Source organism: Shewanella sp. Sh95, from assembly GCF_001308045.1.
Lineage (GTDB): Bacteria > Pseudomonadota > Gammaproteobacteria > Enterobacterales > Shewanellaceae > Shewanella > Shewanella xiamenensis.
The window spans coordinates 1-57,671 of sequence record NZ_LGYY01000109.1 but is presented as its reverse complement, the minus strand read 5'-3'; the positions used below and the strand labels follow the sequence as shown (position 1 = coordinate 57,671).

The 57,671-nt window shown below is 44.8% G+C and carries 58 protein-coding genes, 1 tRNA gene and 1 pseudogene (1 of these 60 running past the window's edge); 17 read left to right on the top strand and 43 right to left on the bottom strand.

Annotation, left to right across the window (positions count from 1 at the left end):
• From AEA42_RS08240 to AEA42_RS08045, 40 genes are all read right to left on the bottom strand, one after another.
• Window positions 1-760, bottom strand: the 5' portion of a protein-coding gene (locus tag AEA42_RS08240; protein WP_037420384.1) for a MinD/ParA family protein. 122 nt of this gene lie to the left of the window's left edge; 760 of the gene's 882 nt are visible here — the first part of the coding sequence; its start codon is at window positions 758-760; the stop codon falls past the left edge of the window.
• Between the two features lie 4 nt (window positions 761-764).
• Window positions 765-2,144: a flagellar biosynthesis protein FlhF gene (flhF, locus tag AEA42_RS08235; protein ID WP_037420382.1), complete on the bottom strand. Its 1,380-nt coding sequence runs from the start codon at window positions 2,142-2,144 to the stop codon at window positions 765-767.
• 11 nt (window positions 2,145-2,155) lie between these two features.
• On the bottom strand, window positions 2,156-4,255 hold the full coding sequence (gene flhA, locus AEA42_RS08230) for a flagellar biosynthesis protein FlhA (protein WP_055647469.1): 2,100 nt from the start codon (window positions 4,253-4,255) through the stop codon (window positions 2,156-2,158).
• A 118-nt stretch (window positions 4,256-4,373) separates the two neighbouring features.
• Window positions 4,374-5,504, bottom strand: coding sequence for a flagellar biosynthesis protein FlhB (flhB, locus tag AEA42_RS08225; protein ID WP_055647468.1), 1,131 nt, complete (start codon window positions 5,502-5,504; stop codon window positions 4,374-4,376).
• Window positions 5,505-5,521: 17 nt separating this feature from the next.
• The gene (gene fliR, locus AEA42_RS08220; RefSeq protein WP_055647467.1) at window positions 5,522-6,319 is read right to left on the bottom strand and encodes a flagellar biosynthetic protein FliR; all 798 of its coding nucleotides are present in this window, start codon (window positions 6,317-6,319) and stop codon (window positions 5,522-5,524) included.
• A gap of 4 nt (window positions 6,320-6,323) precedes the next feature.
• The gene (gene fliQ / locus AEA42_RS08215) at window positions 6,324-6,593 is read right to left on the bottom strand and encodes a flagellar biosynthesis protein FliQ (protein WP_037420368.1); all 270 of its coding nucleotides are present in this window, start codon (window positions 6,591-6,593) and stop codon (window positions 6,324-6,326) included.
• A 17-nt stretch (window positions 6,594-6,610) separates the two neighbouring features.
• Entirely contained in the window at window positions 6,611-7,354 is a 744-nt protein-coding gene (gene fliP, locus AEA42_RS08210; RefSeq protein ID WP_172588141.1) for a flagellar type III secretion system pore protein FliP, read from the bottom strand.
• A complete protein-coding gene (gene fliO, locus AEA42_RS08205; RefSeq protein WP_055647466.1) occupies window positions 7,354-7,758 on the bottom strand; it encodes a flagellar biosynthetic protein FliO in 405 nt (134 codons plus the stop codon). The genes fliP and fliO overlap by 1 nt, the downstream gene beginning before the upstream one ends.
• A 34-nt stretch (window positions 7,759-7,792) precedes the next feature.
• Window positions 7,793-8,167 (bottom strand): flagellar motor switch protein FliN, encoded by a 375-nt coding sequence (gene fliN / locus AEA42_RS08200; RefSeq protein WP_037420360.1) that lies wholly within the window; start codon window positions 8,165-8,167, stop codon window positions 7,793-7,795.
• A 12-nt stretch (window positions 8,168-8,179) separates the two neighbouring features.
• On the bottom strand, window positions 8,180-9,211 hold the full coding sequence (gene fliM / locus AEA42_RS08195) for a flagellar motor switch protein FliM (RefSeq protein WP_037420356.1): 1,032 nt from the start codon (window positions 9,209-9,211) through the stop codon (window positions 8,180-8,182).
• A 40-nt stretch (window positions 9,212-9,251) separates the two neighbouring features.
• A complete protein-coding gene (gene fliL / locus AEA42_RS08190) occupies window positions 9,252-9,776 on the bottom strand; it encodes a flagellar basal body-associated protein FliL (RefSeq protein ID WP_055647465.1) in 525 nt (174 codons plus the stop codon).
• A gap of 83 nt (window positions 9,777-9,859) precedes the next feature.
• Window positions 9,860-11,638: a flagellar hook-length control protein FliK gene (locus tag AEA42_RS08185; protein WP_055647464.1), complete on the bottom strand. Its 1,779-nt coding sequence runs from the start codon at window positions 11,636-11,638 to the stop codon at window positions 9,860-9,862.
• 159 nt (window positions 11,639-11,797) lie between these two features.
• On the bottom strand, window positions 11,798-12,244 hold the full coding sequence (gene fliJ, locus AEA42_RS08180) for a flagellar export protein FliJ (protein WP_055647463.1): 447 nt from the start codon (window positions 12,242-12,244) through the stop codon (window positions 11,798-11,800).
• Between the two features lie 11 nt (window positions 12,245-12,255).
• A complete protein-coding gene (fliI, locus tag AEA42_RS08175) occupies window positions 12,256-13,593 on the bottom strand; it encodes a flagellar protein export ATPase FliI (protein WP_055647462.1) in 1,338 nt (445 codons plus the stop codon).
• Complete coding sequence (fliH, locus tag AEA42_RS08170) at window positions 13,562-14,509, bottom strand: flagellar assembly protein FliH (protein ID WP_055647461.1); 948 nt, start codon at window positions 14,507-14,509, stop codon at window positions 13,562-13,564. The genes fliI and fliH overlap by 32 nt, the downstream gene beginning before the upstream one ends.
• The gene (gene fliG / locus AEA42_RS08165) at window positions 14,496-15,542 is read right to left on the bottom strand and encodes a flagellar motor switch protein FliG (RefSeq protein WP_011716417.1); all 1,047 of its coding nucleotides are present in this window, start codon (window positions 15,540-15,542) and stop codon (window positions 14,496-14,498) included. Before fliG ends, fliH begins: the two co-directional genes overlap by 14 nt.
• Window positions 15,535-17,220 carry a flagellar basal-body MS-ring/collar protein FliF gene (gene fliF, locus AEA42_RS08160; RefSeq protein ID WP_055647460.1) on the bottom strand — a complete coding sequence of 562 codons (1,686 nt, stop codon included), beginning with the start codon at window positions 17,218-17,220 and terminating at the stop codon, window positions 15,535-15,537. The genes fliG and fliF overlap by 8 nt, the downstream gene beginning before the upstream one ends.
• Window positions 17,221-17,264: 44 nt before the next feature.
• Window positions 17,265-17,603 carry a flagellar hook-basal body complex protein FliE gene (gene fliE / locus AEA42_RS08155; RefSeq protein ID WP_055647459.1) on the bottom strand — a complete coding sequence of 113 codons (339 nt, stop codon included), beginning with the start codon at window positions 17,601-17,603 and terminating at the stop codon, window positions 17,265-17,267.
• A 175-nt stretch (window positions 17,604-17,778) separates the two neighbouring features.
• Window positions 17,779-19,119: a sigma-54 dependent transcriptional regulator gene (locus AEA42_RS08150; protein WP_055647458.1), complete on the bottom strand. Its 1,341-nt coding sequence runs from the start codon at window positions 19,117-19,119 to the stop codon at window positions 17,779-17,781.
• Window positions 19,112-20,194 carry an ATP-binding protein gene (locus AEA42_RS08145; RefSeq protein ID WP_055647457.1) on the bottom strand — a complete coding sequence of 361 codons (1,083 nt, stop codon included), beginning with the start codon at window positions 20,192-20,194 and terminating at the stop codon, window positions 19,112-19,114. Before AEA42_RS08145 ends, AEA42_RS08150 begins: the two co-directional genes overlap by 8 nt.
• A 108-nt stretch (window positions 20,195-20,302) precedes the next feature.
• Complete coding sequence (locus AEA42_RS08140) at window positions 20,303-21,736, bottom strand: sigma-54 dependent transcriptional regulator (protein WP_055647456.1); 1,434 nt, start codon at window positions 21,734-21,736, stop codon at window positions 20,303-20,305.
• Between the two features lie 286 nt (window positions 21,737-22,022).
• Complete coding sequence (gene fliS / locus AEA42_RS08135) at window positions 22,023-22,436, bottom strand: flagellar export chaperone FliS (protein ID WP_055647455.1); 414 nt, start codon at window positions 22,434-22,436, stop codon at window positions 22,023-22,025.
• Window positions 22,437-22,442: 6 nt separating this feature from the next.
• Window positions 22,443-22,772 (bottom strand): hypothetical protein, encoded by a 330-nt coding sequence (locus tag AEA42_RS08130; RefSeq protein ID WP_037424799.1) that lies wholly within the window; start codon window positions 22,770-22,772, stop codon window positions 22,443-22,445.
• Between the two features lie 18 nt (window positions 22,773-22,790).
• Window positions 22,791-24,161: a flagellar filament capping protein FliD gene (gene fliD, locus AEA42_RS08125; RefSeq protein WP_037424801.1), complete on the bottom strand. Its 1,371-nt coding sequence runs from the start codon at window positions 24,159-24,161 to the stop codon at window positions 22,791-22,793.
• Window positions 24,162-24,205: 44 nt separating this feature from the next.
• The gene (locus AEA42_RS08120) at window positions 24,206-24,592 is read right to left on the bottom strand and encodes a flagellar protein FlaG (protein WP_055647454.1); all 387 of its coding nucleotides are present in this window, start codon (window positions 24,590-24,592) and stop codon (window positions 24,206-24,208) included.
• 130 nt (window positions 24,593-24,722) lie between these two features.
• Window positions 24,723-25,538: a flagellin gene (locus tag AEA42_RS08115; RefSeq protein WP_055647453.1), complete on the bottom strand. Its 816-nt coding sequence runs from the start codon at window positions 25,536-25,538 to the stop codon at window positions 24,723-24,725.
• 255 nt (window positions 25,539-25,793) lie between these two features.
• The gene (locus AEA42_RS08110) at window positions 25,794-26,615 is read right to left on the bottom strand and encodes a flagellin (protein WP_011716406.1); all 822 of its coding nucleotides are present in this window, start codon (window positions 26,613-26,615) and stop codon (window positions 25,794-25,796) included.
• 102 nt (window positions 26,616-26,717) lie between these two features.
• Complete coding sequence (flgL, locus tag AEA42_RS08105) at window positions 26,718-27,929, bottom strand: flagellar hook-associated protein FlgL (protein WP_055647452.1); 1,212 nt, start codon at window positions 27,927-27,929, stop codon at window positions 26,718-26,720.
• A gap of 11 nt (window positions 27,930-27,940) precedes the next feature.
• Window positions 27,941-29,866, bottom strand: coding sequence for a flagellar hook-associated protein FlgK (gene flgK, locus AEA42_RS08100; protein WP_011716404.1), 1,926 nt, complete (start codon window positions 29,864-29,866; stop codon window positions 27,941-27,943).
• A 40-nt stretch (window positions 29,867-29,906) separates the two neighbouring features.
• Window positions 29,907-31,061 carry a flagellar assembly peptidoglycan hydrolase FlgJ gene (locus AEA42_RS08095; RefSeq protein WP_055647451.1) on the bottom strand — a complete coding sequence of 385 codons (1,155 nt, stop codon included), beginning with the start codon at window positions 31,059-31,061 and terminating at the stop codon, window positions 29,907-29,909.
• A 17-nt stretch (window positions 31,062-31,078) separates the two neighbouring features.
• Window positions 31,079-32,170 carry a flagellar basal body P-ring protein FlgI gene (locus tag AEA42_RS08090; RefSeq protein WP_055647450.1) on the bottom strand — a complete coding sequence of 364 codons (1,092 nt, stop codon included), beginning with the start codon at window positions 32,168-32,170 and terminating at the stop codon, window positions 31,079-31,081.
• Between the two features lie 11 nt (window positions 32,171-32,181).
• On the bottom strand, window positions 32,182-32,856 hold the full coding sequence (gene flgH / locus AEA42_RS08085; protein WP_011716401.1) for a flagellar basal body L-ring protein FlgH: 675 nt from the start codon (window positions 32,854-32,856) through the stop codon (window positions 32,182-32,184).
• Between the two features lie 12 nt (window positions 32,857-32,868).
• A complete protein-coding gene (gene flgG, locus AEA42_RS08080) occupies window positions 32,869-33,657 on the bottom strand; it encodes a flagellar basal-body rod protein FlgG (protein WP_055647449.1) in 789 nt (262 codons plus the stop codon).
• A gap of 10 nt (window positions 33,658-33,667) precedes the next feature.
• The gene (gene flgF / locus AEA42_RS08075) at window positions 33,668-34,411 is read right to left on the bottom strand and encodes a flagellar basal-body rod protein FlgF (protein WP_011716399.1); all 744 of its coding nucleotides are present in this window, start codon (window positions 34,409-34,411) and stop codon (window positions 33,668-33,670) included.
• Between the two features lie 171 nt (window positions 34,412-34,582).
• Complete coding sequence (gene flgE / locus AEA42_RS08070) at window positions 34,583-35,944, bottom strand: flagellar hook protein FlgE (protein ID WP_047539503.1); 1,362 nt, start codon at window positions 35,942-35,944, stop codon at window positions 34,583-34,585.
• 69 nt (window positions 35,945-36,013) lie between these two features.
• On the bottom strand, window positions 36,014-36,793 hold the full coding sequence (flgD, locus tag AEA42_RS08065) for a flagellar hook assembly protein FlgD (protein ID WP_037420602.1): 780 nt from the start codon (window positions 36,791-36,793) through the stop codon (window positions 36,014-36,016).
• A gap of 24 nt (window positions 36,794-36,817) precedes the next feature.
• Window positions 36,818-37,234: a flagellar basal body rod protein FlgC gene (gene flgC / locus AEA42_RS08060; RefSeq protein ID WP_011716396.1), complete on the bottom strand. Its 417-nt coding sequence runs from the start codon at window positions 37,232-37,234 to the stop codon at window positions 36,818-36,820.
• 2 nt (window positions 37,235-37,236) lie between these two features.
• Complete coding sequence (gene flgB / locus AEA42_RS08055) at window positions 37,237-37,641, bottom strand: flagellar basal body rod protein FlgB (RefSeq protein ID WP_037424822.1); 405 nt, start codon at window positions 37,639-37,641, stop codon at window positions 37,237-37,239.
• A gap of 143 nt (window positions 37,642-37,784) precedes the next feature.
• On the bottom strand, window positions 37,785-38,624 hold the full coding sequence (locus tag AEA42_RS08050) for a protein-glutamate O-methyltransferase CheR (protein ID WP_055647448.1): 840 nt from the start codon (window positions 38,622-38,624) through the stop codon (window positions 37,785-37,787).
• A 102-nt stretch (window positions 38,625-38,726) separates the two neighbouring features.
• Window positions 38,727-39,647: a chemotaxis protein CheV gene (locus AEA42_RS08045; RefSeq protein WP_037420608.1), complete on the bottom strand. Its 921-nt coding sequence runs from the start codon at window positions 39,645-39,647 to the stop codon at window positions 38,727-38,729.
• Window positions 39,648-39,859: 212 nt separating this feature from the next.
• Here AEA42_RS08045 and flgA point away from each other — a divergent pair, with 212 nt between their 5' ends.
• From flgA to AEA42_RS08030, 3 genes are all read left to right on the top strand, one after another.
• The gene (gene flgA / locus AEA42_RS08040; RefSeq protein WP_037420610.1) at window positions 39,860-40,567 is read left to right on the top strand and encodes a flagellar basal body P-ring formation chaperone FlgA; all 708 of its coding nucleotides are present in this window, start codon (window positions 39,860-39,862) and stop codon (window positions 40,565-40,567) included.
• 74 nt (window positions 40,568-40,641) lie between these two features.
• Complete coding sequence (gene flgM, locus AEA42_RS08035) at window positions 40,642-40,968, top strand: flagellar biosynthesis anti-sigma factor FlgM (RefSeq protein WP_037420613.1); 327 nt, start codon at window positions 40,642-40,644, stop codon at window positions 40,966-40,968.
• Between the two features lie 2 nt (window positions 40,969-40,970).
• Entirely contained in the window at window positions 40,971-41,396 is a 426-nt protein-coding gene (locus AEA42_RS08030; protein ID WP_055647447.1) for a flagellar protein FlgN, read from the top strand.
• 122 nt (window positions 41,397-41,518) lie between these two features.
• Here the strand turns inward: AEA42_RS08030 and AEA42_RS08025 are convergent, their stop codons facing one another.
• The gene (locus tag AEA42_RS08025; RefSeq protein ID WP_037420620.1) at window positions 41,519-41,968 is read right to left on the bottom strand and encodes an LPP20 family lipoprotein; all 450 of its coding nucleotides are present in this window, start codon (window positions 41,966-41,968) and stop codon (window positions 41,519-41,521) included.
• Complete coding sequence (locus AEA42_RS08020; protein WP_037420623.1) at window positions 41,965-42,597, bottom strand: FlgO family outer membrane protein; 633 nt, start codon at window positions 42,595-42,597, stop codon at window positions 41,965-41,967. The genes AEA42_RS08025 and AEA42_RS08020 overlap by 4 nt, the downstream gene beginning before the upstream one ends.
• Window positions 42,598-42,875: 278 nt before the next feature.
• Between AEA42_RS08020 and AEA42_RS08015 the strand changes: the two genes are divergently transcribed.
• From AEA42_RS08015 to AEA42_RS07950, 14 genes are all read left to right on the top strand, one after another.
• Window positions 42,876-44,051: a flagellar assembly protein FlgT gene (locus AEA42_RS08015; protein WP_055647505.1), complete on the top strand. Its 1,176-nt coding sequence runs from the start codon at window positions 42,876-42,878 to the stop codon at window positions 44,049-44,051.
• Between the two features lie 55 nt (window positions 44,052-44,106).
• Window positions 44,107-44,182: transfer RNA gene (locus tag AEA42_RS08010), tRNA-Arg, on the top strand.
• Window positions 44,183-44,229: 47 nt separating this feature from the next.
• Entirely contained in the window at window positions 44,230-45,555 is a 1,326-nt protein-coding gene (locus AEA42_RS08005; RefSeq protein ID WP_055647446.1) for a 6-hydroxymethylpterin diphosphokinase MptE-like protein, read from the top strand.
• A complete protein-coding gene (locus AEA42_RS08000) occupies window positions 45,555-45,836 on the top strand; it encodes a hypothetical protein (protein ID WP_055647445.1) in 282 nt (93 codons plus the stop codon). Before AEA42_RS08005 ends, AEA42_RS08000 begins: the two co-directional genes overlap by 1 nt.
• A 64-nt stretch (window positions 45,837-45,900) precedes the next feature.
• Window positions 45,901-46,773: an N-acetylneuraminate synthase family protein gene (locus tag AEA42_RS07995; protein ID WP_055647444.1), complete on the top strand. Its 873-nt coding sequence runs from the start codon at window positions 45,901-45,903 to the stop codon at window positions 46,771-46,773.
• Window positions 46,773-48,518: a thiamine pyrophosphate-binding protein gene (locus AEA42_RS07990; RefSeq protein ID WP_055647443.1), complete on the top strand. Its 1,746-nt coding sequence runs from the start codon at window positions 46,773-46,775 to the stop codon at window positions 48,516-48,518. Before AEA42_RS07995 ends, AEA42_RS07990 begins: the two co-directional genes overlap by 1 nt.
• Entirely contained in the window at window positions 48,511-49,245 is a 735-nt protein-coding gene (locus AEA42_RS07985) for an SDR family oxidoreductase (protein WP_055647442.1), read from the top strand. The genes AEA42_RS07990 and AEA42_RS07985 overlap by 8 nt, the downstream gene beginning before the upstream one ends.
• A gap of 18 nt (window positions 49,246-49,263) precedes the next feature.
• Window positions 49,264-49,800 carry a methyltransferase domain-containing protein gene (locus tag AEA42_RS07980; RefSeq protein ID WP_055647441.1) on the top strand — a complete coding sequence of 179 codons (537 nt, stop codon included), beginning with the start codon at window positions 49,264-49,266 and terminating at the stop codon, window positions 49,798-49,800.
• Window positions 49,801-50,045: 245 nt separating this feature from the next.
• Window positions 50,046-50,957, top strand: coding sequence for a class I SAM-dependent methyltransferase (locus tag AEA42_RS07975; RefSeq protein WP_055647440.1), 912 nt, complete (start codon window positions 50,046-50,048; stop codon window positions 50,955-50,957).
• Window positions 50,938-52,188, top strand: a complete 1,251-nt coding sequence (locus AEA42_RS07970) for an ATP-grasp domain-containing protein (protein ID WP_055647439.1) — start codon at window positions 50,938-50,940, stop codon at window positions 52,186-52,188. The genes AEA42_RS07975 and AEA42_RS07970 overlap by 20 nt, the downstream gene beginning before the upstream one ends.
• A 9-nt stretch (window positions 52,189-52,197) precedes the next feature.
• Window positions 52,198-54,132, top strand: coding sequence for a glycoside hydrolase (locus tag AEA42_RS07965; protein ID WP_055647438.1), 1,935 nt, complete (start codon window positions 52,198-52,200; stop codon window positions 54,130-54,132).
• On the top strand, window positions 54,129-55,856 hold the full coding sequence (locus AEA42_RS07960; RefSeq protein WP_055647437.1) for an NTP transferase domain-containing protein: 1,728 nt from the start codon (window positions 54,129-54,131) through the stop codon (window positions 55,854-55,856). The genes AEA42_RS07965 and AEA42_RS07960 overlap by 4 nt, the downstream gene beginning before the upstream one ends.
• On the top strand, window positions 55,846-56,955 hold the full coding sequence (locus AEA42_RS07955) for a hypothetical protein (protein ID WP_055647436.1): 1,110 nt from the start codon (window positions 55,846-55,848) through the stop codon (window positions 56,953-56,955). Before AEA42_RS07960 ends, AEA42_RS07955 begins: the two co-directional genes overlap by 11 nt.
• Window positions 56,956-56,957: 2 nt before the next feature.
• Entirely contained in the window at window positions 56,958-57,548 is a 591-nt protein-coding gene (locus AEA42_RS07950; protein ID WP_055647435.1) for a class I SAM-dependent methyltransferase, read from the top strand.
• A gap of 54 nt (window positions 57,549-57,602) precedes the next feature.
• Here AEA42_RS07950 and AEA42_RS22215 read toward each other — a convergent pair.
• A pseudogene (locus AEA42_RS22215) lies at window positions 57,603-57,671 on the bottom strand (IS200/IS605 family transposase); the annotation flags it as partial.

Below are 57,671 nucleotides of genomic sequence, written 5' to 3'. Positions count from 1 at the left end.
GGTAAGCAATTGCAGCGGGAGACTTAGGATAAGCTTCAACCACTAACTTTTGCTTGCGAACCGATTTACGCAAATTTTCATCAAATGGAATGGTCGCAACTAATTCAAGTGCCACGTCCAAGAATCTGTCGGTCACTTTACTGAGTTTAGCAAACAATTCCATACCTTCGCGTAAACTACGCACCATATTTGCAACAATTTTAAAGCGGAAGACGCCGTGTTCACGGCTGAGGATTTTGATTAACGCATAGGCGTCAGTAATAGACGTTGGTTCGTCACAAACAACAACCAACACATCCTGTGACGCACGGGAGAAACTGAGTACCATGTCAGAAATCCCCGCGGCAGTATCCACGATGAGGATATCAAACTGGGTGCGCATCTCACTGAAAGCACGAATTAAGCCCGCATGTTGCGCAGGACTTAGCTCTACCATGCCTTGAGTACCCGATGTGGCTGGCACAATCCCAATACCTTTAGGCCCCCGGACAATAATGTCATCTAACTCAGCATCGCCAGACAATACATGGGAAAGGTTACGTTCAGCACGGATCCCTAACATGACATCAACGTTTGCTAAGCCAAGGTCAGCATCAAGCACTAAGACACGCTTGCCCTTCTCGGCTAATGCTACGGCAGTATTGATGGATACGCTGGTTTTACCCACACCACCTTTACCACCCGTAACCGCGATTACTTTCACTTTTTCGTTATAGGGTTGATTCATCATACGTAAACCACTTGCTTGATCCAGGGTCATAACTCTACTCAAATGCACAGGTCATATTATCTGACCACGCTGTGTCTGGTAACGATTGTTGTTCTGTGTTTTCTAAGGCCGCTAATGCTTGCTCAGCGAGCATCAAAGTATCAGCAACTTTCATATCTTCGGGCACTCGCTGCCCATCCGTAACATAACTTAATGGCAATCCACTTTGGATCAACACACTTAATGCGCCCGCTAAAGACACAGATTCATCAAGTTTGGTGAGTACAACACCAGATAAGGGAATGCGTTTAAAGTGATTTACAGCATCTTGCAGCACGCGGCGCTGTCCTGTGGCAGACAGTACCAGATAACTGCGGATAGGTATTCTGCTATTTGCAGTTAAATTATCAAGTTGCTGGTAAAGCCGCATATCTCGTTGGCCCATACCCGCGGTATCTATCAATACTAGCTTGCGATTTCTAAACTGATACAGAATTTGCTCTAGTTCAGCAAGGTCATGGGCTTGTTTGACTGGGCAGCCCATGATTTTGCCATAGGTGGCCAATTGCTCATAGGCGCCAATACGATAATGATCTGTGGTAATCAATGCCACTTGGTCAGCACCATGGTGAGCAGCAAAGCGTGCGGCCAGTTTAGCCAAGGAAGTGGTTTTCCCCACACCAGTGGGACCAACTAATGCTACAACACCGCCTTGCTTAACAATATCATCACCTTGATTATCAAGCATATTCGCAAGACTTTGCGGCAGTGCACGAACTAATTCTGCAGGAGTATAGTGTTGGCTCAGCGCAGCTAATTTGTTTGCCACCGCTGGTGAAAACTCGGCCTCCAACAACTTTGACTCCAGCATGGCACCGACAGGGTCGATACGCTTTTTATGCTCAGTCATCAATGCTGAAACCTGATGTGTCAACAAATTACGTAAGGATGATAACTCGTCGCGCATGGCTTCAAGATCGGCATTTTGCTTTTGCGAACTCTGTGACTTTTTATCGAAGGGATTGCCCATATCACGGCGCTCAGCTTTAGGCGCAGCTGCGGTAGCTTGTAATCCTTTAGCCCATGCAGGAAGCTCAGCATCTTGTTGTTGATGCGTGAGTTGTTGGTTTAAACGATTTTGTTGCTTCTCAAGCAAGGCTTGGAGTGAGTCCGCTGGCGCCGAGGGTTTTAGCTTAGTTTCAGCGCGGATCGGCGCTTTGGCGCCGAGCGAAACTAAGTCATCACTCACATCCATAAAGGTCGGAGTCGCAGCAGGCGCTTTCGCTTTTGGCTCGTCGTAGTCAACGGCAGCGACAATCTCAATACCGCCGTTCACCTTTTTATTGGACATAATCACCGCATCGGAGCCGAGCGTGTCCTTCACTTGGGCCAGTGCAGCACGCATGTCTTTGGCAAAAAAACGTTTAATCTTCACTTATGCGTCCTCTACTGCCCGACGGCAGATACGATGCGTATTTGCTTTTCATCGGGGATTTCTTGGTAAGAAATCACTCTGAGATTAGGAATAGTATATTTAACAAAGCGAGACAGGGTCGCACGTAACATACCAGACGTTAGCAAAATGGCAGGCTGTCCGACCATTTCTTGCTTTTGAGCGGCATCCGCTAAGGATTGTTGCATACGCTCCGCAAGACCTGGCTCGATATTGGGACCATCTCCACCCGTTGCTTGCATTGATTGATGCAACATCTGTTCCAACTCTGGCGCCAAAGTTATGACGGGGATTTCGAGTTCAGGGCCAGAGATCTCTTGAACGATCATGCGCTTCAATGCGATACGCACCGCCGCTGTTAACACTTCAGTATCGTTACTCTTAGTGCCGTATTCTAACAAAGTTTGCACTATGGTACGCAAGTCTCTGACAGAAACTCCTTCATTTAATAGGTTTTGCATCACTTTTACGACATTTCCGAGCGGCATCACATCAGGAATAAAGCCATCCACCAACTTAGGCGAGTGTTTAGCAAGCATATCCATCAGTTGTTGCACTTCTTCGTAGCCTAAAAGTTTTGCTGCATTATTCGTCAATATTTGGCTGATATGAGTTGCCACTACCGTCGCGGCATCCACTACCGTATACCCTAAGGTTTGGGCATGTTCACGCAGTTCAGGGGCAATCCACACGGCTTCGAGACCAAAGGCAGGATCACGGGTCTCAATACCATCTAACTTACCGTACACTTGTCCCGGATTAATGGCGAGCTCGCAGTCATGGCGAATATCCGCCTCACCCACAACAACACCCATAAGAGAAATACGATAGGCATTAGGCGAAAGGTCTAAATTGTCACGTATGTGAACCGCAGGAACCAAGAATCCCAATTCTTGCGAAAGCTTTTTACGTACACCTTTGATCCGGCTGAGTAATTCTCCACCTTGACCTTTATCGACTAAGGGGATTAAACGGTAACCCACTTCAAGACCGATAGTGTCAACATGATGCACATCGTCCCAGCTAAGTTCCTTAGGCTCTCTTTCGGCTCTTTCCATTGGGCCCGTTTTGACTTGCTCAAGGGCTTTGGCACGTTTGGCTTCATTACGTTTGAAGATAAAGTAAGCCGCACCAGCTGTGATCACGGCAAAGCTTAAAAACGCCATATGTGGCATGCCAGGTACAATACCCATGACAAAGAGTACGCCAGCCGCAATACTGAGCGACTTGTGACTGTCAAACATCTGACTAATTAACATCTGGCCCATATCGCCAGATTCATTTTGACGGGTCACCATCAACGCCGCGGCGATTGACAGTAATAGACCTGGAATTTGCGCGACGAGACCGTCACCGATGGTTAACAGGGTATAAATTTCAACGGCTTGGGAGAATGTCAAACCGTGTTGCACAATCCCGATAATAAACCCACCGAGAATGTTGATAACCAAAATCATGATACCGGCAATCGCATCGCCCTTCACAAACTTAGATGCACCGTCCATTGCGCCATAGAAGTCCGCTTCGCGGGTCACCTCGGCGCGTCTGGTTCTAGCTTGATCCTGATTAATAATACCTGCGTTTAAGTCGGCATCGATGGCCATTTGCTTACCGGGCATCGCATCTAAGGTAAAGCGAGCACTCACCTCGGCAATACGGCCAGCACCTTTAGTCACAACAGCAAAGTTAATAATAATCAAGATGATAAATACGACTAGACCCACGGCATAGTTACCGCCAATCACCACGGAGCCGAAGGCCTCAATCACCTTACCGGCGGCATCACCACCATTGTGACCTTCGAGTAACACCACTCGGGTCGATGCCACGTTAAGTGCGAGTCGTAGCAGTGTTGCAACTAGTAAAACAGTTGGAAACGCAGCAAAGTCTAAGGGTCTGTCGGTATAAATCGCGACAAGAAGAACAATCAAAGCCAAGGCAATGTTAAAGGAGAATAAAACGTCGAGTAGAAACGGCGGGATAGGTAATACAATCATGGCCAATGCTGCGAGTACTAGCATTGGTGTACCTATGCCCTTGAAAGAGCTCAGTTTCAACTGTTTTACTTGGCCTAGGGAGGCTTTAACATCCATTCACAGATACCTAAACTTTGACGTATAGCAGCCTGAAAGCAAAAAGCGCGCCAACCGCTAGCGCTTCTTGTTGTGGGTTTATCTCTGTGAACTATTTCTTCGGTAACCTAACACTTAACTAGTGCTTTAGATCGTCAGGAATGGGTTGATTAACAGGGATAGGGATAGGTTTGCGGCCACGCCCTTTTTGATACTGCCTTAACTGGAATACATAAGCGAGTACCTGTGCTACCGCGGTAAATAGGCCTTCGGGGACTTGTTGATCAAGTTTAGTGGTATGGTAAATCGCCCGCGCAAGTGGTGGTGCAGTAACGATGGCTATATTATGCGCCCTTGCTACCTCACGAATTTTAAAGGCAACCTCATCGACACCCTTAGCAATCACAAACGGTGCTGCAGAGCGCTTAACATCATATTTTATCGCCACTGCATAGTGCTCAGGGTTCACCACAATCACATCCGCATTGGGAACTTCGGCCATCATGCGCCGCTGCGCTAATTCACGCTGCATTTGGCGGACTCGCCCTTTGACCTCAGGTTTACCCTCGGTATCTTTATACTCGTCTTTGACCTCCTGCTTAGTCATTTTCAGCTGTTTATTATGGTTCCAGATCTGAAATGGCACATCGATCACTACAATGAATAATACGGAAGAGCAAAGTAGGATAAACATCCATACCAGTAAATCTAAAGCGTGGTAGACATTCCCAGGAAGATGATCGGCAGAAAGGAGTAAAATATCATTAAAATAATGATTTAGAAGAAAATATGCCGCCAACGCGACAACAGAAAACTTAGCAATGCCCTTCGTTAATTCAACCAAGGCTTGCACACCAAACATCCGTTTAAAACCCGCAATCGGGCTCATTTTGCTGGCTTTAGGCATCATGGCTTGGGTAGAAAAATTCATTCCACCAAGGGACACGTTTCCGATAAATGCCACCACCACAATCAGCAGCATAATCTTAAGCAACGGCCAACCTATTTCGCCGCCGACAACGCCCCAGACATTAAACATTTGATTAGTATCAAAAATTGCAGCTCTATCCATGGTAAACACACGTTCAAACACATTGGAAAGTGCTTTTGCAATACCAGGGCCGAGCATATACAGTCCTGTTGCAGCCGAAAGCAGAACTGTGGCCGTACCTAATTCTTTGGAACGGGCAACCTGACCTTTTTCCCGCGCCTGTTCGAGGCGCCTCCCGGTGGGTTCCTCGCTGCGTTCGCCGCTACTTTCTTCAGCCATTACGCGTTCCTATCCGGTTAAAGTATGCCATCGGCTTGGCACTGAAGCCCTAAAATATCGCAAAGCAAAAGCTGTGCCGATGCCCAGACTTCTTCGAAATGAGCCATTACGGGAGTCAAGGTCAACCATAAAATCAGCAGTCCACCAATCATAGTGATGGGGAAACCTATCGAGAAAATGTTCAGCTGCGGCGCGGCGCGGGTCATGACCCCAAAGGATAAGTTAACGAGTAGTAAGGCAATAATCGCCGAGAGCGACATAGTCAGTGCCGCGCCAAACATATAGGAGCCCCATTCCGCCAGCGAGCGATAACTTGTCAAGGTTAATCCTTGATTCGAAATCGGTAAGGTCTCAAAACTGGCGACGAGCATGCGGATCATCAACAGGTGTCCATCGACAGCGAGAAAAATCAACGTTGCGAGTAACAAAAAGAAGTTACCTATCACTGGCGTTTGTTGACCAGAGCCAGGGTCAACCATAGAAGCAAAACCTAAACTAGTTTGCATACCAATGATCTGGCCCGTTAACACAAAGGTTTGCATCACCATTTGGGTCACAAAACCCATGGCGACGCCAATAATAATTTGCTGAGCGGTAATAAAAACAGCGCTTAAGGAAAAGAGTTCTGCATCCTTAACGGGCGGCAACACGGGGGCTATTGCGAGGGTTATGGCAATAGCAAGAAGTAAACGCACACGAGTAGGAGTTGTTGCCGCGCCAAACACCACCATAACCATCAGCATACTGGCGACTCGAAACAGTGGCCACATATACGAAGCAATGGTTTGCATTAACGTATCAAGCAGCAACTCCATGGGATTAACCTACCACTTGAGGAATACGGTTAACCATTTCAATAAAGAAATCCATTAAGGTCTGTACTAACCAATGACCCATTAACATCAAAGCAAGCAAGGTCACAATAAGTCGAGGTAAAAAACTTAAAGTTTGCTCGTTAATTGAGGTCGCAGCTTGGAATACCGCCACAATTAAGCCAATGCCGAGCCCAGGCAGAACAATAGCCGAAACCATCATCACAATAACGGCTAGAGCTTCGCGAAAAATATCGATTAGCGCTTCTGGCGTCATCTCAGTACTCCGCCTGTCTAACCGAAGCTATTGGCTAAGGTGCCCATCACAAGCCCCCAGCCATCAACAAGTACAAACAGCATAATTTTAAAGGGCAATGACACAATCATAGGCGAGAGCATCATCATCCCCATGGCCATTAAGATACTGGCCACCACTAAATCGAGTACTAAAAAAGGCACAAACAACATAAAACCAATTTGAAAGGCCGTTTTGAGCTCGCTGGTGATAAATGCTGGCACAAGCACACTCATTGGTGCTTCTTCGGGTGAATTAATATTCTGGTAACCCGAAATATCGATAAAGGTTTTGAGATCCGTGGTACGTACTTGCCCCAACATAAATGCCCTTAACGGCTCTTTGCCCTTATCAAAGGCCTGTTGCAGAGTAAGCTGTTCATCAATATAAGGTTTTACCCCTTGATCATAAATTTTATCAAATACCGGCGCCATAATGAAAAAGGTCATAAACAAGCTCATACCGATTAAGACTTGGTTAGACGGTGTCTGCTGTAAACCAATCGCTTGGCGCAAAATGGAGAGCACCACAATGATGCGGGTAAAGGACGTCAACATAATGACCATGGCGGGTAAAAAACTCAGCGAAGTCATTAGCAATAGGATTTGCATGGTAACCGAATATTCGGTCGAACCATCGGCGGCGGTTTTTACGGTTACCGCAGGCAGTACACCATCGGCAGCGCCTACCGAGGTCGCAAACATCAGTGCACTGATCCCTATAAAAGTGAGTATGTACTTCATCATTGTTTTAATTTCGCCTGCCGTAGCTTGTCCGCAAAGGAAACGGACTCAATTTGGATTGGCTCAGCTAATTTATCAATTAAATTAACCTGTTGCCCGCTAACACCCAATAAATACTGCTGTTCACCGACCTGAACTAACACCAAACGCTCCTTCTGCCCAAGCGATGTGACCGCGAGGGTTTTCAGCACGCTGTGATTCGTCGGCACTAAATTAAATCGCCGCAGCAGGTACGCTAAGGCGAAGATAAGCAATAACACTAAAATAAGACCGCCTAGCATGCTCGCTGCTGCCATTTGTGATGGCTCAGTCACTTTTGCTGTAGCCACTGCACCTTGGGTGGCCACTTCAGCGACACTCGCCTGAGCTGCTGACGCAGCATTGAGAATTACCGATGTGCTCATCTCGCTCCTTCAGGCTTTTTCTTAATGAGTGATATCACTTAAGCTTTTTAATTCGCTCAGTTTGACTAATTACATCTGTTAAGCGAATACCAAATTTATCGTTTACCACCACCACTTCACCATGGGCGATAAGCGTGCCATTGACCATCACATCCAACGGTTCACCTGCAACTCTGTCGAGCTCAACCACTGAACCTTGGTTCAGCTGTAACAGGTTACGGATACTGATGAAGCTGCGACCAACTTCCATCGAAATCGTCACAGGTATATCTAAAATGGTATCTAACTTAGCCGCTTCTGCCTTGCTAATCGGCTGTGAGTCATCCACTAGCTCATCAAGATCAACGGCATTAGCCTCTTCCAGAGCTTGTTCGGCCATCGCTGCTGCCCAATCATCATCTGTACTCATCTCACTCCACCTTTATAATTCTGATATGTCTCTAGCTTTGCCTTTACGCGTCACTAATTGTAATTCGGATTTGACCGTCTCAGGACGAGGGATTTTTTCGTAAATTTTAAGTGCTAGATTATCTCGTGAACGTCCCATTTTACAGCGGTAAGTCGGTAAGTCCTCAATTCTCATCATAATGTACTCTGGTAATTCAATAGGGATAATATCCCCAGCCTTAAAGTTCATTACATCTTTGAGTGTGAGTTCGTGCTCAACCACGGTGGCATCAAAGCCAACTTTAACGTCCATAATCTCGTCATGCAGCGCCTGTGACCAACGCATATCGGTATCTTGTTTATCACTCTGTACGCCCGCATCGAGTAATTCGCGGATTGGCTCAATCATCGAATATGGCATCGTGATGTGGAAATCACCACCACCACCATCCACTTCGATATGGAAGGAGTTAATGACAACAACTTCAGTTGGACTGACAATGTTAGCCATCGCTGGGTTAACTTCGGAGTCTAAATAATCAAACTCCACATCCATCACGGGTGCCCAAGCATCTTTATAATCTTCAAAGATAATTTTAAGTAATAACTGCACAATACGCCGTTCAGTGGGGGTAAATTCCCGCCCTTCAATCTTGGCGTGGAAACGGCCATCACCACCAAAAAAGTTATCCACCAAAATAAATACCAGTCGCGCTTCCATGGTAATCAGCGCAGTACCTTTTAGGGGGTGGAAACGTACCATGTTCAGACTGGTTGGGACGAATAGGGTATGTACGTACTCACCAAACTTGAGCATTTGCACGCCGTTGATCGACACTTCGGCCGCGCGACGCATCATGTTAAACATGCTGATCCGCAGGTGGCGGGCAAAACGCTCATTAACAATTTCGAGCGTGGGCATACGACCACGCACAATCCGATCTTGGGAAGAAAAATCGTAGGAACGAGCCTCCTGCCCAGCGGCATCAAGCTCATCATCCTCTTCGACATCATCGACCCCGTGTAAGAGCGCATCAATTTCGTCTTGGCTTAATAAATCACTCACAGTATTGTCTTCGCCTCTTTAAGGTGCTGAAGATGAAAGGTTATTGCATGACAAAACCAGTAAAGAGCACTTTTTCAACGACTTTACGTCCCGTTACAGATTGCAACGTGTTTTGTACGCTCAACAGGGCTAATTGTCGTAATTCATCTTTACCCGCCTGTGTACTTAGCTTTTGCACATCGGCACCACTAAAAGTGGTTAGCAGCGCATCTTCAATCAACGGAATATGCTTTTGGGTCAACACATCATCGTCTTGGCCTCTGACCATCAGTTGTACTTTAATTTCAACGAGACGAGCACGGTCAGGCCCAGGGAGGTTAAATAAAAAGGGTCGTGGCATTGGCACATAGGCCGCCATTGCCGCATTGGCGGCAGGAGTGGTCGCCTCCGTTGCTGTAGCACCTTCGGCGGCGACTTCAGGCGTCTCATCACTGCTACCGAGGAAAAACCACAGGGCGCCCCCAATCAACAGGGCTGCAAACACGCCCGCACCGATAAAAATAAACTTCTTCTTACTTTTAGGTGCTTCGGTGCTTTCAAGTTCTAATGATTCTTCCTTGGCCATTTTCTGTACTCTTTAATTGGCTAAATTCGGGAATGGGATCAGGGCTTGGCGCATAATCCGCTTTATTACTATAGGTTACCTTCTTAAGCGTAATAATCTATACCTGAATTTAAACTAGTTGCTTGATTTAAACCTAAATCTAGCTCTTCTGCCGAGAAATCATCCACATTTCCACCGCTCGAACCGCCGGCTTCACCAAATCCCCCCTCGCGGCGTTGACCTTGGTCCCCTTGAGAAACATGACTGTCGGCCAATTGCATGCCCTGCTCCTGTAATAATTCACGTAGGCGAGGAATGGCTTGCTCTACAACATCGCGGGTTTGTGATTGTGTGACATGGAACTGCACTTGTGTTTGGTCGCCATGTACTTGTACTTTAACCAACATATGCCCAAGTTCTGGCGGATCTAAACGGATTTCCGCCTGTTGGATCCCTTGACTCACCATAGTCACTAATTGCTGCTTCATCACAGGCGAGAAGCGCTGGATCATCTCCTGCATTTGGTTTTGAGTTTCTACACCTTGGCGTAAGGAAAGCTGTACTTGTTGAATATCTTGACGCTGGGTTGCCTGCGTTGCCAAAGAATGCAGTGAAGATACCGCTTTAAATTCCACTGGCTTAAACTCGCTGCCCGTCTCTTCACTGCCAGAACTTAAAGCAGCAACTTGGCTATCTTGTTGCGCATCGAGAGTAACCGCTAACTTAGCGTCTTTTAGCAAAAAGCCTGCTGAAATCTCGGCGCGGGATGGGCTGTCAGCTGTAAGACTCGGATCGATGGCGGTGGCAGCAGAGACATTAGTCGCTACATTAGTGCCTAAGGTATTAAGATCGTTAGTATTCGCGGCTGTTGCCGCATTCGTCGTTAATACATCACTCGCAGAGGCATTGGCCGCTTTGATTGGTGTTTGATTATCAATGACTTGGGATCCCATTCCTTGGGGTGCAAGAGCTTTATCTGCTGGCTGCGTCGACACATTTATCGCCTTAGCGCCAATTTCTGCGGTACCAAGCTCTTTTCCCCCTAATACGGGCTCACCCTCAATGGGTAAAATATGATTTTCGGGCGGTTTAACGAACTTTTCACTGCGCAGACCTGTAAGTAACGCTGCATCATCAATCAAATGCGGCTCATCAACAGAGGTGCCTTGACTATCCGCTTCCGCAACAGTTACGGCCGCAACCAAAGCATCGACATCAGCAGCTGGAATCTGTGGCTCTACACTCTCAGTATCAGTGACATCAGCAGCTTGAATCGGTTGTTCTACACTTTCAGCATCAACGGCGTTCTGTTGTGAGGCTTGCTGTTGTAATAACTGTGCGGCGGCTTGCGCAGTATTTTGTCCGGCCACCTTTGGAGCGACAGCCCCAGAGTCTTCTGATTCAGTACTAACCTTCAGTTTGTTATCGCCAAGGCCAGTGTTAGTGGACTGAGCGAACTTAGCCATTTCATCGGAAAAAGTACCGTCAACAATAGAGCTGTCGGTCTGAGATTGATCATCGACTAATAACGAGGATGAGTCGGCATCGGCATCATCCGTTGCCGTGATATCAGCCTCAAGCGGCAAAGACTCGCCCGGCGCTGCCGCTTTCTTCATCTCATTTGCCATACCAATCTGGGCGAAAATCAAGTTGATATCGGCTTCATCATCAGTTTTGGTATCATCAGTGCTGGCTTCCGCTTTGGCAGATTTGACGGCCACATCCTGAGACACAGAGGTTTTAGTCGAGGGGGAAGATACGGATGTGACTGAAGCTAACGCTGCAGAAAAGTCTTCACTATTAGTATCTTGAGTAAATGCTTTACTTGAGCTAGCGCTATTTTTCGCGCTTGACGCTAATAGGATATTGTTCATTTGTTGCATATCAGCTCCTAAACATTCACCCGAAGACATAAAAACGTGCGGGCAAACGTCAATTTATGCGACTTTGGCCATCTATGGCATAAAGCAAGCAAATAAAGTGCCAATAAGTGAGGATTACATGTCGAAGAAACAACTTACACACGCAATGGCGAGCTTGGGTTAGGGCTTATTGCGGCGAAAAAACTGCTGAGAGGCAAATTCATCGGTCATCTTTTGCTCTTTTTTCAACTCAAGAGCTTGGCGTTTTTTCTCTTTATTATCTAAGAGCAATTCAACCGCCTTGCGTTTCTTTTGCTTATCGAGCCAATGTTGCTGACGATAATTTTTCTGTTTCTCACCATCGGCGACCACACGATTTTGCTGGGCAATGGCCTCATCGATTTGCCGAATGAAACGGTGGAATTGGTGATAATGGCTGGCGCTGATGGCTTGTCCCTGCTGAGACTGCATCTGCTTCATGTAGTCCAAGCGATAATTGTTGAGTGCATCCAACTGATTTTGACGCTTCTGACACTCTAATTGCGCCGACTTTAGCAACAACGCAGCCTGTTCCTCTGCATCGAGGGCTAATTTTAACACCAGTAATAACGGATCGGCATTCGCCATAACAGTCTCGATTATTTACATTGCGCCGCGAGTTGCCCAAGCATGACTTGGCTATCGGCAAAACTAAAGGCATCACGCATGGTTTGTCGTAAGAAGGCATTCATCGCAGGTTGCAGGCGTATGGCGTTATCGATTCGCGGATCGCTGCCTTGGGCATAGGCCCCAATCGAAATCAGATCCTTATTCTGCTGATAAAGGGAATAGGTCTGTTTAACGCGGCGCATGGCTTCTAAGTGCTCGTTCGAAATAACCATTGGGGCCACACGGCTAATGGAAGCCTCAATATCGATTGCGGGATAGTGCCCGGAATCAGCTAATGCACGGGAGAGCACAATATGGCCGTCGAGGATAGCCCGAGATGCATCGGCAATCGGATCCTGTTGGTCATCGCCCTCGGTCAGTACAGTATAAAATGCGGTGATAGAACCTTGTCCGGGACCACCATTGCCCGCCCGCTCAACCAAACGCGGCAATTTCGCAAATACCGAAGGTGGGTAACCTTTCGTCGCCGGTGGCTCACCTACGGCCAGAGCAATCTCCCGCTGCGCCTGGGCATAACGAGTCAAGCTGTCCATTAATAACAATACGTTATAGCCTAAATCCCGAAAATACTCGGCGATACGAGTCGAGGTTTCACAGGCGCGAAGGCGCATTAATGGTGAAGTATCGGCGGGCGCAGCCACCACAACGGAGCGTGCTCTGCCCTTTTCACCAAGGATTTCTTCAATAAATTCTTTAACTTCGCGACCACGCTCCCCCACCAGCCCGACCACAATAATGTCAGCGGTAGAGCCTCGCGTCATCATGCCTAGTAGCACACTCTTACCCACGCCAGAGCCTGCAAATAGGCCCATACGTTGGCCCTTACCAACGGTGAGCATGGCATTGATAGCGCGCACACCTACATCAAGTGGTTCGGTGATCGCTCGGCGAGAAAGTGGATTGATGGCGTTACTGTGCCTCGGCGCCTGCTGATCGGTCGATAAGGCCCCAAGACCATCTAATGGCACACCATTACCGTCGAGCACACGCCCTAACAGGGATAAGCCCACATTGAGCCCCGCCTGCTCACCGAGTGGAATAACCCGCGCGCCGGGTAACACACCACGCAATTCCTCAATCGGCATCAGATACAGCAGTTCATCGTCGAAACCAACAACTTCGGCGATCAACTCTCCCGCCATGGTTTCGATAGAACACAGGCTGCCAACGGGGGCGCGACAACCACTCGCCTCTAAGGTTAAACCAACCACGCGCACCAGTTGACCACTGGCGACAGCACGAAATGGCGGGACTTTATCGATGCAATGATTCAGCTTATTCAGCAGTTGATGGCGGCGATTTTGCATCTTGCTCTCCATCATGTTGTTGCTGGCTGCTTTGCACTTCATCACCTAGCTCGGTAGTCGAGGCAACTTTTGCGGCGTTTTCCTCATCGAGGACCGCTTGGCGCTGTTGCTGCTTGTGACTCAAATGGGATTGTTGATTACGTAAGGACTCAAACACCGTATCGATGCGTGAGGACAGGGTTAAATCCACCAACGAGCGTTGGCTACTAATGATGCAGTCGCCGACAGAGAGCGTAGGATCCGTCTCTAATTGCCACTGATTACGGTTCAATTGAGTGCTGGAATATAGCTTCTCGACTAAAGTGACATCATCGGGATGCATGCGAATACTGACGCTTTGCTCCTTGATTGGCAGAGATTCGACCCCTAAACGTAGCGCCGACAGGATTTGTTCTGGATGAGTTTTAAGTTCATGACCAATCACAGATTTGGCCAGCGCCATAGTGAGTGTCATTAAGGAATGTTCAATATCGCCATCGAGTAATTGCAATGGCTTTTCAAATTGGCTTAACAGTCCTTCGAAGCGGCTGACTAATGCCTTGGCTTCAGCAAGCCCAGCCTCAAGCCCTTGCTCATGACCTTGGGCTAGGCCCTCGGTATGGCCTTGCTCTAAACCTTCGAGTCTGCCCTGCTCCAGTCCTTCGGCATAACCTTGCGTCTTACCTTCGTTAAAACCTTCTTCTTCGGCTTGAGCGCGAATATCTTCAATTTCCGCCATGGTGGGTGGCGCAATGGTTTCGGCGGCCACCGCCTTCGGCGCTTGCTGCGGCGAATAACCAAAGAGGTTTGAAATACTCACCTCTTCGGTTTGGGTCACATCGGGCAATTGCCAATGGCTAAACTCAAGCTCAGCGTCGCTGACCACCCTGTGGACCAATTTATTGTCGCTATTGTCGCTCCGATTAGAGGAACTCATCGCCACCACCGCCGCCTAACATGATTTCACCGCTGTCACTTAATCGACGTGCAATTGACAGAATTTCTTTTTGGGCGATTTCCACTTCGCTGATCCGGATTGGGCCCATCGCCTCTAAATCGTCACGCAGCAATTCGGCGGCCCGTTTAGACATATTGCCTAAAATCTTATCTTTGAGCTGATCGTCTGCGCCCTTCAGCGCCTTCATTAATACATCCTGCTGCACTTCACGCAGCAAGGTTTGAATACCACGATCGTCCACATCGATAAGGTTTTCAAATACAAACATCAAGTCTTGGATCTGCTGCGCCATTTCCTCGTCGGTTTCGCGCATGGTTTCCATTAACTGACTTTCGACACCGGTATCGAGGTAGTTCATAATGTTGGCCGCCGCCTTTAGGCCGCCCATTTTCGCCGCTTGCGCACCACCTTGGCCGGCGAATTGTTTCTCCATGATGTCGTTTAATTCTTGCAATGCTGCTGGTTGCACTTCTTCAAGATTGGCGATACGCATCATTAAGTCTAACCGAGTGTTCTCGGGAAACTGACCGAAAATTTCTGCGGCTTGATCTGGCTCTAAATACGATAAAACAATGGTTTGGATCTGTGGATGTTCGTTTTGGATGATAGTGGCAACTTGACGCGCATCCATCCATTTGAGGGAATCCAAACCTTTGGCGCCGCTGCCCATGATAATTTGTTCAATCAAATTACCGGCTTTGTCTTCACCTAGAGCCGCCGTTAACGCCTTACGAACGAACTCTTCGCTGTTGAAGCCAATAGAAGAATATTTTTGAATATCATCGAGAAACAGCTTATGCACCCCGATGACTTTCTCCTGCCCAAAGTCTTCCATGGCCGCCATCGCCATACCGACCTTTTGCACTTGTTTAGGTTCTAAGTGCTTTAAAATAGAGGCGGCATCGGCTTCACTCAAACTTAACAGTAAAATCGCCGTTTTTTCGATGCCACTGAGATCCTTAATATTGAAACTTGAGGTTTCAGCGGCGTCTTTTGATTTATTCTCAGCCATTGTCTTGTAACCAGTTTTTCACGACTTGGGTTGAAAGCTCGGGCTCATTGGCCACAAGCGCACGGATAGCTTTAATCATATCATCATCTTTATGCAGATTAGGGATAAGAATTGAGCCATCGTCGGCATAACTATACTCTGCTTCTTTGGTATTGAGCATCCCTAAGGTGTCAGCAGCATATTGATCTTCGATCTCGGCGAGCTCATTACCCAATCTTGCATCGTCTGGCATGTTAACGCTATCAGGATAGATTAAGCGTTTCAGCATTGGGCGAACCACAGCAAGGATCAGCACTAAGATAACTAAGGCACCGATACCTAACTTAACCGCACGCCAGAACCAAGGCTGTTCCCAAAGCTCAGGCGCAGGAACATCTTCAACCAATTGATCCATAAAGGGAACAGTAACTACCTCTAAAACATCACCCCGCTGCGCGCTAAAGCCTACCGCGCCTTCCAGTAAACGGCGGATATTGGTTAATTCTTGCTCGGTACGGGCAACGCGTGCCACTTGGCCATTTTCACCGGCGGCGCCCGGTTTAAAGTCCACCGCAACTGACACACTCACGCGGCGCACTACGCCAATTTGCTGACGGGTATGGCTGATGGTGGTGTCTAATTCAAAATTACGAGTGGCTTCGCGGTGCGAGTTACCTGCGGTAACACTTTCGGTAGCTTTATCAGCCTCCTGAGGAATATTAGATTCCATCGGAGGTTGGTTCGATAATGCGCCAGGGATCCCCCCGCTCGAACCACCAGTAGAGTTATTTTCAACCGTCATTTCACTGCGTAGTGACGGTAAATCTGGATTAAACCGTTTGGCCGTTTGTTCAACGGCGGTGAAATCCATGCTCACGTCCACTTGGGAGGTGAAATTATCAGGCCCGAGAATAGGCGATAAAATCGAATCAATCTTGGTGCGGTATTCGGTTTCTTTTTGCTGTACCAACTCAAGCTCACGACGAGCTCTCGCAGAAACACCATCTTGGCTACCGGAGTTTAGTAAGCGACCATTAGAATCGGTTACCGTGACGCGTGAAGGCTCTAAGCCCTGAACCGCAGAAGCGACGATATCAACGATGGCATCAACTTCACCTTGGCCTAAGCCACCACGGCGAGTGTTAATTACTACTGTTGCACTTGGCTGAGAAGTATTACGGGCAAATACGTTTTCTTTGGGGAGTGCCAAAATCACTTTAGCGCGGCTTACGCTTTGTAACTGTTCAATCGCGCGGGCAAGGTTTTCTTCTTGGCTATGCTTGAGGCGAGCCTGCTCCATTCTTTGGCTCACGCCAAAACCACTGTCTTGGGTAAGAAAGTCTTTGTTTGAGGCGGCGACACTATCAATACCCGCACGGCTCAGCATCATTTTAACTTCTTGATATTTGTCCTCGGGCACCTTCACGACGTCAACATCGATTTGATACTTGATCTTATTTTTATCAAGCACGTCTAGCACTTGCACCATTTCCTGAGTTTCCATTTTACCCAATGGACGGTACTCAGGCTCCTGTGCCCAGATCATGACGAACACGGCGAGCGCCAAACAAATGGCGAGGGCTAAAATCATGGTGATTTGACGCATCATATCGACGCCACCGAGACTCCCCAGCACGCCGGATTTATTTTCCTGTTGGACCCCTTGGTCCACTGCGCCGGCGTTTGATCCGACAATCATTTCTGTGCTCACGATTCGTACCTGCTAATTGCGTTATTCAAGGCCTAAACAGGCATGCTCATTATTTCTTTATAAGCTTCAACGAGCTTATTGCGCACTTGGACAGTGGCTTCAAAGGCAACACTGGCCTTTTCGCGGGCGATAACAGTATCAGACAAGCTCACGGTGGTATCACCCATTTCTAAGCGAGTCGCGAGGTTAGATGAGGTTGACTGCAAACCACTCAAATTACCAATGGCTTGTGAAAGTAGCTGGCCAAAGTCAGCACCGCTGGTGTTATTCACTTGCTGCACAATATTATTAGGTGAAATCCCAAAAGAGGGTTTGATTTCACCTTGAAGTGACTGCATTTCTTGCAGTAATGAATTCGCGCCAATTTGCATGTCGTGCTCCCCATCGTCGAGTTATTGACGATTAAACTCTCAAGATAACGAGGATATGCAAAACTACGGCCAAGTTTTTACTTGGCCGAGCTAAAAAGAATTGCAGAGGTCATAGGTGTGAAATCGCCAAAGGATAACCAGTGGCGATGGTGCTAGAAAGGTTGCAAAACTCGACTTAGTTAGGCAATTGAATCCCCATATCGCGCATTCTGGCCATCTTGTATCTTAAGGTGCGCGCGCTGATCCCAAGTTTCTCAGCAACCAACTTACGGCTGCCTTGGCATTGCGCTAGGGTTTCGAGAATGATCACATGTTCCTGCGCCTTTAACTCTTCACCTAACCCCTCTGGCTCACTGCAATATTCAGCATCATCGGATGATAACGGCACATCTTGAGCATCAATAATAATGTCATTGGCAGTAATCACAGTATCTGATCGCAAAATCAAGGCTCGCTGCACAACGTTATCGAGCTCTCGCACATTACCTGGCCAGCGATGGCTAAGTAAACGGCGGCATGCGGCCTCATCAAATTCGGGTACGTCGATGATACTCAGTGCCTTTGCGTGTTTTGTGAGTAAATGCCGAGCTAAGGGTAAAATATCCGCAGGGCGTTGATTCAGTGCAGGCCACGTCAGTGGAAACACGTTAATACGATAATAGAGATCTTCCCTAAATTGCCCCGCGGCAACCACGGCTTTTAAATCCCGATTCGAAGTGGCAAGCACCCGAACATCTAACTTAATGGTTTTGCGACCGCCTAACCGCTCCACTTCGCGCTCTTGCAATACGCGCAGCAGTTTGGCCTGTAACCCTAAATCCATCTCTGAAATTTCATCGAGTAATAAAGTTCCGCCCTGTGCTTGTTCGAATTTACCGGGGCATGCCTGATAAGCACCGGTAAAGGCGCCCTTTTCATAACCAAATAAGGTCGCCTCGAGCATATTCTCGGGGATGGCCGCACAGTTGATGGCCACAAATGCTTTGTCTGCACGGCTGCTATGTTGATGAATATAACGGGCTAGCACTTCTTTACCCGAACCGCTTGGCCCGAGGATCATCACCGAAGCATCAGAAGCTGCAACCCGCTGTGCTAAGGATAATAATGCAATGCTCTTTTCATCGGCAACCACAGGTTGATCGCTATTTTGTTTGAGTGGTAAATAGCGGGAAACTTGATTGAGCAACACCTCTGGAGCGAAGGGTTTTGCCAGATAATCGACGGCGCCCAATTTAATTGCACTGACCGCACTGCCAATGGTGGCATACGCCGTCATCAATAACACTGGCAGCTTGGGGTGATGTTGCTGTAAGTAATTTAATAATCCTAAGCCGCCAATGCCCTGCATCTGCACATCGCTGATCACAAGATCAAATTGATGTTGTTTTAGTGCGATTATGGCTTCTTCACCAGATGCCACATCAATACAGTCGTATTGTGCCAACATTAAGGTGTCCAGCAACGCCTCGCGTAAGGATGCATCGTCTTCGACTAAGAGTAATTTGGCTTCAGACATAGGGTTTCTCCAGCGGCAATACAGTAGCAGATTTAGCCTGCGGGAAAGTAAGCGAAACAGTACAACCTTTATTGGGCATACAGCTTAATTGCAGTTGGCCGCCATGATTACGCACAACGGATTGCACAACGGCTAATCCAAGTCCTGTCCCTTGAGCTTTGGTTGTGAAAAAGGGTTCCATCACTTTCTGCTGCATCTTCGCATCTAAACCTCTACCGTTATCAATAACCTCTAGCATTAATTGATCCCTTGACTCTGTGGCAAGGATACGGATCTGACTCGCTCCAGCTTCGAGACTGTTGATGACGAGATTATTAATTGCTGAGCTTAGCGCGCTTGAATTTGCGAGCAATAATCCACTCGAAGTATTAGTAAAAGAAAGTTTGCAACCTTGCTGTTCCGCAATAGGATCACAGTTTCCCATTACGTTGGCTATCACATCACTCAGGGAAACTAATTCACCAAGCTCATCTTGACGGCCTTTTGCCATCAACAGCATATCGTTAACTTGTCTTTCCAACTCATTAAGCCTATCAACCAGTTTCTGTTGAAACTTAACCTTGGCAGAGTCTGATAATTTAGGGCTAGCTAAGTTAGATGCATACAACAAGGCAGCAGAGAGTGGCGTACGGACTTGATGGGCCAATGTCGCCACCATCTTACCGAGCGCGGATAAACGCTGCAGATGGGAAAGATTCTTTTGCAGTAGACGAGTTTCGGTCAGATCCGTCAGCACAATTAATTGGCCAGGTTCCGGCGTTAATGGGGTAATCGCAAATTTGACTCGGCGGCCATTGCGTAATGAGACTTCATGGCCATCATCGTCCTGTGGCGCAAACGCCGTATGGATCACATCAATCCAGCGGGCGCCGCATAACGACTGCTCCAGCAATTCGACGGCAACGGGGTTTGCATCAGTGACAATACCATCACCGTTCAAAATCACCACGCCAGAGGGCATAGCCTGTAAAATATGCTCCATCCGATTGGACATATTGGCGGCCTCACGCAGTTGGTTCCATTGTTTGCTAGTGTGCTTGAATGTTTCAATTTGCGCTAGTGGATGAGCAGACATAGTCACTCCGTCAAAAAATTGCTTATGACGGAGTGCCTGCAGATTCTATGCCAAATTAAGAAATGAATTTAGATAGGTAAAACAATAAGATAAATAACATCAAAATGACTATTCTTTCGTCATTCCGTACTTACGCATTTTCTCAACCAAGGTAGTACGGCGAATACCGAGCATTTCGGCGGCACGCGCAACCACGTTATCCTGCAGCTCTAACGCCTGGCGAATCATATCGATTTCAAGCTCTGCCAGCAGATCCTTGAGGTTAACGCCTTCAGGTGGTAACTCACTGGGGAAACGCGTTTCAGGAATTTCTACTGGCTCTTCGCTGGTAAAAATCGAAGCGAGCGCATCACGTTCTTGCTGCTCTTCACTGAGTTCGACACTATACTCAGGCACATCAATATGACGATACTTTATCGGTAAGTCGTTCACATCGACCAAACCGCCTGGATATAAAATCGTTAGGCGTTCAACCAGGTTAGATAATTCCCGGACGTTACCTGACCAAGCATGTTCTTTTAACGATTCAATAGCACGCTGAGTAAAACGAACTTTGCCACGTCCCTCGTTATAGACACGACTCACTAACTCTTGCAGCAGTAAAGGAACATCATCCTTACGCTCACTTAATGCTGGCATTTCGATCGGGAAGACGTTAAGGCGGTAATAAAGATCTTCACGGAACTCATTGCTGCTGATCATAGTTTCAAGATCCCTATGGGTTGCCGCTACGACACGTACATCAGCATTAATCGTTTTAGTTCCCCCAACACGCTCAAAGACACGTTCTTGCAACACGCGCAGCAATTTTACCTGCATTTGCAAAGGCATGTCGCCAATTTCATCGAGGAACAGCGTGCCACCTTCGGCAAGTTCGAAACGGCCCTTACGAGAACTAATTGCCCCAGTAAAAGAGCCCTTTTCATGGCCAAATAATTCACTCTCCAATAACTCAGGCGGAATCGCGCCACAGTTAACCGGAATAAAAGGACCATCTCGGCGCTCAGATAAATAATGAATGTTCCGAGCAACCACTTCCTTACCCGTCCCCGACTGACCCAGGACTAATACAGTGGCATCAGAGGTGGCGACTTGGCTAATCAAGTGACGCACATTGGCAATGCCTTCACTACGACCCACTAAGCTACGAAACAGTTTGGTTTGATTTGCACTGGTTGGGACTTGTGGACGTTTGACTTGCCCATAAACCTGACAAAAATGCAGGAGTTCGGTTAGTTGTGGGTAGTTTAGTGGCTCTTCAATCTGACCCAGCACATTAGACACTTGCAGATCATCTACATTGCCAAATAACAAAATGGGTTGCCATGGGTACTGACTCGCAAGTGACTTGAGTGCATCAGCAGGCATATTATCAGCACTGACCACTAAAGCGCGGAACCGAGTATCTTGCAGACAAATACTTAACTTTTCGATGGCGACGATTTCAATCTGCTCACCCAAAAATTCAAAAATGCAGCACAGGCGACTTAAGCGCTCTGATGGGGTTCCGACAAGTAAAATTCGTTGATCTGTTTGCATCATTCAGTAGGCCGTAAAGCTCTAATATGTATTAATTTGCATTAATTATTTTATGATTAGTTGCTGTAAAAGCTTAACAAATTCAATGTAACAATCTGTGCCACCATCACTACTGTGATGAATATTGTATTATCAGCAGTCGAGAAGCAAGCCTCGAATGCCGATTCTGCCAAACTGAATTGATTTTAGTTCATTTAAGCTATGATTCTAGCTAAAAAGGTCAATTAATTGACACAAGACAAAAAAGACGCACTTTAGGGTGCGTCTTTTTTATTACTTAAAAGTAGGGTTAACGAGCTTCTTCAGTATGGGAAGAGATATTGTGTTTATCTATAGGGATGGCATCCCACCCTTCTTTGATGGTTCGTAAAATATCACAAACATCATCAATGGCCTTTACATCGTTATTGAGGTTAGCTTCAGAAATCTTACGTAGCATAAAATCGTATAAATCACTCAAATTTTTAGCTATTTGCCCACCAGCATCCATATTTAAACTATTACTCAATCCTGTAATAATTCCAATAGCCTTACTGATATAAATACCTTTATTGACTAAATCATTTTGTTCGATAGCGTAACGGCTCTGAGCCAAGCGTTGTAATGCCCCTGCAAACATCAGCTGAATAATGCGATGCGGTGAAGCAACAGTAATTTCACTTTCTAACGAAACCTTACGATATGATTGCAGTGAACCTCTCATAAACACCTACCTATTTGAATCTATAGTCTCGTAAACACTGATCTTGCGCTTATTCTTACTGCCCGCATGTAATAATGCTTGCCTGTCCGCCATGATGTGATTTGCCTTAATAGTGAACTCTTTAGTGAGGTCAAGCTGACACTGAAGATAATCAGCGTCCGTCATGCTAGCATCAGCCACTAATACATTGAGTAAAAGTTGACGCTCTCCAACGAGTACCTGCAAATTTGACACCAACTCGTCAGTTTGAGGATATTCTGCGGGGATGCGAGTTAACTGATTCAATGTGTCGCTGAGCGTTATATTAAGTTCATTAAGTTCATTAAGTTGTTTCACTAGACGTTTCCTTACTTACTAACTCTTTTTAACTACTCCAGGAAGCGAGTTTAAACTAGCAAGTAAAGCACTACTCTGCTGGTTAAGTTGTCCTACGACAAGATCCATTGCATTAAACTGTTTTGTTAAACGGGCAGTTAACTGGTCCATTTTAAGAGTAAAAGCTTCTCTTTGTTCTGCTAACCTACTTTGCTGATTAGTATAACTTGTCTCTCTATCTGCAATCACGCCTCGGGATTTAACATAGCTTTCAGAAACATCGTAAAACCGATTAGCTAAGCCTTTTTCTGGTGTAGCAAAGAGAGCTTCAACACTAGACATATCCTCAGAAAGCACTTTATCAAGCTTAGTATCATCAATAGATAACTTACCATATCTATCTGTTGTGATACCTATATCATACAAAGCTATAGAACCACCATCTTCGGTAGGCACTCGTTCGCTCGCAATACTACGGAGTTGTGATTCAATCGAACGGATCATCGAGTCGCCCTGCAATGCCGCTGCAGTATTTGTATCTTGATCGTAGGATGACAGCTTATCGACCGTTGTAACTAAGCTATTGTAGGCATCAACAAATGCCTTAACGTTTGTTTTAACTGCATCGTTATCTTGTTCTATTTTGAGTGAAGTGGTTTTAGTAAGATCAGCATCTGTTAACTGTAAAGTCACACCTGTAATCGCATTCTTAACTTCATTAGTTTGCGAGGTGACTTTTTGATTATCAATGTAGAGGACAGCATTTTTTGCATCTTGAAGCGTTGTGGTATTCATTGCATCAAACATATTGCTAAGGCCAGAGCCTGTGGTATCTGTAGCCGTGATGCTGATTTGGTTATCTTCGCCAGATTTATCGGAACTAAAAACTAATCGACTTCCGGCGTCACTGGTTATAACGGTGGCAGTGACACCGACATTATCGGGTGCTTCATTGACTTTTTTCGCTATCGCATCAAGAGAATCCGTTGCCGATACGTCCACGGAAAAATTATTACCATTGACCCCAAAAGCTAGACTCCCCTCACCGACACCTAATGCAGGATCAGTTACATTCGTTCCAGCAATTTTATGATTGACAGCGAGCTGTTCAACTTTAATAGCATAACTACCTGTTTGAGCTGTTTTATCAGCAGTTGCAGTTAAATATGTACTATTACTAACGGATATTTTGCGTTGATTTAAAGCCTCACCGGTTTGTAATTTTTTTACGGCATCCTGAAATGTCGTCAGTGCGCTTTTTAAGGTTCCCATAGCAGAAACCTCAGCTTTAATGCTGTCTTCTTGTGCTTTAAACATTGCTTCTTTAGGAGTTTTTTCAGCATCCACTAATACTTTTACAATGTTATCAACATCTAACCCTGAACCAATACCTGTCGCTGTTAATGCCATATAAACCTCTTACCTATCAACGGATATATAAAATTGTGTGAATTTTAAGCCTCTGTTTTCATCAAAAGCCCAGTCACTTCAGACAGTTTTTCGGCTAACTTGAGCGCTTCCTCACTGGGCATCTGCCTAATCACATCACCCGTATCTCTATCCAACACAGTGACGACGGCTTGACCAGAGTTTTCATCAACCTTAAATGCGAGACCTTTACGCATCATAGACATCATATCAGAAAGCTCAGATACCACTTGAGTTAACTTTCCGGGATTTTGTTCATTCTCTGCCGCACTTTGCTCTGTAGACTGTTCAACCGTAGATACAGCAGCATCGCGTTTTAATTCAACATCTGCTATGGGTGTTTTCAGTGGTACTTGAGCCAAATCAACACGGTTTGAAGCCGTCATTGTTGTGCTTGCTATATTAATATCCATAGCGATACCTCACCATCTTAAGCATTTGTCTTTAACGGCTTAACAAACACTATAACTTTAATGACCATTTATGTGGCAAAGGGAGATCCGTCTCCGAACCTCCCTTAGAGCCTTATACTTCAGTATGTTATTAAAGTAGTGATAAGGCCACTTGAGGTAATTGGTTAGCTTGCGCCAACATCGCAGAACCTGTTTGTTGTAACACTTGGTTCTTAGTCATTTGCGACGTTTCTTTCGCAAAATCCACATCCACAATACGGCTCTTCGCATCGGCGACGTTAGCTTGCGTATTAGCACTGTTACTAATGTTATAGGCTAAACGGTTTTGCTTAGCACCTAGATCTGCGCGTTGACTGTCGATGGTTTTAATCGCAGCATCAATCGCAGCCAGTGCAGAGGCTCTGGCAGAGCCTGTAATATCTAAACTATCAACCTTTAATGCTGATGCAGTGGTTTTTGCCACAGAAATCGTAATATCTTCACCTGATTGGTGCCCTACTTGGAAGGTTTTACCGGCAGCAAAATCACCATTAAGTAACTTTGTGCTACCAAAAGCGGTATTGGTACCAATTTCAGTGATTTCTAATGCTAACTGATCAATCTCTTTTTGTATTGCATCTAAGTCATCGGTACTGTTGGCACCGTTTTCAGCTTGAACAGTTAAGTCACGCATACGCTGTAACATGTTAGTCTGTTCTTGCATCGCACCTTCAGAGATTTGGGCGATTGAAATTGCATCGTTAGCGTTACGCATACCGACATCCAGACCACGTACTTGGCTGTTTAAGCGGTTAGAGATCGCTAAACCTGCAGCATCATCCTTAGCACTATTAATACGCAGACCACTGGATAAACGTTCCATTGATGTGGCCAAACCGCTTGCTGAAGAGTTTAAGTTTTTCTGTGCTTTTAAAGATGTGACGTTAGTGTTTACTGTAATGGCCATGATCGTTTCCTCTTTATACCTGGCTTGTTAGCTAAATTGCCTGTCTACTTAAGCCAGGCGGGTCTTAGTGGTTACAGTATATTTAACGGCAGCACCTTTTTTATCTTTAGGATTATTTTTAAAAAAATTTTATTTTTAAAAATAATCTATTTTTCATGGCGATAATTATTTTACCCAGTAAAAAACTTTGCCTACCCTTCTAGAAATCTAGAAAAAGTAGGCAAAAAATACTTCTATATCCTCGCGTGACTAAAATTAGCCTAAGAGTGATAACGCCACTTGAGGTAGTTGATTCGCTTGCGCAAGCATCGCCGAACCTGTTTGCTGTAACACTTGGTTTTTCGTCATTACCGAGGTTTCTTTGGCAAAGTCGACATCTACAATTCGACTCTTCGCATCGGCGACGTTAGCTTGGGTATTAGCACTGTTACTAATGTTATAGGCTAAACGGTTTTGTTTAGCGCCTAAGTTTGCACGTTGGTTATCAATGGTTTTTATCGCTGCATCAATGTTTGCTAGCGCAGTGGAACGACCTCCTGCGCTAGCAATAGCTAATGCGTTGACAGATAAACTCCCGGCATTAGTAGTACCAACGGAAATAGTGATATCTTCACCTTCTTGGTGACCCACTTGGAACGTTTTACCCGTTGAAAATAGGCCAGTCATCAGTAGAGTATTACCAAAAGCGGTGCTGTCACCAATGGCAGTAATTTCTTCAGATAATTGATTGATCTCTTTTTGTATTGCATCTAAATCATCGGTACTATTTGCACCGTTTTCAGCTTGTACAGTCAAGTCACGCATACGTTGCAACATATTAGTCTGCTCTTGCATTGCGCCTTCAGCAATCTGGGCAATAGAAATGGCATCGTTTGCATTACGCATACCCACATCTAAGCCCCGCACTTGACTATTTAAACGGTTTGAGATTGCTAAACCCGCAGCGTCATCTTTGGCGCTATTAATACGCAGACCACTCGATAGACGTTCCATAGAGGTTGCTAAGCCACTACTGGATGTATTTAAATTTTTCTGTGCCTTCATCGAAGTCACGTTGGTATTAACTGTAATAGCCATAGTATTTTCCTCTTCTAAGTATCTTGCCAAGACTTCGAAGCTTGGCCATTTCCAATCTTGAAACTACCAGTGCATTTAGGCTATTACACCTAAAAATCACGATTAAATATAATCAAACAGGGAAACAGAACCCACCTTACTAAACACGCTAGAGACTGCGTTCAATGCAAGCTGCTGCTTTGCAAATTCCGTAATCGCTGACGCGTAATCAAGATCCTCAAGTCGAGATAGAGCAGATGTATTCAACACTTGTTCCTCGATGTGAGTATCTTTGTAGCTTTCAACGGCTTTCAGATTATTCCCCGCCACACTTCTGGCAGAACTGATCTGATTGACACCACTATCGATGTCATTCAATATCTGTGCCAACTGAGATCGACCTTGAGGTGTGTTAGCTGAATTAGGATCTTCAATTAATGCGATCGCACGACTGATTGTATCGAAAATGCTGACTTCAGACTGTGGCTCCATGGTGAAACTATCGCCAGCGCTGGGTTTTCCAGAAATGTTGACTTCAATACCATTAAAACTTACAGGGGTTGCCGCATCAAAATTAGCAATGTTCGCCACTGGATTATTGGCTGAATCAAGTACTTGTAAATTGGTTCCACCAGAACCATTATCTGAAAAATTAAATGTATATGTATCAGCTAGATAAGTTGCTGGATCAGCAATCTTCGCCGTTTTAACACTAAACTCGCCCTGCTGGCTGGCCAAATAATTGACACTATAATCGCCAAGTCCATTGGGGGCTTTCATAAAAGCGGTGTCGCCAGGGACATTAGTTCCTAGTGCAACGCCAGACTGCACTAAACTATTTCGAATGCCAGAATCACCGCTATAAACTATTTTGGGTGGTGTAGAGTTATCGAAAGCAAAAGGCTCTTTATCCGTGCTGTAGCCAGAAAACATATAATTGCCAGATTCATCCTTACTATTGGCAATAGATAAGAGTTCTTCTAAGCTGCCTTTCATTTCATCGGCAATCATTTGCCGCTCAGAATCCGCGAGAGTGCCGTTTACCGCTCGCATAACTTGTTCACGTATGGAAGATGCCAGATTTTCGGCACTCCCCAACTTACTTTCAGTTACTGCTAATCGATTAGTCGCGTAGTCAATATTCTTCATAAATTGATCGACTAAGGCATTGCGTTGATTCAGGTTATCGATACCTAGCGCCGCGACAGGATCATCACCTGCAGTATTGACTTTTTTGCCACTACTGAGCTGTTCGAGGATCTTGCTAGTTGCCGTTTGCTTTTGCAGTACACTCGTAATGCTTTGATTAAAGATCTGCGCGGATGATAGTCGCATGATTAAATCTCCTAACGCACTGAAGTTAATAGGGTGTCAAAAATTTGTTGTGCCGTAGTCATGATACGGGCTGAGGCTTGATAAGCTTGTTGAAAACGCATTAAATTGGCGGCTTCTTCATCTAAGTTGACGCCCGATTCGCTTTCTACTCTGGCATAGGCTTGTTGGTAAATAGCCTCTGCAGACCCTACACGCACTTCGGCCGCTTTTGTCTTACTGCCTATGTCAATTTTTGTATTTTCAAATACATCCGCTAAGGTTGACTTCCCCCCATTCATCACTTTACTTTCACTCAATTTGGCCATAGCAACGGCGTTAGAGTTGTCGCCTTCAGCAAAGGCTAGGTTAAAGGTAAATCTGTCATTACTGGCGGCTGCGGTACTATCAACTTCAAAGGTAAAACCAAAGGCACTTATACTTGGGGGAGTATAAGGAGCGGCAGCGCCAAGGGAGGTTCCGGAGGCATCAAATGCTTCATAGGTTGGAGGTATCGCGGTGGTATCGAGCTGGATCGTCAATTCACTGCCAGTAATAGGAAAATTGGCTGCACTGCGATTCGTAATTTGCGTCAACTTAACTTGGGTATTACCTGAGTTCGCTGCATCAGCGGTTATTTTAGGCGAAGCGGCGGCAATGCCTTTTGGATCCGTCATTTCAACGGTAATGCCGTTAGCGGCGCCCGCAGTAGGGCGAATAACAAAGCGATCACCTGAAGCCATCGCCCCAGCTTTAATATCGATTGAAAATCCAGCACCACCTTCTAAGGTCGACCCATTTAAGGTCAGTGGTGTAATTACCCCGGTTTCTGTATCCCTTAATTCATAGGAGGCCGGCGCAGTAAAAGATAACTCATATGAGCCACCCGTTAATAAACGCGTATCATCAATATTCACACCTAAAGTTGCGTTACCAGTATTGTTTGAATAGCCACCAACACGACCCAATGACATTAAAGGATCATTAATATCCCTAAAGATATTCGATCCAACTTGACCATTGAGATCAAATCCTTGAGCTTGCATTTTATTGAAGTTATCAGCAATCCCTAGGGCTAACTGATCGAGCTCGTGACTTGCCGGAATTAATGTTTGATCACGGTACTCAAACAGCGCACCTAATTGCCCGCCTAATTTACTCGGATCGGCAGCAACACTTTGTGAGCCAATACTTGACGTCAATTGCAATTCATTGGGAAATGGATCTCCAGTTTTAGTATCCATCGTCATGGCGATTTCACCGGAAACCAACATCACCGAGCCGCCCAACATAATGCTTTTGGCACCATTCTCTTGAGGAATAACATTCACTTGAGCATATTGGCTTAGCTCTTGAATGAGCGCATCTTGTTTATCGAGTAACATGGCATCTTGATTTGGCGATTTCATCAGCTCGAGATTTAAATTAGCCAACTCCTTACTAATCTCGTTGATACGCTTAGTCATACCTGTGATCTGATCATTAGTTTGCGTCATCTGGCCATTTAAGCTCGATTGCATCTGATTCAAACTATTAGCCAATTGTTTAGCATCGTTTAGGGTTGAACTACGAATACCTAAGTCAGCGGGCAAATCCGCGAGACTGTTTAATCCAGTAAAAAGAGAGTTTAAGCTCTGAGGTACCATTTTACCGATTTGAGAAAACAGTTGATCGAGCTCACTGAGTTTGCCATAACTCGCTTCAGCACCACTTAGGGTTGTTTGTCCAATACGTAATTCTCTTGCCGCATAGTCGTTGTAAATACGTTTTACATCATCAACGTAAGTCCCCGTGCCATAAAAACTATTACCAAGCCGTTGTGACTCTAGCGTCGACTGGGTTGCCACCTGCCTGTGATAACCTGCGGTATTCGCGTTGGCAATGTTATTACTGGTAACCCCAAGTTGCGACTGCGAGGCTAGCACCCCAGTACGAGCAATATTTAATAGGTCAATCGCCATTAGCCGACACTCCTCAGAACTAATAACCTATGAAGATTTATCATTTGTCTTCTCCTTGCAGTATCGACTTAAGCTCTTGGCTTATTGTCTGCATCACTTTAATGACTTTCTCAGCATATTTTGGATCGGTGGCATAGCCCGCATCCTGCAATGCACGAATAAATTGGGTTGGTGAAGCGGCGACTTTTTTAGCATCTTGATAACGCTCACCCTCAGCAATAAAGGTGACAAAATCGTTAAAACTATGTTCAAAATCAGTGTAAACGCGAAAATCGGCTTTTTGTCTAACGGCAATACCCTGCTCGAATTCCAAGGTACTCACGTTAGCCTTATCCCCAAGCCAACGGCGATCAGCCTTAATGTTGAATAGGTTGTGACTAGGTGCACCATTGCTACCTCGTACAATTTTCTGTCCCCAACCGGTTTCGAGCGCCGACTGCGCCAGTAGCACTTCAGGTTGGGTACCCAAAGCCTTAGCCGCTTTTTCTGCATGGGGATATAACGTCGCTAAAAATTCTTCACGGCTACCAAACTTAAGCGTCTTTTGCGTTTCTCTAAATGCCACTGTCGGCAATATTTGGCCGCTGATAACAGGTTCTATCGGTGATAAGGGTTGCTCAGACCAGCTTGGCTTAGGTGTATCTATCGCCAACAAGCGTTCAGGTCGGTCAATGTCTAAGGAAGAAGTGACACCATCGGCCTTTTCAAATTCAACATTTGGACGCGCTATCGATACAGGTACACCTTGTACGGCTTGTTCTGAAGTGTTGCTATTTATAGCTTCAGCAGTCGATGGGGCTTGAACAGGAATATTAAAGGCTTTAGCGTCATGTTCTAGTTTCATGCCACCATCATTACGTAGCACCGATGCAGGTGTTAGCTGGCTTGACTCAGGAGACAACTGCTGCACCATCATGTCAGCCAGTCCCAGCACACCTTTATCCGATAAGTCGACGGACAATTGCTGATCCCGCATCTGCTCATAAAACTTAGTGTATTGACTATTGAGAGGACTGTCAGACTCGAACACCGCATTAGCATCACGCATGCTCTTCATCAGCATTTGCACAAAAACGCCTTCAAATTGCTGGGCGACTTTTTTCAAAGCGCCCTTTTCATCTTTCTGAGCCTGGGCGCGCAAGTTATCCAGCCCGCCCAGATCAAGAAAATGTGATGAACTTGAAAGCTTTTCCATGATTTTCCCGACAGAAATTAGATGATGATAAGTTCACCATGCAAAGCACCTGCCACTTTTAACGCCTCCAGAATGGCAAGGACATCTGAAGGGGCTGCACCGACCAAATTCACGGCGCGCACTAATTCATCTAAGGTCGTGCCGGGATTAAACATAAACATCCTGCGATCACTTTCAGTCGCATTTATCGTGCTATTGCTGGTCACTGTTGTTTGGCCATTGGCTAGCGCATTTGGCTGAGACACCTGAGTCGCTTCGGCGATCGTCACCGTCAAACCACCATGAGTCACAGCCGCAGGTAATAACTTGACGTTCTGCCCAACGACTATCGTGCCAGTACGCGAATTCACAATCACTTTGGCAGACTCCTCAGCAGGTTCCACCTCAATATTTTCGAGCGTAGCTAAAAAAGACACCCGTTGTGATACATCCCTTGGTGCACTGACCTGAATCGACGTTGCATCCAATGGGCGTGCCATATCAGGGCCGAGCAGATCATTAATCGCATCGGCCATACGCTGCGCGGTCGAAAAATCCGAGCGACGTAGGTTAAACGTCAAATAATCGCCAGTAGAAAACGGCGTAGCCACAGTGCGTTCAACAATTGCGCCGTTAGGAATACGGCCAACCGTTGGCGTGTTTTGAATCACTTTCGAACCATCCAAACCATCGGCACTAAAACCACTTACCACTAAGCTGCCTTGGGCAATCGCATATACATTGCCATCAACCCCTTTGAGGAAGGTTTGCAATAACGTCCCACCACGTAAGCTTTTTGCTTCACCGAGGCTTGAAACGGTCACATCCAATTCTTGGCCCGGTTTAATAAACGCTGGCATATCGGCATGCACAGCAACCACGGCTACGTTTTTGATTTTGGGTCTAAAATTTTCAGGCAAATTGATGCCGAAATTTTTAAGCATGGTGGTGAATGTTTGCTCTGTGTAATTGGTTTTCTCACCCGTACCAGGTAACCCCACGACTAAGCCATAACCAATTAACTGGTTATTTCGTACCCCTTGCACATTAGCAATATCTTTAATGCGTTCAGCCTGGCTTGGCATCGAAAACGCTAACATAACAACGGCCAAAATGAGTTTATATTTCATGATATGACTCCTTAGAAGGGCCACCAATCGCTCATAAAGAACTGGCTTAACCAGCCCACTTTTTGCGCTTCGGCGAAAGTACCAGTACCGCTATATTGAATACGCGCATTGGCCATACGGGTTGAATCAATGGTGTTATCTGGCTTGATATCCTGCGAGCGTACAATACCGGTCACGCGAATAAACTCATCACCATTGTTGATTGAAATCCACTTTTCACCGCGCACAACTAAGTTACCGTTATTGAGCACTTGCATAATATTGGCGGAGATACTGCCATCTAAGCTATTGCTTTGATCTGCATCGGATTCACGCTTAGTATTCATGCTGTCTTTGTAGCGTAAATCGAGGGGAATACCGCCTAAAGACACATTGCTCCCACCGGCATAAATGGGATCGAGTGTCATATCAGAACCTTTTTTGATCTGATTACCGGCACTCTTTTTCGCCTGAGTCGCTTCTTTCAACACGATAGTGATAATGTCACCGACTTTATGGGCACGAATATCCGAGTAAAGACTCGCCGCTTGGCTATCTTGGTAAATCGACCCCGTTGCAGCAATTTTAGTCGGTGGTGCTTCGGGATAAACTGGGGCATAGAAGGGATCATCCGCAATCGGCTTCTTTGGAGTTGAACTACATGCCGCCAGCAAGAGCGTACTAGCCAATAGTAGATATCTAGCCATAATCATGTGCCTCTATAGATTCTGATTCACATAAGCCAGCATCTGATCGATCGCCGAAATCACTTTGGAGTTCATCTCGTAGATCCGCTGACTTTCAATGAGGTTAACTAGCTCTTCGGTCACGTTCACGTTAGAGGTTTCTAACGCACCTTGACGAATCGCTCCCATACCATCAAGTGATGCAGTGCCTTGAATAGGCGTACCACTCGCACCAGTTTCGGTGTATAGGTTTTGTCCCATAGGATCTAAACCCGACGGGTTAATAAAGTCGGTCATACTGAGCTGCCCAACGACCTGGTTTTCCGCCGCACCTGGTGTTTTTACCGAAACTTCCCCTTCAGCAGAGACCGTAATACTGGTTGCATCCTCAGGAATAGTGATCGCAGGTTGCAACACATAACCCGAACCCGGCGTGACAATTTGCCCTGTATCATCTAAGGTAAATTGACCATTACGGGTATAAGCCGTAGTCCCATCGGGGAGCTGCACTTCGAAAAATCCAGGACCTTCAATCATCAAATCGAGCGAGTTATCCGTGGTCAGCATATTGCCTTGGGTAAACATTTTTTGGGTGGCTACCACCTTGGTACCCGCACCAATGTTCAAACCGTTTGGCAACTTAGTGTTAGAGGCGCTGATCCCACCCGCTTGGTTAACAGTTTGATAAAGTAAGTCTTCAAATACCGCGCGGCTTTTTTTATAGCCCACAGTACTGGCGTTAGCGACGTTGTTTGAAATCACCGCAATATCGGTTTGCTGTGCGTCTAAGCCAGTTTTACTAATCCATAACGCTGGATGCATAATTTATCTCCTAACTAATCCGCATTAATGAGGATGAAGCGCGGTCATTTTCTTCCGCGGTTTTCATCATCTTCACTTGCAATTCAAATTGTCGCTGTAGGTCGATTAAGGACACCATCTCATCTACGGGGTTGACGTTACTGCCCTCTACAGCACCACTTTCTACAAATACACTGGGATCGGCAGGCGCCGGATCACCGGATACCAAACGGAACAACCCATCCTCGCCGCGCATCATTTGTGCATTGCCAGGGTTTACTAACTTTAATCTTCCTACCTCTTCGACGACTTCTGTCGTCGCACCTTGAGGACGAACAGAGATAATCCCATCCTGTGAAATAGTGACCTTTTCAATTGGCAGCGGTAACACAATCGGTCCGGCATCACCCATCACGGGATTACCGCGGTCGTTATGCAATAAACCTGTTGAGTCAAAACTGAGACTGCCAGAACGGGTATAAGCTTCACTACCATCCTGTGCTTGCACGGCAAACCAACCGTCACCTTTAATGGCAACGTCAAGATCGCGTCCAGTAGATTTAATCGGGCCCGAACGAAAATTGGCGGAGGGGGTTTCAACCATGGCAAAGACCCTTGTCGGCAATCCTTCACCAAAGGCTTGCATCGATCTGGCTTGCGCCATATCCGACTTAAATCCATCGGTATTTGCGTTGGCTAAGTTGTTGGCACGCAACGCCAACTCATTCATATTTTGCTTAGCGCCGCTCATGGAGATATAAAGGAATTTGTCCACAGACTGCTCCGTCAAAGTTTCAACCTGACAATAGCAAAGCAAGCATCATGCCAATAAAATAAGCAGCTAGTTAACTGATAAATTAGGAGATTTTAATAAACGAATGAATGCACAACAGAAAGAGGCTAAGTGTTGCCGCTTGCGGCAACACTTAGCAGAGGCAAGATTAACTTAACGAATTTGCAGAACAGTTTGTTGCAGAGTGTTATTCACTTCCAGCGTACGTGAGTTGGCTTGGAAGTTACGTTGTGCCGAAATCAAATCCACCAGCTCAGTCGTCAAGTCAATGTTAGATTGCTCTAACGCTGAAGAACTGAGACTACCAAACGTACCACTGTTAGGCTCACCAGCCAGCGCAGGACCTGACGATAAACTGGCTTTCCACGAGGTATTACCCACTTGTGTCAAACCTTGCTCGTTTGCAAAGCGAACTAAAGCAACGCGGGCTAATGGCACTGTTGAACCATTGGAATAACTGGCAGTGATCAAACCATCTTCACCAATTTCGACATTGGTTAAACGCCCTACTGTGGTACCGTCCTGTGACAATTCAGTGGCGGCAAAAGGAGCTGAATATTGGGTTGGTGCATTAAATTTAATAGTCACGGCTTGAGTGCCATCAGCACCAGGGCCTAACACACCAGCGCCGCCAACCCCTAGCGCTTCGGTGGCAACGACTGCCGGATCACTCCCAGTATACACACCGACAGAATTAAACTTCAGAACCGATCCCTTCCAGCCGCCAGCCGTTTGAGCTGTGCCAGAGGCATCGGGAGTGCCATCACCATTGGTGTCAGTCTGATATGTACCAGCAGGGCCAGAAATATCAACTTGTTTACCATCAATGGCATAGTATGCAACCCAGTTGTTTTCACCATTATATGAGCCATTATTTGGCTTGACGAAATAGGTCGTCATGATATGTGGCTCACCCAGAGAGTCATAAATCGTCATGGATGTCACACTGTTATAGGTTTTGGAGTCTAAGGGATCAAAAGCAGCAGGATCGAGTGAACCTTCTTTTGCATTTAAATTCATCTGCAAAGTCACGTTTTCAGTTTGAACAGGGCTACCTGCAGTATCAGGAATTTGTACTGGCTTAGCTGTCGTTAAACTGACAGAGGTAGAGTTACCATCTTTATCTACTGGAAAGGTCTGCAAAAAATTCCCTGCTGAGTCAACCATATAATTATTTTTGTCGACTTTGAAAGCACCTGCCCGAGTAAACTGATGATCCAAGGTACCTATCTCGGACGCAGTTACAAAAAAGCCACCGCCTTTAATCGCTAAATCTAACGAGTTATTCGTCAGTTGCAAACTACCTTGGTGGAATTGCTGCGCCACTTGGCTCGTAGCCACACCGCCACCCACAGCGGTTTTTGAGTTTGAGAAAATTGAATTAGCGTAAACATCCGCAAATTCAGCACGCGACTCTTTAAAGCCAATGGTGTTAGCATTCGCGATATTGTTCGCAGTAGTATTCAAATCTTTCTGCGCAGCAGAAATGCCACTCAATGCAATGTTAAACGACATAATTCACCTCTACATTTGCTCAATTCAATGATGGACAAGTGTGATGTCCATTTACAATCTTGATAACGATTAAACTTCACTAATCGCAAGTACATCCGACAGTTTAAAGGCCATTCCACCCTTGAGATTTAAAATGGCGCCAGTCGCTGCAGTACCTAAAGAAACACTGGTCACATGCGCATAGGTCGATACAGCTAACGCTTGTGATTTATCATTCACCAAACCCGATGCTTTAATCGAGTAATTACCTGCAGCAACGGGTTCTCCTTTATCATTCAAACCATCCCACTTGACATCAGTGTTACCACCCTTACTACCATCAACAGTAAATGTTCTAACGACTTGCCCTTTATCATCTTCGATTCGAACATTAATGACGGGAATTTTCTCTGAAGTACTGATCACACCATTTAAGCCTGGGCTTTCTGCAGAGATATAACCCGTATCTGTCGGTAACAGCACTTTTCGCCCAACTAATCCCGATGCTTGCAAAGCTTGGCTTGATGTCATCACACTGTTTAAATTAACGATTTGATCATTTAACTTAGAAATGCCATCGACTGTAGAAAAAGATGCCATTTGTGCAATCATCTGGTCGTTATCAACGGGCTTGAAGGGATCCTGCATCGATAACTGCTGGCTGAGTAATGAGAAAAAATCCTCTTGAGTGAGCTGCTGACTCTTAGCCTCTGGAACAGCAGAACTATTCGGCAAACGTAATCCATCCAAAAATGGGTTACCTGTCGAGCTAGTCGAGGTTTTCGTGGTATTGGTTGATACCGTATTCGATTGAGTGTTTGTTTGAGTCAGCTGCGATGAGGTTTGACTCAGTTGGTTAATGAGGCTCACAACGTACCTCCTAAATAACGCATATTATTTACCCATCCCAAGTGTTTGTTGCAGCATAGATTTTGCCGCCTCAGCCACTTGAACATTCATCTGATATGAGCGAGAAGCTGAAATCATGTCAGCCATTTCTTCCATGACATTGACATTTGGTTTGTAAATAAAGCCATCAGCATCCGCCATCGGATGATCCGGCGAATACTCTTTTAATAGGGGCTTATCACTCTCGACTATGCCTTTCACCGTGACACCTTGGGAAGCTTGTTGCTGACTTTGCGCCTTGGCCATTTCTGCTTCGAAAATAGGATGACGAGAACGGTAAGTTTTATCTACACTGCTGGAGACTGAATCTGCGTTAGCAATGTTACTCGCGGTAGTATTTAGCCGCAGAGACTGGGCTGACATGCCAGACCCCGCAACATCGAAGATATTAAATAAACTCATGATTAATCCCCTCTCAGCGCTTTTTTCATACCGCTAAATTTACTGTCTAAAAACCCCAGAGACATTTGATATTCGAGAGCATTTTGCATAAATGCTGATTGCTCTTGTTGAACGTCGACAGTATTGCCATCCCCAGTATCGGGTTGATTCGGCACTCGAAATTTAACGTACTGCCCGGTTAGCTGCGCTAGCCCAAAATGCTGCTCATCAGCGGTCATCTCTAAGCTATTACGCTGTTGTTGCTGGGTTTTAGCAACATTTAAGGCGGCAGAAAAATCGACGTCACGGGCTTTATAATGTGGCGTATCAGCATTTGCGATATTGCTTGAAATCACTTCAGCCCGCTCAGCACGGATCCCCAACGTGAATTGGTGAACACCCAGTGCCTTATCAAAATTAATCGCCATAAAATTGCCTCCATCGTGTCACTCACGGGAACAAAGCAATTCATGTGCCAATACTTTTATGGGAGGTAATAAAGTTTGTGAGGGATATAGCAGATAAAAAAATTACCGAACTATGCCGGTAATTATCAATTAAAATCAAATCCTTAAGTTTTCTTTTGGTAATAAATGCCAGGGTTACAACGAACCATATCAAATTCATCAGTAAGGCCAGCAATGGATTCGGATGCGCCTAAAAAGAGGATACCTTTGGGATTTAACGCGGCAGCAAATTGCCGCAAAATTTTTGCTTTTGCCTCAGGGGCAAAATAGATCAACACATTTCGGCAAAAAATAATGTCAAACTTACCCAACAAAGTGTAACTCTCGAGCAAGTTATGAGCTCGGAAATTGACGAGACGTTTAACGTTATCTTTTATGCGCATGTTGCCAGAAGGCAAAGCATCAAAAAACTGCCGCTTACGTTCTTCAGACAATCCACGTGCTAACGCTAAACTATCATACTCAGCATTTTTACAACGCTCCAACATAGAAGGCGAAAGATCCGTTGCTTGAATCGAGGCACCACCAGGCAGCGCCCCAGGTTTTTTTTGCTGGTACTCTAATATGGTCATAGCTAAAGAATATGGCTCTTGACCCGACGAGCAAGCTGCAGACCATATCTTTAAAGGTCTACCTAACTTACTGTATTCTGGTAATAGCGCATTATTAAGCAATTCAAATGGATAACGATCACGAAACCATAAGGTTTCATTAGTGGTCATGGCATCAATAACTTCAGCTCGTAAAGCTCGTTCCGTGGGTTTCATCGAATGCTTTACCACATCGGATAACGAAGGAAGGTTATATTTGCCCATCAATGGCGCGAGACGACTACGTACGAGGTATTGTTTATTTTCACCTAGCACGATGCCGCTATGTTGTTCTAAGAACAACCTAAATTGATTATATTCTGCTTCAGCGAGTGATTTATCAGGCACATTCACGTCCTAGATCCTATAGCAAGCACCAAAATAAGTGCACAACAATCATGTAATAAGGGCTAGATTATAGCGTAAAGCTCAACTAGGCACTAACCCACACTCTCACTACAAACTTAAATGCTTGTTCACTGCCGCAGCTAATTCGTCAGGGTTAAATTTTGCGATAAAGTCATTGGCACCAACCTTTTGTACCATGGCTTGGTTAAAGACACCGCTTAATGAGGTGTGCAGTACCACCTTGATATTTTTAAGCTTAGGATCATCACGGATCTCAGCCGTTAAGGTATAACCATCCATTTCGGGCATCTCAATATCGGAGATAATGAGTGGAATTTCATCGGCAACGTTATTCATTTCACTTGCAATGGCCTTGAGCTTATCAAGTGCCTCACGACCATCCTTTGCCGTGTCAATTTGTAAATTTAACGACTCTAACGACCGAATAATTTGCTTGCGTGCCACCGCCGAATCATCAATCACCATAATATGGTAATGCTGACTTCTATCGAGAGTAAGTTGCTCATTAACCTCTTCACTAATGGCCGTTTTGACAGGTGAGATTTCATCTAAAATCTTTTCAACATCCAAGATTTCAACCAACTCACCTTCAATCTCGGTAACCGCGGTTAAATAGGAATAACGCCCAGCACCTTGCGGTGGCGGCATAATAGCTTCCCAGTTCATGTTGATAATACGTTCAACAGAACTAACCAAGAACCCCTGCACACTACGGTTATATTCCGAAATGATGATAAAGCAATTTTCAGTGCTCGCTAACGGACGCCCCCCCGTTGCCGCACTCAGATCGATAACAGAAATAGTTGTGCCGCGAATATGGGCAACTCCTTTGACGTAAGGATTGAGTTTAGGCAATGTCGTTAATGGCGGGCATTGCAAAACCTCTTTCACTTTAAATACGTTTATCCCAAACCGTTGACGACCATTTAACTTAAATAGCAATAGTTCTAGCCGGTTTTGACCTACGAGTTGGGTTCGTTTGTTGACTGAATCAAGAATACTCGACATAACTCTGCCTTGTTGTTCTGTTTATGTACGGCCCTAAAACTCGTTTGAGTATAGGCATATTAATTGCTTACGTCTTGTTATCGATAAACATAGTTGAAACTAAGTCAAACTTCTGACACCAAAAATCGAAGAAAGAAGAAAGAAGCATTGAACAGTTTCACGCTTGATAAAAGTATAGGTGTATTCTGGCGTTACAAGCTAGTCTCTTCATTATGAAAGTAAATTTAGTCTATTTTTTGAGTATTTTCGCACTTTTTCTATCCACGGCAGCTAAGGCTGAACCCGTGATACCTAGCGTATCGGCGATATCCGAATTAGCTAAAGCCCTTATTAATGAAAAGATTGCTGTACCTGCAAATGCGAAAGTCGACATTAATCCACAAACGGTCGATAACCGAATGCTGCCAGCACAGTGCACATCACCAATAAGGGTCGAATTAGCTTCAGAACGCGAAATTAGCCGTAATAACACCATAAAAGTCAGTTGTGATACCCCCGATCTCGCCTACCCTTGGCAGATTTTTATGTCTGTTAGAGTAGACATTCTTTTTCCTGTTGTGGTCGCAACCGAAACCTTAGCGCCAGGTGAATTAATCAGTCCTTCACAGGTCGAGATCCGCTATGTTGACCAAAATAGTTTGCGTGGTATGCAATTTAGCGATACTAATCAGCTTACAGGCGTTAGAGTTAAACGCCGAGTCGCGAAAAATTATCCTATTTTTGCGAACAACCTTTGCTTTGTCTGTAAAAATGACACAGTGTCGATTTATGTGCGTTCAAATAACTTCGTACTAAAAACTGTGGGAGAGGCGCTGCAAGATGGTAATATCGGCGACCAAATTCGAATCAAAAATAGCAGTTCTAACAAAGAGCTAGATGCCATAATTACGGCGATTGGCGAAGTAGAAGTTAGAATGTAAAATAAGCTAAAGCTTTTCGATAAGCTGCCGATACCCCAGTTAAGAAATCCGTATACATGACGCTGGAGCCTAAAATGGCAATTGATATTAGCAAATTTAACGCCGGAGCGGCCGCACAAGTCCGTTCAAACAGCACTAAACAAAGCAGCGAAAGCGAGAAAACCTCTCAGGTAGCGGCTAAATCAACTCAACTAAAAGGTGACTCTGTTGTCATTACGGCTCAAGCTCAACAGTTACAAGGAGCTCAAACCAAAATGGCCAGTCTACCTGAAGTCGACCAAAAGAAGGTGGCCGAAATAAAACAAGCCATTGCCGAAGGTCGTTATAAAATTGATCCCGAAAAGTTGGCTGCGAATATTGCCAGCTTCGAAGCAGAATTAAATGAGCTTAATAAAGAGTAACTATGACAGAAATAGCTAAACTGGTAGATCAACAACACGCCCATTTGGCTGTTCTTAAACAAATTATTCTTAAGGAAAAAGGCGCTTTGGTTGACCAAAACGCCGATTTCCTTTTGTCGCTTGCTGAGCAAAAATCAACATGTCTACAAGCCCTTAAAGCAAATGATGACTTGCTGGCTAGTCACAGCGATAAAGCCTTACTCACGGAGCAAGTTGAGCTATCCGATAAAATGGCAGTGATTAAAGAGGCTCTCGCGGAATGCAAAGATCTCAACGCGCAAAATGCTAGTTTGATCGAGATGAATCTTGCAAGCCTAAACCGCTTTGCACAAGCCTTGCAGGCGAGCCGAAATGCCACCACGCTGACGTATAACGATAAAGGTAAAACCTCGACAATCTCAAGCTTAGGCAATGATCTAAAAGCGTAAGGTGTTATAAGTACAAACGGATTTCAAACAAAAACCGCGCTTAGTAAGCGCGGTTTTTGTTTATCGATTATCTGTACCCAAACCATCTCATGCTTGTCTTCTGGTTGATAGGAGATGACACCTTAAAAGTAAGTGACTTCTTTAATTCTCTGTGGCCGACTCTGCTGTTGATAGATTTGCCATACCTTAGAAAAATCAAGTTCTAACTCAGTAACATAATGCTCACCTGCGGGATAACTTTTAACTACTCTTGCGCCGCGGATCACCCCAGTGACTGAAGCTTTAACATTATCATCGGTTAGCATCCAATCACTGACACTGCTGTTAGCGGTGATCTTTTGACCATATACTTGTTCAGCTAGCTCACGGTAAGCCACAATTTTGGATGCTTGCATCGCCATCAACATTCTTTGAGATTGCTCTTTCGCTGGTTGAGTCGCTAACGGGGCATAACCAATGGCCGTTAGTTTAGGGAAGCTAGATGGAGGAACATCTTCCCACTGTACATACTTGTCTCTAGAGGCACAACTTGTCAGTAGAAGCGCCGCAATCACCAACAGGTAGCGTTTCATTTTCCATCTCCTAATACACGCACTTCATTCATACCGGGAGCCGACTGACGATATAAAATCCCATCGTGGGAGATCACTTGCTCAGAGGGCTGCATATAATTGCTTAATTCTTTTTGTGTAACAAAGGTCTGTGAAGCTGACACCACTCGGTTGTTACTTAAGGTAACGATTCGAGTATTAATGGCTAAGCCATTGGTCGTCGGGCTCATCGTGGATACCACAATATGGTCAACAGGCAAATTAGTAGACAATTTTTGCCAGTCACGCGTCAAAATAAAATCGCCCTCACCAGTAACACGCAGTCCATCAGCGAGATTTAACTCCACCACATTAAATTGAAAACTGTGCAACGATGCCATGAGTCCCTGCTGCAATTGCAGCGCAACCGCATTCGTACTCGTCATGTCGCCAACTAATACTGGTGTAGTTACAACAATAGGTTGATCAGGACGCAATGCATCATTTTGCTTGACTAGCTCAGTCACAATACGCTGCGCTAAATGATTAATCACCGCTGTCGGCGGCAAACCATTGCCATCAACTAGGCTAGGTTTTGGCGGCACAACGGGTTTAGTCGCACACCCAATCAGCGCCAAAAGAGCCAGGGGAATGAACGCACGCTTTAGCATGGGAATAACCTCATTATCGATATCAATGCGCCTCAAAGCGAGCCGCAATCTTTAGTCAAAAAGATTGCAAATATTAGACCAAGTCAAAATACAATCCTTGATTCACTCACCTGATTATCGACAACGATGCCAATAACTTTACCCTCTACACCTATTCAGCAACTTCAGATAGTTTGGGTATATTTCATAAATCAGGCACGGAACTTGCTTTTACAGCCAATAAAACCGCCATTAAACTGACTCAACTGATTGGCACAATTGACCTGAAGGGCTTATTAATGAACATACTCAGAAAGCACTTGCTCATCATTAGCAGCCTACTGCTAGCAGCACTTCAAGCCAATCACGCGCAAGCAGAATGGGTCGAAGCAAGTGGTGAAGCAATCATCACCAATGGCAACATCGCCCAAGCGCGGGAAGAAGCCATCAATCAAGCGGTTAGCTATGCCACCCTCAGCACCGGGATCCAAATATCCAGTGAACAACAAACCACCAACGGCAATCTCACACAAGACAGCTTCGCCATTAATCGTAACGCTCAAGCGATTAGTATTCAGTTAGTGAGTGAACGCATTCAAGGGAATAAAATTTATGTGTCGCTCAGGCTCGATCTGAATGATGACCCAACACAACAATGCCCAACGGGCCAATTAAAAGCCGCGATCCTTATTCCCCAAGCCCAAATAAAAGATCGAGCACAATTACGCTACGGCCAATTATCAGGATTTGAAGAAGTCATCTCCGAAAGACTCGGTAATAGTATTGATTGCTACTCATCAACTGGATACAGCCATATCCATGCCAAAGAAAGGCTCGATATCGCACAAGAACTGGTCGATATCCGCGGCTATAGACTTCCGAGTTGGCTGAGTGAAATTACCGATAGCCAATACATTTTACTACCGCAAATTATTGATATTTCAACCGAGCCAGTACAAGCCACCTTTATGGGATGGTGGGATGAAGCGCCACAAAGGCAGTTCCAATTAAAGCTTAGCCTTTATCACGGCATTAGCGGTGAAGAAGTATGGAACAAAACCTACAGCACATCGGCTCGGTGGGAATTTGAGGAACAAGCCATTGTTGCCCCCAATAGTAATAGATTTTGGCGTTCATCCTACGGCAAAAATATCAGCCAACTGCTGCAAGAAGCGACTCGCGATATTGATAACACGCTCAACTGTAGACCACTACTTGGGCAAGTTGTCAGTCGTCAAGGAGATCGGATTATTCTCAACCTAGGCCGAAAACATGGCATTCGAGTTGGCGATAAGTTCCAAGTGGTGTTACAACGCAATTTACCGGATAGACTCAATGAAATGCGTGCCATTGCTACCAAAAGCCGAGCAACAGTGCAAATTGAACAAGTGAGTGAAGAAAGCGCAACAGCGGTACTCGTTGACCAAAATGCGGTTTACAATGTACAGATAAACGACATCGCGCTTAAGATTTAAGCAACTAAATCATAAGCCTTTTAATCAAAGATAAAACCAGTATAATCACCAGCGTCTCTTCATAGCTCAACAGGATAGAGCAGCCGCCTCCTAAGCGGCCGATCGGGGTTCGAGTCCCTGTGGAGAGACCAGATAGTGATGTCGGTAATATCAACACGAAAGCTTCCGAGGAAACGGAATGACTGAACTATTTGCCACTAATCTGAGTATTATTGCTAAACGCTGGCCAATTGTGGCTGCTGCGATAAAAAGCCAATCAATTGACCATCTTGATGCACACTTAGTCCAAGGCCAAAACCAAACTATCAGTGTTAATGGCATTCAGCTCAGCAGTCGCCATGACCGCATCGCTGAAGCACAGCTGTTTATTAGTACCCTTCCCTCAAATGTTCAGCAAGTCACGGTTTATGGGGTAGGAATGGGCGATGTGCCGAGTCTACTAACGGATAATCCGCAATATCAAAAAATCGAAGTTTGCATTTTAAACTTAGCCGTATTCGCATTATTGCTTTGTTACACCGATCAGCGGGAATGGCTAAGTCATTCTAATGTGCTATTAAATGCGATGCCCAGTGCAACGCTGCAATTTCCGAATGTTGCCATTACCCCAGATCTCAATCTCGTCAGTGATGACAATGCCACACTGAGGGATCTCTTGGTGATGGAGCTTAATCGTGATTTCACCAATCGACACCATCAAATCGATGATCCAGAGATCCTTAAGCGCTTTGCCGATAATCAGGTGTTTATTACTAATGATCCTGATGCTGCCCATTTAACGAAAAGCTACAATCCATATAAAGCAATCGTTATAGGCTCAGGTCCGTCTTTAGAAGAACATTATGCTTATCTTAAGGCGTTGAGTTTAAGCCCATCGAGACCCTTATTGATTGCTGCGGATACGGCTTTGCGTGGATTACTTCACCATCAGATTAAGCCTGATATAGTGGTTTGTATTGACGGTTTAATTTCCTCCTATCATTTGCCTTTATCAGAAACCCAAGAAATCAATCTTGTGTATTTTCCTCGGGTAGCCCCCGAAGTATTAGCCCATTGGCTAGGGCCAAGATTTGTGGCTTATGGCACGAGTAAAATTTACGACAGCATGGCCCAGCTGAACCCCAAGCTGAGACTGTTTACAAATGGCAGTGTGATTCACCCAGCAATTGATTTAGCCGTTAAGTTACATGCTAAAGAAATCACGCTATTAGGCTGTGACTTTTGTTACTGCAATAATAAAAGTCATGCTTTTTGGAATGATTATCCATTTGAAAGCAAGGACAAATCTGAAAAAATATGGGTTGAAGCTGTGATACAAAAGGTGAGAGAAGCAAAACATTGGTTGATTAATGGTAAAGGTCAACGGATTGCAACTGATCTAAATCTTCGCGCTTATTTACGACATTTAGAACGCTATATTGCTAAACATCCACAGGTGAAGTTTTACCAAGCCAGCTTATCGGGCGCGAAGATCCGCGGTTCGCAATATAAGGAGCTGATTTAATGTTGTCTAAACCACATAATTCGCCAAAACCTTCACCAAAACAGTCCCTTGAAGACATGCTTTGCCAAGCGGCCCACTCCTTCCGTTTAGGCAAGGAAGCTCAGGCCTCAGTGGAATTTCGTTTATGCCTCGATTCAATTGAGAAACATCACCCCGAGCTGATGCAATTACCCTCGTTTCAGCAAATGCTGGCGCCAATGTTACAAGCTCAGGAACAACACGATTGGCTTAGTCTGGCTGATTACTTAGAGTATGAGCTCATTGCCCTTGTCAGTAGCTAAACTAACATAAAGCTTCCCTGTCATTTGCCGTTAATACGTTATCAACACCATTGTGTGAGCCACTATGACTAATCATTCCCCCCTATTTATCGCCGAAGTTTCTAGTAACCATCATAGAGACTTACAGCGTTGCATAGAATTTATCAAAACAGCTGCTGACATAGGTTGCGATGCCGTTAAGTTTCAACTGTTTAAAATTGAAGAACTGTTTGCACCTGAGATTCTGTCTAAGAGTGAAATGCATCGTAAACGTAAACAATGGGAGTTGCCCGTCAGTTTTCTACCCCAACTCAAGCAATCCTGCGATGAATACGGTATTCAGTTTTCTTGTACCCCGTTTTATCTCGACGCGGTAGCAGAGCTTGAACCCTTTGTGAATTTCTACAAGATCGCATCCTATGAATTACTTTGGGACGACCTACTCGCGGCCTGCGCGAAAACAGGAAAACCAGTTGTGATTTCAGCGGGCATGGCCACGATAGAAGAAATCGATCACGCGTTAAAAACCTTGAAAGAAAATGGTGCCAGTGACATTACCTTACTGCACTGTGTTTCTGCATATCCAACCCCAGAACGTGAATGTAACTTAGCCGTTTTAGGTAGTTTTAGAAATCGTTACCAAGTTAAAGTTGGATGGTCTGATCATACTGTTTCCAGTGCTGTCATTAATCGGGCCGTACACAGATGGGAAGCCGATGTTGTCGAGTTCCATTTAGATTTAGATGAAACAGGCGATGAATACGCTGCTGGTCATTGCTGGTTACCACAACAAATTGCAACAGTAATTCAGGGAGTAAAACTTGCAACTGTCATTGATGGAAACCCAGTAAAACAATTTGTTGCCAGCGAAGCCTCAGATAGAGAATGGCGAGCCGATCCGCAAGATGGATTACGCCCAATGAAGTCTCAAAGAGAAAAGTTTGGAGTATCAGAATAATGAGTATGTCCCCAATTACAGTAGTAGCAGATGCTATTATTGAATTTTTAGCCCACCAAGGGATTAAAGCATTTCACAATTATCCCGGTGGAACCATCGCTCCTTTATTAGATGCTTGCAAACGTTTCGGAGTAACCGTTTACACTTCACGAAATGAGCAAGGTGCCGGTTATGCTGCACTAGCTCAAGGCAAACTAACCCAATTACCAGGTATAGTGGCAGTAACATCAGGCCCAGGTGTAACCAACGTATTAACGCCCGTCGCCGATGCCTATTTTGATGGTATTCCGATGTTAGTATTTACGGGCCAAGTGGGTACTGGCGACCTCACAGGCCAAAAACGAGTAAGACAATCTGGATTCCAAGAAGTTGATACCCCATCATTGATGAAACCTATCACTAAGGGACAATTCCAACCTAAAAACAGTGAAGAACTATACGCTATTCTTCCTATTGCATGGCAACTGGCTTTAGAAGGCAGAAAAGGCCCTGTTTCGATTGATTTACCAATGGACGTTCAACGCAGTGCAGCAACTGAATCCATCAAAGTTCCCGAAATGGTTGCTTATCCAGTCAATAACACTGAGCTAGGCACTTTTATAGATGAACTAATCAATGCCATTGAACATTCGCAAAAACCAGTGATTATTTGCGGCAATGGTATGACATCACCCGCATTAGTGGATGCAATCCGTACCTTAAGAAACTACTGGCCTGCGCCAGTGAGCCATAGCTTGCTAGGCGTTGGAGTTTTGGACACCGATGATTCTGGGTCTTTAGGGTTTCATGGCCATACAGGTAGCCAATTAGCAGGTAAAGCCATTGCTGAGTGTGATTTATTACTGGTATTAGGTTCCAGATTAGATGTTCGCCAAACTGGCACACTGAAAACAGCCTTTGCCTCCAATGCGAAAATTTTTAGAGTCGATTTAGATATTGGAGAATTAACTGATAGTCGTATCGCTCACCATAAGGCTGTTCAAGCTGAACTTGAGCAATTTTTTGATGCCTTACACCCCAAATTTGCTCAATTATCACCACCTAATCTATCATCATGGCATAACACCATTTCGCAGTGGAAAGCGCAATTAGCTTGGCCCTACCCAGATTATCCAGGAATTGCACCTAAACTCTTGCTAGAAAAACTAAGCAACTCTTTACCAGAGAACACTATCGTCACCACAGGTGTTGGCGCACATCAACATTGGGTTGCAAGGCACTTTAGATTTGCCCTCCCCCATCGCCAGCTTTTTACCTCGGCAGGCCATGGCACCATGGGCTATGATCTCCCGACAGCGATAGGTGCCGCAATCCACTCACCAGAGTCCACCATTTTGTGTATCGCGGGTGACGGTTCATTTCAAATGAATATCCAAGAACTGGGCGTGATCAAGGAGTTAGGCCTTAAGATCAAAATACTGGTTCTGGATAACCACAGACTAGGCTTAGTATCTCAATTCCAATTAATGAATTGGGAAACCGATACTGCTTGCGGTAACAAACAATCGCCTAATTTTGCCTTAATAGCTCAAGGTTACGGTATTCAAGCTATCCATTGTTCCGAAGAAGCTGAACTTGAACAAGCGCTCACCGCATTCATCGAAGCCAAAGGGGCTGTTTTACTCCATGTAGAGATAAATCCTCAACATGACATTTTACCTATGTTACTTGGTGGACAAGCCACTGATAAGATGTGGCCATATTTTGATGCTCAAGGTAAGCCAAGGGGCCAGAACCATGACTAAGCTCGTGCTCATAACAGGTGGGAGTCGTGGTATTGGTGCTGAATTAGCGCGTAGTTTTGCCGCCAAAAATTATCTAGTTGCAATGACCTATTGCCATAATGAAAGTGCAGCAACTGAATTAGCGGAGGAGCTAGGTTCGAATGTGTGTGCATTTTATCTAGATCAGTCTATTCCTGACAGTATAAGTACCTGCGTTAACACCATTGAACATCATTTTTCGCGTACTATTGATATTCTTATAAATAATGGAGCCATTGCGCAAGAAAAGCCTTACTTAGAAATCACAGCTAACGATTTTGAAGTTATGCTCAATACCAATTTGCGTGGACCATTTTTGCTAACTCAAGCCTGTATTCCGGCAATGCAAGCAAATACATGGGGCAAAATCATCAACATCACCTCCATCGGTGGACAATGGGGAGGATTTAACCAAGTTCATTATGCTGCAGCCAAAGCTGGGTTAATCAACCTAACCCAGTCAATTGCAAAAATTTATTCAGCTGATGGCATAAATTGTAATGCTATATCAATTGGCCTAGTTGAAACAGAAATGACACGTAATGAATTAGCATCTGAACTGGGTAAACAAAAAGTGGCAGCAATTCCGGCTAAACGACTAGGCCATACTAGCGATATAAACGCCATCGCATTATTTCTTGCTTCCGATGACAGCAATTATCTTTGCGGGCAAACGCTCAATGCTAATGGCGGCATGTACTTTAGCTAGTTGATATTGGGATAGACGATGATCAGAAACGGTTTCCTATGCCATGGGAAAGTAGACAATATGTTTAAGTATCAATGGCTACTCTCAAGCTTGCCGCAGACTGGAATAGACTACTCAGTTTATATGAAATTCAACAGCGTTTGCCAAAGCCCTACGTTAGCGCCGAGAAAGATGGAACTGTATTATCGAACCAACGCTGTGTACACCGATCCTAGTCAACAGGAGGCACCTTTAGCCTCGAAGATACGAGACGTTAACGAACAAGTGCACTTTATTAAGCGAGGCATGTCACGTTTACCACAAAACATACTCCAAATCGGTAGTTCCGATGTTTTTACGCTATCACAATTCAAAAATGCAGGTGTGTCTAAAGCGATGGGCATAGAACTAAGTGAAGCTGCAATTGCTATCGCTAGACGACCTTATGGCGTGCATGCTATCAATACCAATATCAAAACATACCAATTTGCCGACAGTTTCGAGCAAATACTAACGCATGTTTTAGAGCACTTGTACGAACCACAAAAACTATTGCAACGATGCAACCAAAGCTAATCCTCGCTTAATGAAGGATTTATATACATTAAAGTGCAGTTATTAACCGACTCGAGTCAAATAAAGTGGCAGAAATAGAGAGTGTCTGTCGCTGATACAAGTCGACTGGCAACAAGGTGATAAAGTAATTATTTTCTCCTCTGCCTCACAGGATAAAACATATCAATCTTTACAATGACTAAGAGATAAAAGCGTGATTACTTTATGTCTACACACGCCAATTAATCACTAAAGGATCTTTCTTGATGAAGAGCACCTCTACAAAACATTCAGGCACAGTAATAGATAACAAAGACGGTATCGACATCATTGAATGCACTCAATGCGGTTTTAAACATGTCACTCCACTGCCTGAACCTGAAGTACTGGAACGATTTTACAAAGAAGAATTTTATTCAGTTGAAAAACCACTCTCCATTAAACGGCAACATGAAGATGAAGCATGGCTAAATCTGCAATACTCCGACCGCTATGATACGTTTGAGAACCAACTGGCAGCTGAAAATCGCTCTTTACTCGATTTAGGTTCAGGTCCAGGGTTCTTTCTAAAGCACGGAAAAGAACGAGGATGGAATGTGCTTGGGATAGAACCGTCTATTCAAGCGAGTCAACATGCACGTTCATTGGGCGTTGATGTAATCAATGACTTTTTTAATCCAACAACTGCACCCACACTCAGACAGTTCGATGTGATCCACGCAAGCCTTGTGCTCGAACATATTCCCAACCCCATAGAGCTACTAACATTGGCTCGGAAATGTTTAAAACCTAATGGAATCATGTGTATCACGGTACCAAATGACTACAATCCCTTCCAACAAGCACTAGTTAAATCAGGAGAGTATTCACCTTGGTGGGTGGTCCCTAAACACCATCTCAATTATTTCACTCCCAAAAGCTTAGCTAATTTACTAAACAACATTGGTCTGGAGGTTTTCTTAAATGAAACGACTTTCCCAATGGACATGTTCTTACTCATGGGCGATGCCTATGTTGGTAATGACCAACTGGGACGTGCGTGTCATCAGAAAAGAATGCGCTTTGACTTACACCTTGACAAAGCAGGTTTAAATGAAACGAAGAGAGCCATGTATCGCGCATTGGCTTCATTAAATATTGGTAGGGAAATCTGCATTTATGCAAAAAATATCTGCTAGGTCTAAAGACGACCAAGGCCAGAACCTACTGGTCATTGGGGCAGGCATTGAAGCCTGTGAAGGCATAAAAATTGCGAAAGCAATGGGCCTTAAGCTCATTATTGCAGACGGCAATCCAACTGCACCAGGTTTAGCTATGGCAGATTGGACCATTATTGAAAGCACCTATGATGGAAATGCCATACTGACTAAGACTCTGGCACTAATAGCCTCCGGTGTTAGTGTTGATGGCGTTATAGCCATGTGTGCCGATGTGCCGATGAGTGTCGCCATAGTTGCAAAAGCACTCAATCTGCCGGGACTTTCGTTACAGTCTGCTCATTGGGTGGCTGATAAGCTTGCGATGAAACAACAACTCCAAAAAATGGGCATCCCTATTCCTCGTTTTTGCGCCGTGACAGATAAAGCCTCACTTCATGCATGCGCTAACGAGATTGGCTTCCCTTTGGTGATCAAACCCGTAGACAGTCGAGGTGCTCGAGGAGTGCAATTCATTGAGCAGAAGTCACAACTTGATGCAGCATGGACACTCGCCCATCATGAATCACCGACTGGCCGAGTGATGCTTGAAGAATATCTCGAAGGTCCACAATTTAGTACCGAAACTCTAGTAGACAATAGCCAATGTTATACCTTAGGTTTTGCCGACCGTAACTATGAATGGCTTGAACGTACTAAGCCATTCATCATAGAAAATGGTGGCGATGCTCCGACAGCATCAAATGAAAGTGTTCGTGCTGCAGTGATTTCATGTGTCGAGCAAGCAGCGTTAGCTTTAGGGATCGATTCCGGAGTCGCCAAAGGCGACATGGTATTTACCGATACAGGTCCTAAGGTGATTGAGATAGCGGGTCGCCTCTCGGGCGGCTACTTTTCTACTACTCAAATTCCACTTGCCTGTGGGGTAAACTTTGTCGAGAAAGCCATCAAGCTGGCGCTTGGACAAAGTCTATCGGTTGAAGAAGTCACCCCCTCAAAACAACAGGCGGTGGCCATACGTTATTTGGATCTGCCTGAAGGTAAAGTCAAGTCTATTCTCAATCATGATGTTGCTTCTATAGCACCTGGAGTTCAATTGCTCAAAATATTCATCACTCCAGGTTCCATCATAGCTCCGCTGTCAAATCATACTCAACGAAGTGGCTTTGTTATTACCACAGCAACCAGCAAACATGAGGCCATTGAGCTAGCTCAAACTGCACTCTCACTTGTCAAAGTGACGTATCAATAGGATAACAGTATGACGCCAGTAAAAATTTACGCTATTTTTCATATGAATCTGGCATTCTCATCCATAGAGCAAGAATCACATCTTGAGGTAGTACAGCGATGCTATTGGCCTTTGCTGCGCCTGATAGAAACTGGGATTCCGCTCGGATTGGAGATGACGGCCTATACGCTTGAAGCAATTCAATCTGTAGACCCCGATTGGATTAAGTGCTTCAAAACGTTATTGAATGAAAATCGTTGTGAACTTATTGCGAGTGGTGACAGCCAGATAATAGGCCCACTAGTACCTGCCGATGTTAATCGTCATAATCTTCGACTTGGGCAAGTAACCTATAACAACATTCTAGGTTACAAACCAACAATCGCTTATCTTAATGAACAAGCTGTTTCAGCAGGGCTACTGGATATTTACCTTGAAGTTGGCTTTGATGCTGTTGTTGTGGAATGGGATAATCCCTATTCGCATAATCCTAATTGGCATACTGATTTGTTGAAACGTCCCCAGTCCCTAGTTACCGCATCAGGTAACGAAATTAAGGTTATCTGGAACCATGCAATCGCCTTCCAAAAGTTTCAGCGCTATGTACATGGGGAATTATTACTCGAAGACTATCTTCAATACCTCAATAAAGTCATACAACCTGGATGCCTTGCTTTTCCGCTCTATGGCAGTGATGCGGAAGTGTTCGATTACCGCCCAGGACGTTACCACACAGAAGCTGTCCAAGCAGAGAAAGAGTGGCAACGAATTGACCTACTCTTTAACACATTAAATAGCGATGCCAGATTTTTATGGAGCCCCCCTTATGACGTAATGACATTATGGTGTCCATCTCCTGCGTTAACACTGACGAGTGCCGAGCACCCCGTCTCAGTAAAGAAACAGGCAAAATATAACATTAATCGTTGGGCATTAAGTGGGCGCAATGACTTACAACTCAACAGTCAATGTTTTGCTGACTTCCAAAAACTGAATAAAGACACTGCAACCGACCATGAATGGCGGCAGTTGTGCCGACGTTGGGCAAGCGATCTGCGAACTCATTTAACCCAAAAACGATTTGAAGCGTTGGCAGTCCAAAAGCCAATATTTAAGCCATCGACTTTAACCAGCCAAAATACACCGCAGACAAATATCATCCCTGATAATGTCCAAATTGAATTTGACGAAGCAAGACGAAAACTCAGCATACAAACACCAGAAATTCATCTAATACTCAACGCAAACAGAGGATTGTGCATAGAAAAGTTGAGTTTTATGTCACAGGGATTCACACCTATTTTAGGCACACTCTCACATGGCTACTTTGACCACATCAGCTATGGCGTTGATTTTTTTAGTAATCACTTATTGATGGAAAGATTCAGGCATAGAGACAGAGTTACGGATCTCAATAAAGTGGAGTATCAGACTTTAAATAATGCCGATGGCTTACTTATACTCTGCCATCAATCATTACGCTCTGGTGGATTAAGCAAATGGTATAGATTAAGCGGTGAAAACCTAACCTGTGGTTTCACGTTTGATAACCATACTCGTCCAGAAGCATCACTGCGGCTTGGGTATGTCACATTACTCGATTGCAGCCAAAGAAGCTGGTACCAAACTCACTTAGGTAGCGATATCTTAGAAACCTTTCAGACCAAAAATGATTTTAATCATGGTAATCCAATATCATCTATTGTTTCTGCTACCAGTGCACTTGGCGCGACGGCTGGAGAAGTGCGTTTCGGTTCAGGTCCTTCTGGCGTAAAACTTAAATGGAACCCTGCACTCTGCGCAGCCTTACCTATGATTTCTAGCCAAAAAATTAATGACAACTATCTTAATAGGCTGTGGTTTTCACTCATAGAAGCCGACGAAACGCTTAAGGAAGATGGTTACTTGCCAAGTTTTGAGTACTGTATCAGTCCGTATTCACTTCAATGTGAGACCCTTAAATGAAAACCATTGCTATAATTGGTGCTCGATTAAATTCTAGCCGTCTGCCAGGAAAGCATCTATTGCACTTAGCCGGTAAGCCTATGATTGAGCAGCTATGGCGTAGGTTAACCCGCTGCAAAGAGGTCGATGACATCATACTTGCTACCACGGCAGATGATTACAACCGTCCACTGGTGAAGTGGGCGCAAAATAAAAATGTAAGCTGTTTTACCTTCGAAGGTAATGTCAATGATCTCATGGGGCGCCTCGATGCAGTCATAAATACGTTTCAGCCTCAATATATTGTCTACATCTGCGGCGATTGCCCCCTAGTCGATCCAGATTTTATCGATCATGCGATCAAAGAATTAAAACGCCAGCCACTCAAAGACAGTATTGTTCTTGCTGAGGGGATAATGAGTATTCACGAAGGTATGGCATTTTACAGCTTCACGGGCTGGAAGAAACTGTTAGCGGCCAGTCAAAGTGATATGTCTCGTGAGCATGTTGGCTATGCTGATAAACTGACACCTATCTTAGAAAAACTCAGCATCACCGACAGTGATGATTTTTCTACTATAAAACATAGGATCTCAGTCGATACCCATGCCGACTACCTTTTCATGGAGAAGGTATACCAACGTTGGTTCCAAGAGCACACTAGCGATTCTATTGTGAACTTGAAATGGGTTCAGTCGCAGCTTCTGGCGGATCCAGAACTGCGTGCACTGAATAATCATGTACAGCAAAAACGTCCAGATACGCACTATAAAAAGGTACATATACTCTGTCATGTCGGGAAAGATATCGGTATGGGGCATCTCAAAAGAAGTGCTGTTATCGCTAACTTACTGCAAGAACATTTATCGCTAGGAGTCACTCTACGTATAGTTGGTGACAAACGCACCGACTTACCTTGGCTACAAAGCACTGCAATATGGTACAAAGATGAACAATCGGCGCTTTCCCAAATGCTGGCTGATAGCACCGCACTTTGGATAGTAGACATTCATCCGCATTACATAGATAACGTTCTTTTAAATTCAGCCCTTACCAAGGCAAAATCAGCAAACACTAAACTACTAGCCATAGACAAAACCGATGTTGATATTGCTTCTCTGGTAGATGCCATATTTGTACCAGCATTTTTTTGTCAGTCAGTCTCAGATAAAACAACCTACGGCTGGTCGCATTACCTGTTTACCCCACAGAAAATAGTGCCCAAGGAAAAGCAGGTACTTATCACCACAGGCGGCAGTGATGCATTACACTATGGAGCTTGGTTACCTGCAATAATAGAAACACAGGTCCCACCCACTTATAAAATAACTTGGATACAAGGACCTTACGCCGACGATCCTGTACTGCCAAACCAAGACAGATGGACTAATATAGTCAATCCAGAGAATTTATCCGAGCTAATGGCGAAGTCAGAAATCGTCATTTGCTGCTATGGCATTTCACTATTTGAAGCGATAGCCTCTGGGGCGTTCACACTGCTACTGCCAACCGACTATCTCTGCGGGCCACAGGAGCTTGACGCACTAGAAAAAGCAGAATGTTGTCTCATTAGCCACTCACGAGACACGATAACCCAAGATATTCGAAGGCTATTTACATCTGAAAATCAAAAACTTAAATATCGATATTTAAGTAATGCTGACCAGCACTCCCTTGAAATAGAGGGAGGGAACAAACTGTGTCAATTGGTAAGCAGTTTAATCGAGGATGTTAATGTCAAGTAGTAATGGATACATTCTCAGCGTTGGCGCTGGGCAGAATCAAGTACCTCTTATCCTAAAAATTAAAGAAATGGGCTGGAAAGTCGTATCTTGTGATGCCGACGCCCAAGCGCCAGGAAAGATGATTTCTGACCTATTTATCAATGTAAGTACCTATGACGCAGAACCTATCATTGACGCTATTATTGCAAAAGATATCGAATTAATCGCAGTGTTAACACGATCAACAGGCAAACCCGTGGTGAGCTGCGCAAAAATTGCTAAATATTTTAAACTCCCTGGACTAGATATAGGCAATAGCGAAATTTTCACCCACAAACAAAAATTATTACGCACCCTTAGGCAGTATGATATTGCCGCACCTAGAATATTCGATATTAATAGTCCTATTGATTACCCTGTCTTTATAAAGCCTGCTAATACAGTAAAGTCTCACGCGGCAATGAGTTTGTGCAATTCAAGTAAAGACTTAGCACAAGCATACTCTGACGCCACTTCTGTATCCTTGGATGGTTCGGTCAATATTGAAGAATATTTGCTTGGTCAGGATATAGTCTCAATAGACTTCGTTTCTAACAGTCAGATATTTCATCTATGTACCATAGGGGAAATATCTGACGGGCCGCCTAGCTTTGATGGAATTGGATGGTATACCGTTCCACAAAGCTTAGATGAAGTAGCAAAAAACCAGTTTTCACTTATGAAAAACGCACTATCGATTCAGCATGGCTTTTTTCAAACGGCGATGAAATTCAATCCAACTGACGAGCAATGCAAAATCTATGAAGTTCATGCAGAAATTGGTGGCGACAACGTCAATGACATCTTCATTCCAATGATGAGCAATGGCTATGATGTTTTTGAAAACAATATTCAACTTGCTCTCGGAAAATCCCCTCAATCGATAAAACAGACAGTTCCCATGCTGCTGCTATTTAAGCAAAAACTTGAACAATACAACATCAAATTGCCAGATTCGGGATACCAAGAATGTACAGAAAGAGACGGCTGCTTGATACTCTCATTCACGTATCAATGGCAACTAAATGCATTTTTATCAAATACAGCCGGAAGATCGTTCTCATTTAATACAGGAGCTTAAGAATGAGTTGGGAAACACATTATCGGGAAGTCCGCGCAAAAAATCCTTTGGTTTGGCCGGATATCAATATCATAAGACAGGTTTCTAGACTGGATCTAAAACCTGATGCACGACTTTTAGATCTAGGATGTGGCGAAGGACGTAATATCAGAGCGTTATTGGAGTTGGGGTTTAGGCAAGTATATGGTGCCGATCAGAGTGCCGCTGCACTTGAAATAGTTAAATCTCTCTATCAATTACCGCAGCAACAACTGTTATGTGGTTCGGTACCGGATGTGTTAATCCCATTCCCAACACAACACTTTGATATGGTCCTCTGCTGGGGGGTAATGCACTATTTGAAACAACCAGAGATTACTCTCCAAGCAATTAGTCATATTCTTAAATCAGGTGCTAGTCTAATTATCTCTTTCAATGCAAAGGAAGAGCGTAGGACAACTGTTGATACGGTAAAGAGCTATTACGATGAAAATGAAGTACGTCAGTTGATTGAGTGCGCAGGATTAAGCATTCAGTCAATCGGGAAAGTCACTGATGAAAACTTTACCGATGGCAGAATTGAGTCTTACTACTGGTTAACTGCACGTAAGTAAAGAATCCACCTTCTGAAGAAGGTGGCTTTGTTTTAACCCCCTAAAAGGGGGCCTTTATTCAAGAGCAAGTTGACCCTGCTCTTGCCGCTCTACTTTCTCTTGATGCCTAACGTATCTACGGAT

Coding starts and splice junctions, on each gene's coding strand:
- flhA (WP_055647469.1), bottom strand. CDS start 4,255: ATGGATGTTAAAGCCTCCCTAGGCCAAGTAAAACAGTTGAAACTGAGC.
- flhB (WP_055647468.1), bottom strand. CDS start 5,504: ATGGCTGAAGAAAGTAGCGGCGAACGCAGCGAGGAACCCACCGGGAGG.
- fliR (WP_055647467.1), bottom strand. CDS start 6,319: ATGGAGTTGCTGCTTGATACGTTAATGCAAACCATTGCTTCGTATATG.
- fliQ (WP_037420368.1), bottom strand. CDS start 6,593: ATGACGCCAGAAGCGCTAATCGATATTTTTCGCGAAGCTCTAGCCGTT.
- fliP (WP_172588141.1), bottom strand. CDS start 7,354: ATGAAGTACATACTCACTTTTATAGGGATCAGTGCACTGATGTTTGCG.
- fliO (WP_055647466.1), bottom strand. CDS start 7,758: ATGAGCACATCGGTAATTCTCAATGCTGCGTCAGCAGCTCAGGCGAGT.
- fliN (WP_037420360.1), bottom strand. CDS start 8,167: ATGAGTACAGATGATGATTGGGCAGCAGCGATGGCCGAACAAGCTCTG.
- fliL (WP_055647465.1), bottom strand. CDS start 9,776: ATGGCCAAGGAAGAATCATTAGAACTTGAAAGCACCGAAGCACCTAAA.
- AEA42_RS08185 (WP_055647464.1), bottom strand. CDS start 11,638: ATGCAACAAATGAACAATATCCTATTAGCGTCAAGCGCGAAAAATAGC.
- fliJ (WP_055647463.1), bottom strand. CDS start 12,244: ATGGCGAATGCCGATCCGTTATTACTGGTGTTAAAATTAGCCCTCGAT.
- fliI (WP_055647462.1), bottom strand. CDS start 13,593: ATGCAAAATCGCCGCCATCAACTGCTGAATAAGCTGAATCATTGCATC.
- fliH (WP_055647461.1), bottom strand. CDS start 14,509: ATGAGTTCCTCTAATCGGAGCGACAATAGCGACAATAAATTGGTCCAC.
- fliG (WP_011716417.1), bottom strand. CDS start 15,542: ATGGCTGAGAATAAATCAAAAGACGCCGCTGAAACCTCAAGTTTCAAT.
- fliF (WP_055647460.1), bottom strand. CDS start 17,220: ATGATTGTCGGATCAAACGCCGGCGCAGTGGACCAAGGGGTCCAACAG.
- fliE (WP_055647459.1), bottom strand. CDS start 17,603: ATGCAAATTGGCGCGAATTCATTACTGCAAGAAATGCAGTCACTTCAA.
- AEA42_RS08150 (WP_055647458.1), bottom strand. CDS start 19,119: ATGTCTGAAGCCAAATTACTCTTAGTCGAAGACGATGCATCCTTACGC.
- AEA42_RS08145 (WP_055647457.1), bottom strand. CDS start 20,194: ATGTCTGCTCATCCACTAGCGCAAATTGAAACATTCAAGCACACTAGC.
- AEA42_RS08140 (WP_055647456.1), bottom strand. CDS start 21,736: ATGATGCAAACAGATCAACGAATTTTACTTGTCGGAACCCCATCAGAG.
- fliS (WP_055647455.1), bottom strand. CDS start 22,436: ATGAGAGGTTCACTGCAATCATATCGTAAGGTTTCGTTAGAAAGTGAA.
- fliD (WP_037424801.1), bottom strand. CDS start 24,161: ATGGCATTAACAGCGACAGGTATTGGTTCAGGGTTAGATGTTGATAAC.
- AEA42_RS08120 (WP_055647454.1), bottom strand. CDS start 24,592: ATGGATATTAATATAGCAAGCACAACAATGACGGCTTCAAACCGTGTT.
- AEA42_RS08115 (WP_055647453.1), bottom strand. CDS start 25,538: ATGGCCATTACAGTAAACACTAACGTCACATCTTTAAAAGCACAGAAA.
- AEA42_RS08110 (WP_011716406.1), bottom strand. CDS start 26,615: ATGGCTATTACAGTTAATACCAACGTGACTTCGATGAAGGCACAGAAA.
- flgL (WP_055647452.1), bottom strand. CDS start 27,929: ATGCGACTATCATCCGCGCAGATCTTTAATCAAAGCATTACGAGTGTA.
- flgK (WP_011716404.1), bottom strand. CDS start 29,866: ATGGCGATTGACCTATTAAATATTGCTCGTACTGGGGTGCTAGCCTCG.
- AEA42_RS08095 (WP_055647451.1), bottom strand. CDS start 31,061: ATGGAAAAGCTTTCAAGTTCATCACATTTTCTTGATCTGGGCGGGCTG.
- AEA42_RS08090 (WP_055647450.1), bottom strand. CDS start 32,170: ATGAAATATAAACTCATTTTGGCCGTTGTTATGTTAGCGTTTTCGATG.
- flgH (WP_011716401.1), bottom strand. CDS start 32,856: ATGGCTAGATATCTACTATTGGCTAGTACGCTCTTGCTGGCGGCATGT.
- flgG (WP_055647449.1), bottom strand. CDS start 33,657: ATGCATCCAGCGTTATGGATTAGTAAAACTGGCTTAGACGCACAGCAA.
- flgE (WP_047539503.1), bottom strand. CDS start 35,944: ATGTCGTTTAACATTGCATTGAGTGGCATTTCTGCTGCGCAGAAAGAT.
- flgC (WP_011716396.1), bottom strand. CDS start 37,234: ATGAGTTTATTTAATATCTTCGATGTTGCGGGGTCTGGCATGTCAGCC.
- flgB (WP_037424822.1), bottom strand. CDS start 37,641: ATGGCGATTAATTTTGATAAGGCACTGGGTGTTCACCAATTCACGTTG.
- AEA42_RS08045 (WP_037420608.1), bottom strand. CDS start 39,647: ATGTCGAGTATTCTTGATTCAGTCAACAAACGAACCCAACTCGTAGGT.
- flgA (WP_037420610.1), top strand. CDS start 39,860: ATGAAAGTAAATTTAGTCTATTTTTTGAGTATTTTCGCACTTTTTCTA.
- flgM (WP_037420613.1), top strand. CDS start 40,642: ATGGCAATTGATATTAGCAAATTTAACGCCGGAGCGGCCGCACAAGTC.
- AEA42_RS08030 (WP_055647447.1), top strand. CDS start 40,971: ATGACAGAAATAGCTAAACTGGTAGATCAACAACACGCCCATTTGGCT.
- AEA42_RS08025 (WP_037420620.1), bottom strand. CDS start 41,968: ATGAAACGCTACCTGTTGGTGATTGCGGCGCTTCTACTGACAAGTTGT.
- AEA42_RS08020 (WP_037420623.1), bottom strand. CDS start 42,597: ATGCTAAAGCGTGCGTTCATTCCCCTGGCTCTTTTGGCGCTGATTGGG.
- AEA42_RS08015 (WP_055647505.1), top strand. CDS start 42,876: ATGAACATACTCAGAAAGCACTTGCTCATCATTAGCAGCCTACTGCTA.
- AEA42_RS08005 (WP_055647446.1), top strand. CDS start 44,230: ATGACTGAACTATTTGCCACTAATCTGAGTATTATTGCTAAACGCTGG.
- AEA42_RS08000 (WP_055647445.1), top strand. CDS start 45,555: ATGTTGTCTAAACCACATAATTCGCCAAAACCTTCACCAAAACAGTCC.
- AEA42_RS07995 (WP_055647444.1), top strand. CDS start 45,901: ATGACTAATCATTCCCCCCTATTTATCGCCGAAGTTTCTAGTAACCAT.
- AEA42_RS07990 (WP_055647443.1), top strand. CDS start 46,773: ATGAGTATGTCCCCAATTACAGTAGTAGCAGATGCTATTATTGAATTT.
- AEA42_RS07985 (WP_055647442.1), top strand. CDS start 48,511: ATGACTAAGCTCGTGCTCATAACAGGTGGGAGTCGTGGTATTGGTGCT.
- AEA42_RS07980 (WP_055647441.1), top strand. CDS start 49,264: ATGATCAGAAACGGTTTCCTATGCCATGGGAAAGTAGACAATATGTTT.
- AEA42_RS07975 (WP_055647440.1), top strand. CDS start 50,046: ATGAAGAGCACCTCTACAAAACATTCAGGCACAGTAATAGATAACAAA.
- AEA42_RS07970 (WP_055647439.1), top strand. CDS start 50,938: ATGCAAAAAATATCTGCTAGGTCTAAAGACGACCAAGGCCAGAACCTA.
- AEA42_RS07965 (WP_055647438.1), top strand. CDS start 52,198: ATGACGCCAGTAAAAATTTACGCTATTTTTCATATGAATCTGGCATTC.
- AEA42_RS07960 (WP_055647437.1), top strand. CDS start 54,129: ATGAAAACCATTGCTATAATTGGTGCTCGATTAAATTCTAGCCGTCTG.
- AEA42_RS07955 (WP_055647436.1), top strand. CDS start 55,846: ATGTCAAGTAGTAATGGATACATTCTCAGCGTTGGCGCTGGGCAGAAT.
- AEA42_RS07950 (WP_055647435.1), top strand. CDS start 56,958: ATGAGTTGGGAAACACATTATCGGGAAGTCCGCGCAAAAAATCCTTTG.